The 56,586-nt window shown below is 72.4% G+C and carries 48 protein-coding genes, 1 tRNA gene and 2 pseudogenes (1 of these 51 only partly in view); 26 read left to right on the forward strand and 25 right to left on the reverse strand.

Going from position 1 to position 56,586, the window contains the following annotated elements:
* Positions 1-1,053: 1,053 nt before the first annotated feature.
* The 6 genes and pseudogenes from ACIGG8_RS33875 to ACIGG8_RS33900 form a co-directional block, all read right to left on the reverse strand.
* Positions 1,054-1,380 (reverse strand): hypothetical protein, encoded by a 327-nt coding sequence (locus ACIGG8_RS33875; RefSeq protein WP_396552474.1) that lies wholly within the window; start codon positions 1,378-1,380, stop codon positions 1,054-1,056.
* A 2,033-nt stretch (positions 1,381-3,413) separates the two neighbouring features.
* Complete coding sequence (locus tag ACIGG8_RS33880; RefSeq protein ID WP_396552475.1) at positions 3,414-4,697, reverse strand: IS110 family transposase; 1,284 nt, start codon at positions 4,695-4,697, stop codon at positions 3,414-3,416.
* A gap of 409 nt (positions 4,698-5,106) precedes the next feature.
* Positions 5,107-5,880 (reverse strand): DUF4365 domain-containing protein, encoded by a 774-nt coding sequence (locus ACIGG8_RS33885; protein ID WP_396552476.1) that lies wholly within the window; start codon positions 5,878-5,880, stop codon positions 5,107-5,109.
* Positions 5,881-6,024: 144 nt separating this feature from the next.
* Positions 6,025-6,780 (reverse strand): annotated as a pseudogene (locus ACIGG8_RS33890) (aminotransferase class I/II-fold pyridoxal phosphate-dependent enzyme); the annotation flags it as partial.
* 102 nt (positions 6,781-6,882) lie between these two features.
* On the reverse strand, positions 6,883-7,347 hold the full coding sequence (locus tag ACIGG8_RS33895; RefSeq protein ID WP_350519645.1) for an adenylate cyclase: 465 nt from the start codon (positions 7,345-7,347) through the stop codon (positions 6,883-6,885).
* Positions 7,348-7,502: 155 nt separating this feature from the next.
* Positions 7,503-8,060, reverse strand: a complete 558-nt coding sequence (locus ACIGG8_RS33900) for a YbjN domain-containing protein (RefSeq protein WP_350519646.1) — start codon at positions 8,058-8,060, stop codon at positions 7,503-7,505.
* Positions 8,061-8,482: 422 nt separating this feature from the next.
* On the opposite strand from ACIGG8_RS33900, the gene ACIGG8_RS33905 reads away from it, so the two are divergent.
* Positions 8,483-8,767, forward strand: coding sequence for a helix-turn-helix domain-containing protein (locus ACIGG8_RS33905; protein ID WP_396552477.1), 285 nt, complete (start codon positions 8,483-8,485; stop codon positions 8,765-8,767).
* A 102-nt stretch (positions 8,768-8,869) separates the two neighbouring features.
* On the opposite strand, the gene clpB is transcribed toward ACIGG8_RS33905, so the two are convergent.
* Complete coding sequence (gene clpB, locus ACIGG8_RS33910; RefSeq protein WP_396552478.1) at positions 8,870-11,476, reverse strand: ATP-dependent chaperone ClpB; 2,607 nt, start codon at positions 11,474-11,476, stop codon at positions 8,870-8,872.
* 72 nt (positions 11,477-11,548) lie between these two features.
* The gene (locus ACIGG8_RS33915; RefSeq protein WP_396552479.1) at positions 11,549-12,505 is read right to left on the reverse strand and encodes a LysR family transcriptional regulator; all 957 of its coding nucleotides are present in this window, start codon (positions 12,503-12,505) and stop codon (positions 11,549-11,551) included.
* Between the two features lie 71 nt (positions 12,506-12,576).
* Here ACIGG8_RS33915 and ACIGG8_RS33920 point away from each other — a divergent pair, with 71 nt between their 5' ends.
* The 5 genes from ACIGG8_RS33920 (at position 12,577) to ACIGG8_RS33940 (ending at position 18,309) form a co-directional block, all read left to right on the forward strand.
* Positions 12,577-13,689: a TDT family transporter gene (locus ACIGG8_RS33920; protein ID WP_396552480.1), complete on the forward strand. Its 1,113-nt coding sequence runs from the start codon at positions 12,577-12,579 to the stop codon at positions 13,687-13,689.
* A 771-nt stretch (positions 13,690-14,460) separates the two neighbouring features.
* The gene (locus tag ACIGG8_RS33925) at positions 14,461-15,456 is read left to right on the forward strand and encodes a LuxR C-terminal-related transcriptional regulator (protein ID WP_396552481.1); all 996 of its coding nucleotides are present in this window, start codon (positions 14,461-14,463) and stop codon (positions 15,454-15,456) included.
* Entirely contained in the window at positions 15,446-16,378 is a 933-nt protein-coding gene (locus tag ACIGG8_RS33930; protein WP_396552482.1) for a LuxR C-terminal-related transcriptional regulator, read from the forward strand. The genes ACIGG8_RS33925 and ACIGG8_RS33930 overlap by 11 nt, the downstream gene beginning before the upstream one ends.
* Positions 16,371-17,351 (forward strand): LuxR C-terminal-related transcriptional regulator, encoded by a 981-nt coding sequence (locus tag ACIGG8_RS33935; protein WP_396552483.1) that lies wholly within the window; start codon positions 16,371-16,373, stop codon positions 17,349-17,351. Before ACIGG8_RS33930 ends, ACIGG8_RS33935 begins: the two co-directional genes overlap by 8 nt.
* The gene (locus ACIGG8_RS33940; RefSeq protein ID WP_396552484.1) at positions 17,344-18,309 is read left to right on the forward strand and encodes a LuxR C-terminal-related transcriptional regulator; all 966 of its coding nucleotides are present in this window, start codon (positions 17,344-17,346) and stop codon (positions 18,307-18,309) included. Before ACIGG8_RS33935 ends, ACIGG8_RS33940 begins: the two co-directional genes overlap by 8 nt.
* A 345-nt stretch (positions 18,310-18,654) precedes the next feature.
* Here ACIGG8_RS33940 and ACIGG8_RS33945 read toward each other — a convergent pair whose 3' ends face one another.
* The 6 genes from ACIGG8_RS33945 to dnaK all read right to left on the reverse strand — a co-directional run bounded on the left by ACIGG8_RS33945 (position 18,655) and on the right by dnaK (position 25,336).
* Complete coding sequence (locus ACIGG8_RS33945; RefSeq protein WP_051709310.1) at positions 18,655-19,272, reverse strand: hypothetical protein; 618 nt, start codon at positions 19,270-19,272, stop codon at positions 18,655-18,657.
* A 572-nt stretch (positions 19,273-19,844) separates the two neighbouring features.
* Entirely contained in the window at positions 19,845-20,834 is a 990-nt protein-coding gene (locus tag ACIGG8_RS33950; RefSeq protein WP_350519655.1) for a helix-turn-helix domain-containing protein, read from the reverse strand.
* A 181-nt stretch (positions 20,835-21,015) separates the two neighbouring features.
* Positions 21,016-21,555, reverse strand: a complete 540-nt coding sequence (locus ACIGG8_RS33955; RefSeq protein WP_350519656.1) for a heat shock protein transcriptional repressor HspR — start codon at positions 21,553-21,555, stop codon at positions 21,016-21,018.
* 7 nt (positions 21,556-21,562) lie between these two features.
* Positions 21,563-22,729, reverse strand: coding sequence for a molecular chaperone DnaJ (dnaJ, locus tag ACIGG8_RS33960; RefSeq protein ID WP_350519657.1), 1,167 nt, complete (start codon positions 22,727-22,729; stop codon positions 21,563-21,565).
* Positions 22,730-22,874: 145 nt separating this feature from the next.
* Positions 22,875-23,492 carry a nucleotide exchange factor GrpE gene (gene grpE / locus ACIGG8_RS33965; protein WP_396552485.1) on the reverse strand — a complete coding sequence of 206 codons (618 nt, stop codon included), beginning with the start codon at positions 23,490-23,492 and terminating at the stop codon, positions 22,875-22,877.
* A complete protein-coding gene (gene dnaK, locus ACIGG8_RS33970; protein ID WP_350519659.1) occupies positions 23,489-25,336 on the reverse strand; it encodes a molecular chaperone DnaK in 1,848 nt (615 codons plus the stop codon). The genes grpE and dnaK overlap by 4 nt, the downstream gene beginning before the upstream one ends.
* Before the next feature lie 363 nt (positions 25,337-25,699).
* Here dnaK and ACIGG8_RS33975 point away from each other — a divergent pair, with 363 nt between their 5' ends.
* The 4 genes and pseudogenes from ACIGG8_RS33975 to ACIGG8_RS33990 all read left to right on the forward strand — a co-directional run bounded on the left by ACIGG8_RS33975 (position 25,700) and on the right by ACIGG8_RS33990 (position 31,631).
* The gene (locus tag ACIGG8_RS33975) at positions 25,700-27,925 is read left to right on the forward strand and encodes a (Fe-S)-binding protein (RefSeq protein WP_350519660.1); all 2,226 of its coding nucleotides are present in this window, start codon (positions 25,700-25,702) and stop codon (positions 27,923-27,925) included.
* A 384-nt stretch (positions 27,926-28,309) separates the two neighbouring features.
* A pseudogene (locus ACIGG8_RS33980) lies at positions 28,310-29,383 on the forward strand (sugar phosphate nucleotidyltransferase); the annotation flags it as partial.
* 254 nt (positions 29,384-29,637) lie between these two features.
* Complete coding sequence (locus ACIGG8_RS33985) at positions 29,638-30,654, forward strand: YIP1 family protein (protein WP_396552486.1); 1,017 nt, start codon at positions 29,638-29,640, stop codon at positions 30,652-30,654.
* A gap of 86 nt (positions 30,655-30,740) precedes the next feature.
* Positions 30,741-31,631, forward strand: coding sequence for a metal-dependent hydrolase (locus ACIGG8_RS33990; RefSeq protein WP_350519662.1), 891 nt, complete (start codon positions 30,741-30,743; stop codon positions 31,629-31,631).
* Between the two features lie 142 nt (positions 31,632-31,773).
* Here ACIGG8_RS33990 and dcd read toward each other — a convergent pair whose 3' ends face one another.
* Both dcd and ACIGG8_RS34000 read right to left on the reverse strand, forming a co-directional pair.
* Positions 31,774-32,349 (reverse strand): dCTP deaminase, encoded by a 576-nt coding sequence (gene dcd, locus ACIGG8_RS33995; RefSeq protein WP_350519663.1) that lies wholly within the window; start codon positions 32,347-32,349, stop codon positions 31,774-31,776.
* A gap of 82 nt (positions 32,350-32,431) precedes the next feature.
* Positions 32,432-32,653, reverse strand: coding sequence for a hypothetical protein (locus tag ACIGG8_RS34000; protein WP_030056617.1), 222 nt, complete (start codon positions 32,651-32,653; stop codon positions 32,432-32,434).
* Between the two features lie 277 nt (positions 32,654-32,930).
* On the opposite strand from ACIGG8_RS34000, the gene ACIGG8_RS34005 reads away from it, so the two are divergent.
* From ACIGG8_RS34005 to ACIGG8_RS34015, 3 genes are all read left to right on the forward strand, one after another.
* Positions 32,931-33,004, forward strand: a tRNA-Gly gene (locus ACIGG8_RS34005).
* Positions 33,005-33,316: 312 nt separating this feature from the next.
* Positions 33,317-34,243: a ParB N-terminal domain-containing protein gene (locus ACIGG8_RS34010; RefSeq protein WP_396552487.1), complete on the forward strand. Its 927-nt coding sequence runs from the start codon at positions 33,317-33,319 to the stop codon at positions 34,241-34,243.
* 288 nt (positions 34,244-34,531) lie between these two features.
* Positions 34,532-34,912: an ACT domain-containing protein gene (locus tag ACIGG8_RS34015; RefSeq protein ID WP_396552488.1), complete on the forward strand. Its 381-nt coding sequence runs from the start codon at positions 34,532-34,534 to the stop codon at positions 34,910-34,912.
* Between the two features lie 72 nt (positions 34,913-34,984).
* Here the strand turns inward: ACIGG8_RS34015 and ACIGG8_RS34020 are convergent, their stop codons facing one another.
* Positions 34,985-36,100, reverse strand: a complete 1,116-nt coding sequence (locus ACIGG8_RS34020) for a nucleotide disphospho-sugar-binding domain-containing protein (RefSeq protein WP_350519666.1) — start codon at positions 36,098-36,100, stop codon at positions 34,985-34,987.
* 211 nt (positions 36,101-36,311) lie between these two features.
* A complete protein-coding gene (locus ACIGG8_RS34025; RefSeq protein WP_350519667.1) occupies positions 36,312-37,094 on the reverse strand; it encodes an alpha/beta hydrolase in 783 nt (260 codons plus the stop codon).
* Positions 37,095-37,420: 326 nt separating this feature from the next.
* Here ACIGG8_RS34025 and ACIGG8_RS34030 point away from each other — a divergent pair, with 326 nt between their 5' ends.
* Positions 37,421-37,900, forward strand: coding sequence for a hypothetical protein (locus ACIGG8_RS34030; RefSeq protein ID WP_396552489.1), 480 nt, complete (start codon positions 37,421-37,423; stop codon positions 37,898-37,900).
* Between the two features lie 433 nt (positions 37,901-38,333).
* On the opposite strand, the gene ACIGG8_RS34035 is transcribed toward ACIGG8_RS34030, so the two are convergent.
* From ACIGG8_RS34035 to ACIGG8_RS34045, 3 genes are read right to left on the reverse strand one after another with little or no spacing between them, the layout of a single operon-like run.
* Positions 38,334-38,984 carry a response regulator gene (locus ACIGG8_RS34035; RefSeq protein ID WP_396552490.1) on the reverse strand — a complete coding sequence of 217 codons (651 nt, stop codon included), beginning with the start codon at positions 38,982-38,984 and terminating at the stop codon, positions 38,334-38,336.
* On the reverse strand, positions 38,981-39,115 hold the full coding sequence (locus ACIGG8_RS34040; protein ID WP_396552491.1) for a hypothetical protein: 135 nt from the start codon (positions 39,113-39,115) through the stop codon (positions 38,981-38,983). The genes ACIGG8_RS34035 and ACIGG8_RS34040 overlap by 4 nt, the downstream gene beginning before the upstream one ends.
* Positions 39,112-40,506 (reverse strand): sensor histidine kinase, encoded by a 1,395-nt coding sequence (locus ACIGG8_RS34045; RefSeq protein ID WP_396552492.1) that lies wholly within the window; start codon positions 40,504-40,506, stop codon positions 39,112-39,114. Before ACIGG8_RS34045 ends, ACIGG8_RS34040 begins: the two co-directional genes overlap by 4 nt.
* 174 nt (positions 40,507-40,680) lie before the next feature.
* Between ACIGG8_RS34045 and ACIGG8_RS34050 the strand changes: the two genes are divergently transcribed.
* The 7 genes from ACIGG8_RS34050 (at position 40,681) to ACIGG8_RS34080 (ending at position 47,393) form a co-directional block, all read left to right on the forward strand.
* On the forward strand, positions 40,681-41,241 hold the full coding sequence (locus tag ACIGG8_RS34050) for a heme-binding protein (RefSeq protein WP_396552493.1): 561 nt from the start codon (positions 40,681-40,683) through the stop codon (positions 41,239-41,241).
* A 218-nt stretch (positions 41,242-41,459) separates the two neighbouring features.
* The gene (locus tag ACIGG8_RS34055; protein ID WP_350519671.1) at positions 41,460-41,885 is read left to right on the forward strand and encodes a hypothetical protein; all 426 of its coding nucleotides are present in this window, start codon (positions 41,460-41,462) and stop codon (positions 41,883-41,885) included.
* 125 nt (positions 41,886-42,010) lie between these two features.
* Complete coding sequence (locus ACIGG8_RS34060) at positions 42,011-42,895, forward strand: NAD(P)-dependent oxidoreductase (RefSeq protein WP_396552494.1); 885 nt, start codon at positions 42,011-42,013, stop codon at positions 42,893-42,895.
* A 106-nt stretch (positions 42,896-43,001) separates the two neighbouring features.
* The gene (locus ACIGG8_RS34065; RefSeq protein ID WP_396552495.1) at positions 43,002-43,622 is read left to right on the forward strand and encodes a flavodoxin family protein; all 621 of its coding nucleotides are present in this window, start codon (positions 43,002-43,004) and stop codon (positions 43,620-43,622) included.
* A 410-nt stretch (positions 43,623-44,032) separates the two neighbouring features.
* The gene (locus ACIGG8_RS34070) at positions 44,033-45,157 is read left to right on the forward strand and encodes an LPXTG cell wall anchor domain-containing protein (protein ID WP_396552496.1); all 1,125 of its coding nucleotides are present in this window, start codon (positions 44,033-44,035) and stop codon (positions 45,155-45,157) included.
* A 138-nt stretch (positions 45,158-45,295) separates the two neighbouring features.
* The gene (locus tag ACIGG8_RS34075) at positions 45,296-46,522 is read left to right on the forward strand and encodes a hypothetical protein (protein ID WP_396552497.1); all 1,227 of its coding nucleotides are present in this window, start codon (positions 45,296-45,298) and stop codon (positions 46,520-46,522) included.
* A 97-nt stretch (positions 46,523-46,619) separates the two neighbouring features.
* Positions 46,620-47,393 (forward strand): MerR family transcriptional regulator, encoded by a 774-nt coding sequence (locus ACIGG8_RS34080; protein ID WP_350519675.1) that lies wholly within the window; start codon positions 46,620-46,622, stop codon positions 47,391-47,393.
* Between the two features lie 80 nt (positions 47,394-47,473).
* Here the strand turns inward: ACIGG8_RS34080 and ACIGG8_RS34085 are convergent, their stop codons facing one another.
* On the reverse strand, positions 47,474-48,610 hold the full coding sequence (locus tag ACIGG8_RS34085; RefSeq protein WP_396552498.1) for a helix-turn-helix domain-containing protein: 1,137 nt from the start codon (positions 48,608-48,610) through the stop codon (positions 47,474-47,476).
* A 235-nt stretch (positions 48,611-48,845) separates the two neighbouring features.
* Between ACIGG8_RS34085 and ACIGG8_RS34090 the strand changes: the two genes are divergently transcribed.
* From ACIGG8_RS34090 to ACIGG8_RS34105, 4 genes are all read left to right on the forward strand, one after another.
* A complete protein-coding gene (locus ACIGG8_RS34090; RefSeq protein ID WP_396552499.1) occupies positions 48,846-49,523 on the forward strand; it encodes an RNA polymerase sigma factor in 678 nt (225 codons plus the stop codon).
* Entirely contained in the window at positions 49,520-50,992 is a 1,473-nt protein-coding gene (locus ACIGG8_RS34095; RefSeq protein WP_396552500.1) for a hypothetical protein, read from the forward strand. The genes ACIGG8_RS34090 and ACIGG8_RS34095 overlap by 4 nt, the downstream gene beginning before the upstream one ends.
* Positions 50,993-51,296: 304 nt before the next feature.
* Positions 51,297-51,560 (forward strand): hypothetical protein, encoded by a 264-nt coding sequence (locus ACIGG8_RS34100; protein ID WP_396552501.1) that lies wholly within the window; start codon positions 51,297-51,299, stop codon positions 51,558-51,560.
* Entirely contained in the window at positions 51,557-51,757 is a 201-nt protein-coding gene (locus ACIGG8_RS34105) for a hypothetical protein (RefSeq protein ID WP_396552502.1), read from the forward strand. Before ACIGG8_RS34100 ends, ACIGG8_RS34105 begins: the two co-directional genes overlap by 4 nt.
* A 124-nt stretch (positions 51,758-51,881) precedes the next feature.
* Here ACIGG8_RS34105 and ACIGG8_RS34110 read toward each other — a convergent pair whose 3' ends face one another.
* Both ACIGG8_RS34110 and ACIGG8_RS34115 read right to left on the reverse strand, forming a co-directional pair.
* Positions 51,882-53,381, reverse strand: a complete 1,500-nt coding sequence (locus ACIGG8_RS34110; protein ID WP_396552503.1) for an aminopeptidase P family protein — start codon at positions 53,379-53,381, stop codon at positions 51,882-51,884.
* Positions 53,382-53,584: 203 nt separating this feature from the next.
* Complete coding sequence (locus ACIGG8_RS34115) at positions 53,585-55,066, reverse strand: PP2C family protein-serine/threonine phosphatase (RefSeq protein ID WP_350519681.1); 1,482 nt, start codon at positions 55,064-55,066, stop codon at positions 53,585-53,587.
* A 615-nt stretch (positions 55,067-55,681) separates the two neighbouring features.
* Between ACIGG8_RS34115 and ACIGG8_RS34120 the strand changes: the two genes are divergently transcribed.
* On the forward strand, positions 55,682-56,314 hold the full coding sequence (locus ACIGG8_RS34120; protein WP_396552504.1) for a bifunctional DNA primase/polymerase: 633 nt from the start codon (positions 55,682-55,684) through the stop codon (positions 56,312-56,314).
* A gap of 193 nt (positions 56,315-56,507) precedes the next feature.
* On the opposite strand, the gene ACIGG8_RS34125 is transcribed toward ACIGG8_RS34120, so the two are convergent.
* Positions 56,508-56,586, reverse strand: partial view of a DUF5926 family protein gene (locus tag ACIGG8_RS34125; RefSeq protein ID WP_396552505.1) — the 3' end only. 905 nt of this gene lie beyond the right edge of the window; the window shows 79 of its 984 coding nt (coding positions 906-984); its start codon lies off the right edge, out of view; it ends in the stop codon at positions 56,508-56,510.

The following is a 56,586-nucleotide window of genomic DNA, read 5'->3' on the forward strand; positions in this document are numbered from 1 at the left end:
CGTGCGATGAGGGGCCGTTGACGTTGTGGCGCATATTGCCGATGAAAGGCGCTCCCCTGACGGGTAGGCGGGTATCCGCCGTGAGGCCCGTTGACGATATGGCGTGAATTCCCTTGAACAGCACCAACCCCCGGGCCGAGGGCGCCCCTGGCGGGGCGTCGGGGCTGCGCCCCGGCAACGTCGCAGCGCCAGTGCCGGCGCGGCGCGGGGTACCCCGGTCGCCGGGGCGCAGCACGGCACCGGGGCCGGACAGGGCCCGGGAGCACCCCCGGACGGCGGCGCCGGACGGGGCGGTCACCGCCGCCCCGGCGGGCCCGGGAGGGGGCGCAGCGCGGGCCCTGGAAACGCGCCGGGATGTCACCGGGAGAACCGCACCGGACTGTCACTGGCACGGCCCTTACCGGGCATGCGGGACCGCCTCCGGGATATGCCTTGCGAGTGCTTCGAATACTGGCACAGCTCCCGGTTGATTGCGGGTCGGCGAACCTCGCACTGTGAACTGTCGGAGCAGGCCCAAGTACCCGCCCCCAAAACACCCTGATACGACACCAGAACCGGTCCTTCCACCGGTCCATAATTCCTCACCTCGAACACCACCAATCCCCCCAATAACCGGCCACGCGTCGGTGAACCTCTCTCAGCCACCACACCACCAGAAACACGATCACAACACCACACAGAACAGGGCGCAGCGCGGGACACAGCACCGTCCGGGAATCCCGGAAAAGAGGCGGGCCTTCGGCGAGGGGTCGGGGCCTGGCGGCCCCCTTGGCGGGTGGTCAGGGGGTGGCGCCTGCGGCGACACCGCGGGCGGGGACGGAGCCGGGGCGGCGGGATCGGGTGGTCGCCTACGGCTCCCCCTGGGGGCGGAGGTAGGAACGGGCGCCGGGGGGCCTGGCGGCCCTGTGGGAGCGGGGGCGGGGGTGGTGGGCGGGTGAGGCGGGCCCCCGCTGATCCGTGACAGCGAAGCTGGGACGGTTGTCACCGAAGTTGGGACAACGTCATTCTGTGACAGCGAAGTTGGGAAACGCCCTGGTCAACGCGCTCGTAGCGCTAGAGCACGGCGACGCATGAGCTCAGATCGGCGGCCAGGAAGACCAAGCGCGAGTCTCCGGCGATATCTACTCGCCCCAAGGCGACCGGGGCGTCACCCGCACGCCGAAGGTCGGGCAATCCCCGTTCGAAGTCCTTGTAGGTGACGACGCCGTCCTCCGCCATGCACTGGGCCCGCCATGCCCAGATGCCGAGAAGCTGACTGGCCGGCACCGTCGATTCGGCCCACACCCGGAACGAAGCTCCAGCCCGCAGGGCCACGGCAGCATGGCCGGCGGCATCAGTCTCATGCCGTTCGAGGGCACCAATCAGGTCTTCGCGATCCACGACGTGCAGTATGACGCTCTGCGAGCGCCAGCAGCCTGCCCCGTCCTTCCCGACTTCGCTGTCACAAACTGCGCTGCTTCCTGGATTCGCTGACACAAGCAGCCGTTGTCCCGACTTCGATGACAACCGTCCCGGCTTCGCTGTCACAGGTCAGCTGCGCCGGGCCAGGGGCAGGGCGCGGGGCGGGGGGTGGTGTCGTGCTGTCGCGATCCGGGGTCGGGAGGGGGATCCGGGGCATCCGGGCTGGGAACGACGCGACAGCACCCCCGGGGGGCCCGAGCGCGACAGGGGGGCGCGACAGCACCGCCTGGCCGGGGGCCGGGGCCTGCGGCCCCCGGAGGGGCAGGACGGGGAGTCGGTACGGGCGGCTCGGGGCCAGGACGGCAGCGCGGGCGCCGAGCAGGCGGTGCAGTGCGCCGGGCCGGAGACGCGCACCGCGGGGGTGTCCCAACGTCCCAGGCCCCGGGTGAGGCACTGCCACCTGGGAAACCAGGGTGGGACTGTCCCAGCCCACCCCCGGGGACAAGGACACCACCAGCAAGCGCAGCAAGGCCGGCCGGGCCTGGACCACGGCGAGCGGGACGGGCAGGGGGGCAGGGGCGCCGCGGTGCCGAGGCGCGGGGGCGGGAAGGGCGGCCAGGACGTCGAGCGGGAACAGCGCGGGCCCCGGCTGCGCCGGGCCAAAGCGGCGCGCCGGGCCGGGCGGCGCGAGCGCCGAAGAGGGACCCGGGAGGGCGGCGGGCGGGCACGACGAGAACGGACGGCGCGGGCCCCGGCTACGCCGGGCCGGGGAGGGCGGGACGGGCGGCGCGAGCGCCGAGGAGGAACCCGGGAGGCCCGGGAAATACCACCGGAATAGCGGGCGAAAAAACACCCCGAAAACACCCCTGAATTCCCGTGACCATTCCCCGGGCCCGGAACCCACCCCGCACGGGGTCCGCGCGGGGTGCGACGAACACGCAACGTGAACAGAACCAGGCAGCGGCCACCATCCCCACACCGGCCCCGAACACCACCCCGGCCCGACCACCGGACCACCCAACCGACCAAAACACCCCCGAAACACCACCAGGTCACACCCGGGCGCCGGACAGCGACCCGAGCGACCCAGACGGCAGGCAGGCGCCCCGGACGCACTCCGGCCGATTCCGGCCGCAGGGTGGGGTAGTGGGCATCCTCGTCGTCATCGAGCACCCGGACAGCCGGACCAGCTGGTCGCGCACGCGGCCGGCACCCACCCCGACGCACCCGGCGACCCGCTGCCGACGACGGCCTGCGGCCTTGACACCACCGGCATGATCGCGAACCCGTACCAGCCGCCCGGACCCGGCTCACGCTGGTACCCGCCCTACCTCCTCCCGCACGTGTGCCCCCACTGCGACCAGGCCGTACGACGGACACGATGAGCCCGGCGGGGCACCCTCACGGCTCGGCGGCGCCCCACCCCCGCCGGACACCCGCGGCCCGCCCCTGTCCGCCTTGTCGTCCCCGGGCCGCCGGAACCCGAGCGACGGCAACCCCACACCCCGCCCAGGACCGACCCCCGGACCACCTCACCAACACGAGCGGCCGGCACCAGCCGGACGCGAGGAAGCAAGGCCCAGCGCAGCGCCCGACCACACCGACCAACGCCCCAACCCACCCACCACAACCACCACCAGGCAGGGGCCCAGGAAGGTAAGTCGGCACGGTGAGTTTCCCTCCATCCCCCGGCTGGCCTGCGGAAACAGCCCTCGGCCGGCCGGGGCGGCCGGAGACCGAACCGAACCGCGGACCGAACCCGCCCCGGACCCCCGTACCGAACCACGAGCCGAACCCCCGACCGAACAGCCCGAGCCCCTGAAGCGCGGGCAACCACTCGCCGGCACAGCCGAGAGGACCGGCACTCGCCGGGGACCACGAAGGCCGCGAGGCAGCCGGGCAGGGCCCGCCAGCCAGCGCCGCAGGCCACCCGACCCGACAGCGCACCACCACCCCACCCCCACCACCAGGAGGACAGGGGCGCGCAGAAGACATCTCAGGGAGCTAAGGAGTCAAGCAGCAGACGTGATCGATGACGTGAGAGGGGAGGCGAAGGCGTGGTTCTCGTCGAACAGCAGACGGTTCTGAAGGCAGTGGAAGAGCTGGCCCAGCAGGCGGTTCAGGAGGTTGCGCTGAGCGCCGGCGTGCCAGTCCCCGTGCTCGCGTCGGCGACGGTAGTGGGCGTTGGCCCCCGGAGATGCCTGGAGAGAGGAGAAGGCCCAGAGGAACCCGGCGTGCATGAGCCGGTTGTTTTTCACCATGCGGCGGCCGACGTAGCTCTTCTTGCCGGATGCCCGGGTGATCGGGGCAGAGCCGGCGTAGGCCTTCAGGCCGCGGGCATCGGCGAACCGGGTCCGGTCGTCGCCGATCTCCGCCAGGATCCGGGCGCCAAGCTGGACGCCGAGGCCAGGGAAGCTGAGGTATATCTCGGCGTCCGGGTGCTCCAGGAAGGCGGCCTCGACCGCCTCAGCAAGGTCGTCACCGGCCTGGCAGGCCGCGTCGAACTGCTTCAGCAGGGCGAGCAGTTGATGGCCGAAGGCGGCCTCGACCGCCTCGGGATGGCGGGCGTGGTCGGCCCGGAAGATGTCGCGGAGCCGTTCGGCCTCGGCGTCGATGCCGCGCTGGCGGCCGGCGCGCTTGAGCGCGGCCCGCAGCTGGGCCAGGGAGAGCCTCGCCGCCCGGGCCGGGGTCGGGGCCACGGCGAGCACAGCGCGGGCTTCCGGCCGGGCCAGGCCGCCCGGCTTGCTCTGGAAGGCCTCCAGGGCGGCCGGGTAGTACTCGCGCAGGAGCGAGCGGATCTGGTTGCCGAGCTGCTGGCGATTCCAGACGGCATCCTGTTGGGCGCGGGCCAATACGGTGACGGCCCGGCCCTGGTCGGAGTCGGTCGGCAGCGGCCGGTGCATGGGCATGTCGGTGCGCAGGATGTTCGCCAGGACCAGGGCGTCGCCGGGGTCGGACTTCTTGCGGGAGACGCCGTGCCGGTCGCGGTAGCGGGAGGCGGCGAGCGGGTTGATCGCGAACACCTGCCGGTGGCCGGTGCGCAAGGCGACGACCAGCAGGCCGCGATTGGTCTCGATCGCCACTGGAATGGGCGTCTCGGGATTGTCGCCGTACTCGGAGAGCAGGTCGAGCAGCAGGCGGTAGCCAGCCGCGTCGTCGGTGATCCGGCGCTTGGCCAGCAGTTCGCCGGTGTCGTCGACCAGGGCGACGTCGTGGTGCGACTCGGCCCAGTCAATACCGCAGAAGATCTTCAACCGACTCTCCCAACGTTGCCTATTTATGCAGGTCACGAGCACGTGCGGGTCACGCGGCGCCCTAATCCCAGGACTCTTTGGTCCGCCATCTCAGTAGCCGTTCATGACACCAGCGCGCCCCAGGGGCCCCCGTCTGTACCAGAGCTCGAAGGCTCGCGGAGATCAACAAGGGGTCAGCCCTGGAACGGGCTCGCGCCACGACCACGGAAACACGATCACCGGTGGGTTTCGCGGCGGTCCGAAGGTGCCGGACCGCGCCGCTCTTCTTTACGGACCTTGCAGGTCAAGGGTTGTCCAGGCATCAGCCCGGCACCCACGCGACCACCGCGAAACCCACCACCGTGACCGCACCGCTCTCTCTGAAGGCCTCATAGGGCCGCCAGATGATCAGGTGTCCGTCACACCAGACAGCCCGGAGCCCCACTCGGGATCCGGCCGCCTTCACATCGGATTAGAGGGTTAGGGCCATGTAGAAGATGAAGCTATAGAGGCCCATGATCCATGGGGTTGGCGGCACGCCACTACCGTAATTATTTACGAAGCGCACCTGGTAGGGATACTCAAAGATCATGATCCCTACGAGGATCAGCAGGGGAATGATCCGTAGGTACTCGCGGGCGAAGCGTTTGATCTTGTCTTCGTGTCGTAGCGCAATCTCGGCCATCCCCTCATAGAGAGGGTTGGCGACGTCTGTCGACCTGGGCTCATATTTGCCGAGTCGGGCTTGGGCGGCTCCTGCGAATGTCTCCTCTTTCGTGGCCCCGCGAATTCTCATCCCTTCACTATCGATGTACATTTCAATTTCTGCGACGAATCCTCGGATGCTTTCCGTGGCCAGTTCGGAATCGGCGGGGATCTGGACCCATTTTGGGGCTTCTCCGGGAAGGTTAAGTCGGCGTGTAAGGTTCACCCAGAAGAGGCGGCCAGATTCCATGTCGTGTACCACTCCGAGGACCGGGATTCGACTTTCTTTCCAGTCGTGATAGTGATCCTCTACGGGAATGGCATACCCATTGGCCCGCTTGTACTTCTTGCCGCTCTTGACCTGGATCGCGACTACGTGTCCTGTCCTACGGCCGTTGCGAGTCAGGAGCACATGCATGTCTTCGCCGTGATCGTTGCCACCGTCGATCTCCTGGACGATGTGCTCGTGGTCTTCAAGGAGGGTGCGTAGCGCGTTCACGCCTGCCCGCTCGACTCGCCGACTTGGTCGGACAGATGCCATGTGACCCCCTCCCTGGTCACCGACACCTTACTTAGCGCCACTGACGAGCGGGATGAGTTTGTGGAGTACCGGCTCGCCAACCTGAGCTTGATGACCACCAGGTGGGGAGACAGCGGGTCGTGCTCAGCTAGCCAATGAATAGGTAGGCGAAGAGGGCTTGACCCAGCCGACCTTCCAGCCGGTGAAGGAGAAGGTCTTGCCGGCGGAGGAGATGGTGACGGTGCGGTCGCGCATGCCGGGCAGGGCGGCCATCGGGTGGTGGGTGGCGCCGAAGACCAGGTGCTCGTAGACCTCGTCGGTGACCACCAGCAGGTCGTGCTCGACGGCCAGTTCGGCGATGGCCGTCAGCTCGTCGGAGGTCAGGACGGTGCCGGTGGGGTTGTGCGGGGTGTTGATCAGCAGCAGCCGGGTGCGCGGGGTGATCAGGGCGCGCAGCTCGTCGAGGTCGGGGCGGAAGTCCGGGGCCCGCAGGGTGAGCGGGCGGCGGGTGGCGCCGGCCATGGCGATGCAGGCGGCGTAGGAGTCGTAGAAGGGTTCGAGGGCGATCACTTCGTCGCCGGGCTCCAGCAGGGCCAGCAGGGTGGCGGCGATGGCCTCGGTGGCACCTGCGGTGACCAGCACCTCGGTGTCGGGGTCGTACCCGAGGCCGTGGAAGCGCTGCTGGTGCTCGGCGATCGCGGTGCGCAGCTCGGGGATGCCGGGGCCGGGCGGATACTGGTTGCCGCGGCCCTCGCGCAGGGCCCGGACGGCTGCCTCGCGGACCTCCTCGGGCCCGTCCGTGTCCGGGAAGCCCTGGCCGAGGTTGATCGAGCCGGTGGCCGTGGCCAGGGCGGACATCTCCGCGAAGATCGTCGTTCCCATGCCCGCCAGTCGGCGGTTCAACAGCGGCCTCGCACTCATGCCCGGCTCCTCGTGGCTCGTCGGTGGGGTCCATCCTCCGGGGCGGGCGGACGCGCGAACAAGACCGTCGGCCCGTGTCGTTCGACCCGGTCGAGCGCTACGTCACGGCGCCGACGAACCGCGGACGGCCAGGGCCTGGTTACGGTAGCGGTCCTGTCCGGTGATCTCCTCCCCGAACCAGGCCGGGGGCTCGAACGCCTCCGCCTCGGCGGGCGAGTCGAACTCCACCTCGACGGTGCGCAGGCCCTGCAGCGGGCCGGCGTACACGTCCAGGTAGGCGGTGGTCGGACCGAGCGGCACGGGCGTCCTGGTCTTCTCCAGCCGGGCGCCGTCCGTGGCGGGCCACAGTTCGCTGAACTGCTCCGCGGAGAGCTCGACCTCCAGCTCCGTGCGGACGAGGCCCGAGCCCTCCTTCACGGTGAGGAAGCAGCGCTCGCCGTGGCGCCGCAACCGGACCTCCTTCGGGCCGAGCGCCACGTACCCCTGGAGGATGCGCTCGCCGGCGGGCGCCGCGGGCTCCAGCTCCGGCCGGTCCGCCAGGTACTTCCGCTCGATCTCCACGCCCATGACCGTGACCCTCCTCGTCCACGTGCCGTCGTCCGCGTACCTGCGCCGGAAGGCCCGGACCGGGCCCAGGGACGGGGGTCGGGGGCCGGGAACGGGCACGGCCCGCCACCGGCGCGAGCGCCGGGCGGGCCGTACCGGACGGTGCCGGGGAGGGATCAGGCCTCGTCGGTGCCCTCGGGGGCCTCGCCGTCCTCGCCCTCGATCTCGTTCTGCAGGCCCAGGCGCTCGACGATCCACTGCTCGAAGCCGACCGCGGCCTGGGTCCAGTTGGCGGTGGTGGTCACGAAGTAGTCCAGGTTGACGCCGTGGCCGACGATCATCTGGGCCTCGCCGATCAGGCGGACGACGCCGTCCTCGTGGGTGTGGGTGTAGACCTTGGGCCAGAGGGTCTCGCGGTTCCACTCGTCGATCAGGTCGAGGACCTCGCCCTTCTTCTCCAGCGGGTACGCGCGGTCGTAGAAGGCACGGACCGCGAAGAGCTCCTTCTGGTCGCCGCGGAACATGTAGTAGACGCGGAAGCCCTCCCAGGGGGCGGTGAGGTCGCCCTCCTCGTCCACGACGTGCTTGAGCTGCATCTGGTCGAGCAGCTGGGCGACCAGGCTCTGGTCCGGCACGATGATCGGCGGGGGGCCGGCCGGCTGCCCGCCCTGGCCGCCGGGCTGTCCGCCCTGGGGCGCGCCGAAGGACGGGATGGACGACGGGTCGATGCTCATGGGGGTCCTCTTCCTCAGTGCACGTGGTGGCCGGCAATGAGAGGCCGCCCTTTCCACCTCCCATCCTGCCTCATTCGGGGCTCCGCTCACAGGGGCACCCGGGGGCGCGTCGATCTTCGCCGCGGCGCTGTTCGGGGGTCTGCCGCGGGGCTCGGGGAGGCTCCCGGCGGGTCTCCTGACACGGCTCGCGACGGGGCTCGCGACGGGGCTCGCGGAGGGGTCACGGCGGGCGCCGGTCACGGAGGGTGTCCGGTCGGTGCGACGGGCCGCGCGGCGGCGCTTGAGTGAGCCACGTCACGCGCCCGGCGCACGGGTTCGCCTGCCGGGCGGGCCGGATGCGGTTAGCGTGCGATGGAACTCGCTTCACACAAAGCCCGTTCTGCAAGGGCAAGTTGAGCTGTTCCGAGTCGAGGGGGGAACACATGGACGGAACGGTGACGGGGGAGGGGGCATCGCTCGGGGCACTGCTGCGGACCATCCGGCTGGACCGGGGGATGACGCAGGAGCAACTGGGTGACGCCACGGGGTTGAGCGTGCGGTCGATCCGGGACCTGGAGCGGGGCGTGTCCTGCCCGCGGGTCTCGACCCTGCGGCTGCTGACCCAGACCTGGAACCTGCCGGAGGCGCAGGGGGCCGAGCTGCACCGGCTGGCGCGCAGCTGGCGGGACCGGTCGAGGCGGCGGCAGCGGCGGGGCGCCGCCGACTGACGGCGGGCGCCGCGGCCGGCCGTACGTACGGGGCCCGGCCGGCCGGACACGGCTGCGCGGGCCGCCCCCGTCCGGGTGGACGGGAGCGGCCCGCGCGCGGCACTACTTCTCCAGCGGCCCCCGGCCGCGGACGGTGAGGCGGTCGCCCTCCTCGTCGAGCTCGACCAGGACGGTGTCCCCGTCGTGCACCGCGCCGGACAGGATCGCCCGGGCCAGCTGATCGCCGATCGCGGACTGCACCAGCCGGCGCAGCGGGCGGGCGCCGTACGCCGGGTCGTAGCCCGTCAGCGCCAGCCAGTCGCGGGCGGCCGCGGAGACCTCCAGGGTGAGCCGCCGCTCGTTCAGCCGCTCGCCGAGGCGGGCCACCTGCAGGTCGACGATCCGGCTCAGCTCGCCGGTGCCCAGCGGGTCGAAGACCACGATGTCGTCCAGCCGGTTGAGGAACTCCGGCTTGAACGCGGCCCGGACGGCGCCCAGCACCAGCTCCCGCTTCTCGGCCTCCGGGGTGCTCGGGTCGACCAGGTACTGGCTGCCCAGGTTGGAGGTGAGGATCAGGATGGCGTTGCGGAAGTCCACCGTGCGGCCCTGGCCGTCGGTGAGCCGCCCGTCGTCCAGCACCTGGAGCAGGACGTCGAAGACCTCCGGGTGCGCCTTCTCCACCTCGTCCAGCAGCACGACGCTGTACGGGCGGCGGCGGACCGCCTCGGTGAGCTGGCCGCCCTCCTCGTAGCCGACGTACCCGGGCGGGGCGCCGACCAGGCGGGAGACCGAGTGCTTCTCGCCGTACTCGCTCATGTCGATCCGGACCATCGCCCGCTCGTCGTCGAACAGGAAGTCGGCGAGGGCCTTGGCGAGTTCGGTCTTGCCGACACCCGTCGGGCCGAGGAAGAGGAAGGAACCGGTCGGGCGGTCCGGGTCGGCGATGCCGGAGCGGGTGCGCCGCACCGCGTCCGAGACGGCCTGCACGGCCTCCGCCTGGCCGATCAGGCGCTTGCCCAACTCCTCCTCCATACGCAGGAGTTTGGCGCTCTCGCCCTCCAGCAGGCGGCCGGCCGGGATGCCCGTCCAGGAGGCGACCACGTCGGCCACGTCGTCCGGGCCGACCTCCTCCTTGACCATGGAGGCGGACGCGTCCTGGTCGGCGGCGCGCTCCTGGGCGTCGGTGAGCTCCGTCTCGGCGGCCGGGATCTCGGCGTACATCAGCTTGGAGGCCCGCTCGAAGTCCCCGTCGCGCTGGGCGCGTTCGAGCGCGCCGTGCAGGTCGTCCAGCCGCTCCTTGAGCTCGCCGACCCGGTTGAGGCTCTTCTTCTCCTGCTCCCAGCGCGCCGTGAGCACGCTCAACTGCTCGTTCTTGTCGGCGAGATCGCGCCGCAGCCGGGCGAGCCGGTCGACCGAGGCCGGGTCCGACTCCTTCTCCAGGGCCAGCTCCTCCATCCGCAACCGGTCGACGGCGCGCTGGAGTTCGTCGATCTCGACCGGGGAGGAGTCGATCTCCATCCGCAGCCGGGAGGCCGCCTCGTCGACCAGGTCGATCGCCTTGTCGGGCAGGAAGCGGGAGGTGATGTAGCGGTTGGACAGGGTGGCCGCGGCGACCAGGGCGGCGTCCGAGATCTGCACCTTGTGGTGCGCCTCGTACCGGCCCTTGAGGCCGCGCAGGATGGCGATCGAGTCCTCCACGCTGGGCTCGCCGACCAGCACCTGCTGGAAGCGGCGCTCCAGGGCGGGGTCCTTCTCGATCCGCTCGCGGTACTCGTCCAGCGTGGTGGCGCCGACCATCCGCAGCTCGCCGCGGGCCAGCATCGGCTTGAGCATGTTGCCCGCGTCCATCGCGGAGTCGCCGCCCGCGCCCGCGCCGACCATGGTGTGCAGCTCGTCGATGAAGGTGACGACCCGGCCGTCGGAGGCCTTGATGTCGTTCAGGACGGCCTTCAGCCGCTCCTCGAACTCGCCGCGGTACTTGGCGCCCGCGACCATCGCGCCGAGGTCCAGCGCGACCAGCCGCTTGCCGCGCAGCGACTCGGGCACGTCGCCGGCCACGATGCGCTGCGCCAGGCCCTCGACCACGGCGGTCTTGCCGACGCCCGGCTCACCGATCAGCACCGGATTGTTCTTGGTCCGGCGGGAGAGCACCTGGACCACCCGGCGGATCTCGTGGTCGCGGCCGATGACCGGGTCGAGCTTGCCGTCCCGGGCGGCCTGGGTGAGGTCGGTGCCGTACTTCTCCAGGGCCTTGTAGGTGCCCTCGGGGTCCGGCGAGGTGACCTTGCCGCTGCCGCGGACGTCCTTGAACGCGGCGAGCAGGGCCTTCGGCGTCGCGCCCTGCTGCACCAGCAGCTCGGCGACCGGACCGCCCTCGGCGGCCAGGCCGACCATCAGGTGCTCGGTGGAGACGTACTGGTCGTCCAGGTCGTCCGCGCGCTTGCCGGCCTCGGTGAGCACCGCGAGGGTGTCCCGGGCGAGCTGGGGGGCGGCGACCGTCGAGCCCATCGCGCTGGGCAGCGCGGCCGACTGGCGGCGGGCCTCGGAGCCGACCCGGGCGACGTCCGCCCCGACCGCCTCCAGCAGGGGCCGGGCGATGCCCTCGGGCTGCTCCAGCAGGGCGATCAGGATGTGCACCGGCTTGACGTCCGGGTTGCCGGCCGCGCCCGCCTGCCGGATCGCGGCGGACAGGGCGTCCTGCGTCTTGGTGGTGAACTTGCTGGCGTCCACTGCTGGGGGGTCCTCCCTCGTCGTCCTGCACTTCTGATACCTACAGCATGCACTAAGTTGAGTCTATTCCGCTCAACCTTCCGTGAAGCCGTCCCGGGGGCGACTTCCGGCCGAACGCTCGGGGATGCTCCGGCGGGTCAGCACCAGCAGCTCCCGGGCCGGGCCGCCCGGCCGCTGCCCGGCCGGCCACACCGCGCGCAGCGGCCGCCGCAGGTCCAGTCCCGCCTCCAGCGGCACCTCGACCAGCCGACGGGTCGCCAGCTCCTCCACCACCGCCAGCTCGCTCAGGCAGACCGGCCCCGCCCCGGTCATCGCCGCCGACTTCAGCGCGGTGGACGAGGCCAGTTCGAGCCGGGGCTGTGCGGCGCCCCCGAACGGCCGCAGGGCCGTCTCCAGCACCTCCCGGGTGCCCGAGCCGGGCTCGCGCAGCACCAGTGGGGTGGCCGCCAGCTCGGGCCCGGTCAGCGGGGTGCGGCGGCGCGCCCACGGGTGGCCGGGCGCCACCACGACCACCAGCCGGTCGGCCGCCACCACCGCGCCGGCCAGCCCGGGCGGGGTGGCCGGGCCCTCGACGAAGCCGAGGTCGGCGTCCCCGGCCAGGACGTGCCCGGCGACCTCGGCCGAGTTCGCCGTCCGCAGCGTCACCGCGGTGCCCGGACTGGCCTCGGCGAGCCCCATCAGCCAGCCCGGCATCAGGTACTCGGCGACGGTCAGGCTGGCCACCACCCGCAGCTTGGCGTCCCGCCGCTCGCGCAGCGCGTCGATCCCGGCGTCCAGCGCCTGCGCCGCCTCCACCACCTGCCGGGCCCACTCGACCACCAGCCGGCCCGCCTGGGTCGGCTTGCTCCCCCGGGGCGAGCGGTCCAGCAGCGGGACGCCGATCTGCCGTTCCATGCCCTTGATCCGGGCGCTGGCGGTGGGCTGGCTGACGCCCAGCTCGGCCGCCGCCCGTCCGACGCTGCCCAGCCGGGCCACCGCGAGCAGCAGTTCCAGGGCGCCGAGTTCGGGGACGCGCGGGGAGAGTGCCATAGGTCCAGGCTATGCCCCCATAGGATCCTCGGCGCTACCGCCGGCCGGCCTTCGGACCGATGGTGGGGAACATGTCCACCTTGGCCGAACCCCGCCTCCTCACCCGCCCTTCCGCCCGCCGTTCCCGGTACGACCTGGCCCAGCTCGGCCCCAACTGGTACGCCGCCGTGATGGGCACTGCGATCCTCGGCAACGGCGCCGCCGTCCTGCCGGTGCGACTGCCCGGGCTGATCGGCTTCGGCGAGGTGATGTGGGCGCTCGGCCTGGCCGCCCTGCTGGTGCTGGCCTCGGCCCGGCTGGTCCACCTCACCCGGCACCGCGGGGCCGCCCGCGCCCAGCTGCTGGACACCCCGGCCACCGCCGTCTTCTACGGCTGTCCGCCGATGGCCGTGCTCGCGGTCGGCCTCGGGACGGTGCTGCTCGGCTCCCGGGTCATCGGCACCGGCCCGGCGGTCGCCGTCGACGCCGTGCTGTGGGGCGTCGGCACCCTGTACGCGCTGGCCGTCGCCGGCGGCATCCCGTACCTGATGATCACCCGGCACCGGCTCTCCGCCCTGGAGGCCAACCCGACCTGGCTGCTGCCGGTGGTCGCCCCGCTGGTCGCCTCCGCCTGCGGACCGGTGCTGGTCCCGCACCTGCCCTCCGGAGCGCCGCAGCAGGCCATGCTGTACGCGTGCTGCGCGCTGTTCGGGATCGGGCTGCCGGCCACCCTGGTGCTGCTGCCGGTGGTGTTCACCGGCCTGCTCCACAGCAAGCTGCCGACCCTGGTGCTCACCCCCTCCCTCTTCCTGGTGCTCGGCCCGCTCGGCCAGTCCGTCACCGCCGTCCACCAGCTCGCCGACGCCGCCCGCCCGGTGCTGCCCGCACTGGCGCCCGTCATGCTGGACCTCGCCGAGCTGTACGGCGTCGCGGTGATCGGGGTCGCCGTGCTCTGGCTGGCCGTCGCGCTCGCCGCCAACCTGCGGGCCCGCCGGGCCGGGATGCCCTTCGCGATGACCTGGTGGGCGTACACCTTCCCGATCGGCACCTGCGTCACCGGCGCCTCCGCGCTCGCCCGGCACACCGGGTTCGGGGGCTTCACCGCGCTGGCCGCCGGGCTGTACCTGCTGCTGGCGCTCGCCTGGGCGCTCGCGGCGGGCGGTACCGCGGCCGGGCTGGCGCGCGGGCGGCTGCTGGCGCGCTGAGGCCACCGGACCGGGCGGGGCGGGCGGACGGGGTGGTCGTGGGCGGCCGAACGGCGCGGCCGGGCGGGGTCTGATGGTCACCGCGCGTAGACATGCAGCTCAGGACCATGAGGCCGCTGCAGGAATGCGCACCCGCACTCTGACCGTGCACAGCCAACCGGCGGTACCGCCGGGCGCCACCCGTACCCCCCGCTGGCCTCGGCCTTTACCGGAACCCGCCCCGCCGCCCGCCTCCCCGTGCCCGCCCCGCGGTGCAGATAGCTGCAATTGCGCGAACATGCACTCGGGCGGCACTTGTTCACCGGCCGTCACGCTGTGATGGTGGAGACACGCCAAGTCGTCCGGGCAACCGCAGCCCGATGGTGGCGACTTGCTCTTCGGAACTGACCGCAGGCGCACCAATCCCGCGCCAGTGGAACGGGGGGGAAGAGCGCCGGCCGGGGACCATGTGTGGTGATGGCCCCCGGAACCGGAGCCGTCGAGGCGTTGCTGCTCCGCCTCGACGGAAGCGCCGTGGCATTGGCGTGCGGACGGCGGCCCCCGGACAACCCGGTGTGCGACGGCACCCGGACCCGGGGGCCCGCCGTCACGACGGATACCGTGACCGCCGGACCGCATGATCACGCCGTACCGGCACCCGGTACCGTGAGCGCCCGGCAACCGGCAACCGGCCGACGACCGGTACCCGCGAAGCTCGGGCGGCTCGCGCGGCGGGCCGGCGGGGTGGCGCGGGCAACACCAGGCACACGCGTCCGGCAGGGAGAGTGCGACGTGACGGCTGAACCGGCGGTCGCGCCGCACCAGGCGGCGCCCGTGATCGAGGAGCCCGACGAAGCCGCCCGCCGGCTGTACCTGGCGATCATCGCCGAAGGCGGCCGCATCCCCTGCGCAGGGGTCACGGACACCGACCGGGCCGCCCTCCAACAGCTCATCGACATCGGCCTGCTGATGGTCAACCCGATGGACCGCTGCTACACCGCCGTCAGCCCCCGCTCGGTCAGCGACCGGCTCGGCGCCGAACTCCGCAGCGAGGCCACCCGGCTCCTGGTCCGCGCCGAGAGCCTCCCCGGCGCCCTGGACGGCCTCACCCGCGCCTACGACGCCATGCCCCGCCCCTCCGGCCGGTCCGGCGGAGCCGTCCACGTCGAAGGGCACGTCCACATCCGCCAGCGGATCTCCCAACTGGTCTCCGACTGCCGCTTCGAGGTCCTCACCGCCCAGCCGGGCCACCGCCCCGCCGACACCCTGCAGGTCGCCGTCCGCCAGGACGTCCAGCTCCTCCAGCGCGGCTGCTCGCTGCGCACCATCTACCAGCCGGTCGCCCTCGCCGAGCCGCCCGCCCTCGCCTACGCCGAGGAGGTCACCCGGCACGGCTCCCTCATCCGCGTCCTCGACGAACCCTTCCAGCGGCTCATCGTCTTCGACCGGACCGTCGCCGTGATCTCCGCCAGCGACGACAACAGCACCGCCGCCTTCATCAGCGACCCGGCCACCATCACCTTCCTGGTCGGCACCTTCGAACGCGACTGGGCGCGCGCCGACACCACCGAAGCCGCCGCCGCCCTCGGCCAGGGCCCCGCCCGCACCATCCCCGACCGGGTCGGCCGCCTGCTCGCCCGCGGCCTCACCCAGCGCGCCGTCGCCACCCGCCTCGGCCTCAGCGAACGCACCGTCGCCGCCCACATCTCCCGCCTCCGCGACCGCTACGGCGCCCAGACCCTCTTCCAGCTCGGCTGGCTGATGAGAGGCGCCCGCGATGACCGATGAGCCCGGCCCGGCCGAGCGGGCCCTCTACCTCACCGCCGTCCGGGCCGGCGGCCGGCTGCACCCCGAACACCTCGCCCCCGCCGACCGTCCCGCCTTCGCCGCCCTCGTCGCCCGCGGCCTCCTCACCGCCTCCGCCACCGGCTGGACCGCCGCCAACCCGCGAGCCCTCGGCGACCGCATCGGCACCGAACTGCGCACCCGCGCCACCCGGCTGCTCCAGTACGCCGAACAGCTCCCGGGCGCCCTCGCCCCGCTCGCCCTCGCCTACGACGCCGTCCGCCGACCGGACGGACCGCGCGGCGACGCCGTCCGCATCGACGGCCACGTCGACATCCGCCAGCGCATCTCCGAACTCATCTCGGAATGCCGGGAAGAAGTCCTGGCCGCGCAACCCGGCCCCCGCCCGGTCGACGGCCTGCGGATGGCCCTCGCCCAGGACCTCTCCCTGCTCCGCCGCGGCTGCTCACTGCGCACCGTCTACCAGCCGGCCGCCCTCGCCGACCACGACGTCCGCCGCCAGATTGCCCTCCGCACCCGCCAGGGCGCCCGGGTCCGGCTCCTCGCCGAACCGTACGACCGGCTGCTCGTCTTCGACCGCAGGACGGCCGTCGTCCCCGCCTCCGACGACCGCAGCCGCGCCACCTTCCTCACCGACCCCGCCGTCGTGGCCCACCTGGTCGCCCACTTCGAACGCGACTGGGCCCGCGCCGCCCCCGCCGACCGCCACCTCGACCCCCCGCACCCCACCACCGTCCGCATCGGCCGCCTGCTCGCCCGCGGCCTCACCCAGCGCGCCGTCGCCACCCGCCTCGGCCTCAGCGAACGCACCGTCGCCGCCCACATCTCCCGCCTCCGCGACCGCTACGGCGCCGACACCCTCTTCCACCTCGGCTGGCGCCTGCGCGGGGAGCACCATGACTGACGCCCCCTCCACCCACCTCGCCGCCGCCCTCCCGGACCCGGCCGCCCGCGAGCTCTACCTCGCGATCCTGCGCGAGGGCGGCCGCGTCCCGATCGCCGACATCGGGGCGGAGGACGAGTCCGCCCTCCGGCGGTTGGTGGAACTCGGCCTGTTGGTACCGCAGTTGCAGGACGCCGCCTACAGCGCGGTCGACCCGCGGGTCGCCACCGAGCGGATCGGCACCGGGATCCGCCTGGAGAGCGCCCGCCTGCTCACGGAGGCCGAACAACTCCCCGAGCTGATGGGCGAACTCACCCGCGCCTACGACGCGACCCCCAAGCGGCGGAGCGCGCGCACCGGCGTGCGCTACCTCACCGCCAAGGAGGACATCCGCCACGAACTGGAGCAGCTGGCGCAGGAGTTCCCCGACGAGATCATGACCGCCCAGCCCGGCGGCCCCCGCCCGGCGGAGCTGCTGCCCGACTCCCTCGACCGCGCCCGGCGCATCCACGAACGCGGCGGCACCGTCAGGACGTTGTACGAGCCATCGGCCAAACTCGACCCGCTGACCGTCCGGTTCGCAGCCGAAGTCACCGGGCTCGGCTGCACCACCCGGGTCGTCTCCGTCCCCTTCAAACGCTTCCTGGTCTTCGGCCGGACGGTGGCCGTCATCCCCGCCGCCGACGACTGCAACAGCGCCGCCGTGGTCGACGACCCGGCGACGGTCGGCTTCGTCGTCGACACCTTCGAACAGCTCTGGCAACAGGCCGAAGGCGTCAACTGGGCGGCCCTCGCGAACGGTTCCGCCACGCCGACGGTCCACGAGCAGGTGGCCCGCCTGCTCGCCCAAGGCCACACCCAACGGGCCATCGCCACCCGCCTCGGCCTGAGCGAGCGAACGGTCGCCGCCCACATCGCCCGCCTGCGCGAGCTGCACGACGCCGAGACCCTGTTCCAGCTGGGCTGGCAGATGAGGGGAGCTCGCAATGTCTGACGCCGTACCCGATCTACCCGCCGCCGCCAGGGAGCTCTACCGGGAGATCCTCAAGGAGGGCGGGCGCCTCCGTGTCAGCGAGGTCCGCCCCGAGGACGAACCGACGGTCAAGCAGCTCGCGGACCTCGGCTTGCTCTTCCTGCACATCGCCGACGGGGCCTACACCGTAGTGAACCCCCGAGCCGTTGGTGAACGTATCGGCGCGGAGCTCATGGCAGAGGGAGCCCGGCTGATCACTCAGGCAGCGCTTGTCCCCAAACAGCTGGACGACCTGACCCAGGCCTATGACACGGCGCCTCGTCGTCACCGCGACCGTTCGTCCGGTGTGCAGTACGTCACGGGGAGGGAACAGATCCGGCACCGCGTGGCCCAGATTCTTGCCGATCATCCCAATGAGACCCTCTCCATGCAGCCGGGAGCTGCTCGCCCGGCCGAGCACCTGGCGGAGGCTCTCGACTCCGACCGCCGTCACCTGGAGAAGGGCGGCACCATGCGGGTGATCTACGAGGCGGCCGTTCTGTCGGACACGCCGACCGTTGCTTTCGCGGCAGCGGTGACCGAACTCGGCGTCGCCATTCGAGTGTTGCCCGTGCCTTTCACCCGGCTGTTCATCTTCGGCCGAGCAGTTGCCGTGATTCCCGCAGCTCCTGACAACAGCAGTGCGGCCGTCATCGAGGACCCGGCCGTGGTCGACTTCCTGGTGCGGGACTTCGAACTGCACTGGCAACTGGCCGAAGGAGTGAACTGGGCTGCTCTCGTCACGGGAACAGCCGAGCCGGCTGTGCACGAGCGGGTGGGCCGCATGCTCGCCCGTGGGCTCACGCAGCGGGCGATCGCGAGCCGTCTGGGCCTGAGCGAGCGGACGGTCGCCGCCCACATCGCCCGCCTGCGCGAGCTGCACGACGCCGAGACCCTGTTCCAGCTGGGCTGGCAGATGAGGGGCGCCCGTGATGCCTGAGCTCGATCCGCCCCGGGCCCACCGCGCGGCGTCCCGCCGGAGGGGAGTCGACCGGCGGGACGCTTTCGGGGGCGGGGACCGACCGGATCCGGCCTGTGATCGCCCGGTTCGTCAGGGACTGTCCGCACAAGGCCCTGACTTCCCGGCCGAGCAGGATCCACCGGTCGGCGCCTCCTGTTGCTGCGTCGGGCCCGGGTCCTCGGTCGCACCGTCGCGCTGATCCCGGCGACCCCTGACAACGGGGTCGCCGCCGTGGTGGCGGATCCTGCGATGGTGCTGACAGTGCCGATGGGCCTGAGCGAGCGGACGGTCGAGGGTCACACCGCCCGGCTGCGTGAGCGCTGCTCAGCCGGTGGCGGCGCCGGTCGGCCAGTAGCCGGGGACCGGGGGCTGCTGCCGGGGGACGTTGAACTGCTCGCCGGGGGCGGTCCAGAAGCCCTCGCGCAGGGAGAGCGCCATGCCGGCCCAGTCGAGGGCGGTCTCGACCGTGTGGTTGAGGGCCTCCTGCGACCAGGTGTCGTCGAAGACCAGCGGCAGGACGGGGGCGACTTGCTCGATGGTGGCGATCAGCGGGTTGTGGGTGATGGCCTCGTCGACGAGGAGGACGATCGGCTTCCGCAGCGCCGACGCCCAGCCCAGCTCCAGGCTCACGCCGGCCGAGAGCGGCGCTCCCACGTAGGCGAACACCAGGTCCGCGGACTGCAGGGCGCGGAAGTCGGACGGAACGCGGGGCTCCGGGGCGCGGCCGGAGATGGTCCAGGCATCGCTGTGGTGCGCGCTGTACACGGCGGCACCGCTGCGGAGCAGCGTGGTGCGGAGCGTCGTCAGCCGCGTCCGGCTGGCGAGCGTCACCACGCTGTCCGCCGGGCCGGTGAGCCGCATCAGCGGCGCGGCCAGGAACACACGTGCACGCCGGCCCTCGGGGGCCTGGCTGTCGTGGTGACGCAGGTAGGGCTCGGTCATGTCGACTCCGGGGAAAGGCCGATCGGGAGAGTGCGCGTCGGCGATGCGTTGGATGTGGGCTGCTCTGTGCGGTGATGACAGTGGTGAACGACTGGATAATTTGACGGTACATTGGCAAGGTGTGGCGGCTTGCCGGACCATTGGGAGCGAACTGATCGTCCATCGCGGGGCAGCGCCGCGTCCAGGGTTGCCCAGTGTCATCTGGATGCCTGGCAGGGAGATGACGCACAGTCCGCAAGCTGCAGACAGTGGCCTGCCTCTCGCGTAGAACTAGGTCAGCCGTTATCCTGTTCGACGCTTCTAGTGGCGGTTCTCGACAGAGAGAGTGGGGGCGTGACTGACATGCGCCGGTTTGTCCGCAAGGTTGTGCTTTCGTTGGCTGTTGCCGCTGCCGTGGTTGGCGCCGGCTCTCTCACGGATGCTGTCGACTCGCATGGTGCGAGCGCTGTCCGGGCTGCCGTGACCGTCGCGGACGACATTTCCTGGCAGTGAGCTCGGCCATGTGAGCACTCGGTCGCCTGCCGGAGCTCTTGAATAGCCTTACCAATCCTGGCCTGAAATTGGCATGGCGGTCATTCGGCAGGTTCCTGGGACTTTCGGCCGATGACGTAACCGAGTTGGAACAGCGAGTCGACCTTGTAGTCGTCGCGCATCTCGGCAATATGCCTCGCGAGTGTCCGCTCGCTGATCCCCAGGCGTCTTGCGATGACCCGGTGGTTCGTGCCCTCAAGCATCTGGTCAATGATCGTCTGGCGCAGGCGTGACACCACCTGTTGCGGCACCGTGCGGGCGCCCTCGAACTCCAGCGCCCGGCTCCAGCATCGCTCGAACACCTCCTCGGCGAGGTAGTTGACGACTGCCGGGTCGTATATGAAGGCGGCCAGGCTCATGTCATCGACGATCGGGATGACGGCGACCCGTCGATTCATCACGATGAGCCGGTTATAGGGCTCGTCAAGGGTGCGGTACTGGCCGCCGGCTCGGGCAAGCGTGGCCACGTAATCCCTGGTCGGCTGGTGGTACCGCGTGCTGGCATGGTAGATCGTCCGCATCTCCGTGCCACTGCGCAGCGTTTCCAGGTCGTGTTCGATCATTCCGGCGAGCAGTTCCGGAAGCCGCGGCCCCCCGGGCTGGAGTGCCAAAGCCTCCTCCAGTCCGGATTCTCTGAACTGTTCCAGTCTCTGACGAATCAGGGCCTTTCCCTGCACATACTCGATCGACCCTCCGCGCTGCTTCGGGGTGTGGAATTCCCGGGCCAGCTCCTGAAGTTCGGAGGGGAGAGATACGGCGCGAGACAGGAGCTCCAGCGCCTGGCGCTGCCACGAATGACTGAGACTTGTCGAGAGCTGTGTCGGGTCGGCGGCCACGAATATGGACGGGTCATCGCTGTCGGGCACGAGAAGGCCAATCCTGACCAGTTCGTCCCGGGCAGCACCGTCCTGATCGACATTGGAGCCCAACGGCAGCCTGCCGTCTCCTCGGATGACGGCGAGATACAGCTCGCGGGCTTCTGCCGAAAGGACGGTCAAGCCGGCGGCAAGGGGCTGCTCTCGTTCACTCATCCGCGACTCCTTGCCGTCACCTGATACCTGTGTCCCATCAGCACCGACGCTGAATCGACAGCATGCCAGACCTGGTGTGTCCTCTGGAGAGGCTTTGTGACCGCACTCTCTCACCAACGCGTTGCCGCCGGCACCCCCCGAACAGGAGGGGGCCGGCGGCGGTGTCCGGGCGGGCCGTCGGTCAGCGCTTGGGGCGCCAGACGACGAGGGCGCTGGACTGGGGGGTGGGCGGCTGGTACGGGACGAGGTCGCGGCGGTAGGAGGCGTGGACGGCGGCCTCGCGCTGCTGGAGGGCGGTGGCGGCGCCTTCCAGGGAGTCGACCAGTTCTGCGACGCGGGACTGCAGGGCGGTGACCTGGTTCTCCAGCTCGATGATCCGCTTGATGCCCGCCAGGTTGATGCCTTCGTCCTGGGAGAGCCGCTGGACCTCGCGCAGCTGCTGGATGTCGCGGGCCGAGTAGCGGCGGCCGCGGCCGGCGGTGCGGTCTGGGCAGACCAGGCCGAGGCGGTCGTACTGGCGCAGGGTCTGCGGGTGCAGGCCGGACAGTTCGGCGGCCACGGAGATGACGTACACCGGGGTGTCCTCGGTGAGGACGTACGGCGGTGCGGCCGAGGGGGCCCGGCGGGTGCGGCGGGTGCCGTCCCCGGGCAGGCCTTCGCCGACGCCGGGGCCGATCGATCCACCGGGGTTGACCGGGTTGATCGGATTCATCGGGGACATCTGGTCGTCACGCTCCCTTCGCCGCCCGGAAGAGGGCTGCTCGCGGATCGTCGGAGGCGGTGGCCTCGCGGTACTGCTCCAGGGCGTCCAGCGCGTCGCCGCTGACGTGCTGGGGGACCACGACCTCGACGGTGACGAGGAGGTCGCCGCGGGTGCCGTCCTTGCGGGTGGCGCCCTTCCCGCGGGCGCGCATGGTGAGGCCGTTGGCGCTGCCCGGGGGCAGCTTGAGCTTCACGGAGGGCCCGCCGAGGGTGGGTACTTCGATGGTGGCGCCGAGGGCCGCCTCGGGGAAGGTGACCGGGACGGTCACGGTGAGGTTGTCGCCCTTGCGCCCGAAGACCGGGTGCGGGTCGACGTGCACGGTGACGTAGAGGTCGCCGGGCTGGCCGCCGCGTTCGCCCTGGGCGCCCTTGCCCTTGAGCCGGATCCGCTGGTCGGCGTGGACGCCGGCCGGGATGCGGACCTGCATGGTGCGGGCCGAGCTGGCCCGGCCGCTGCCGTGGCAGTCGGTGCACGGGTCGTCGACGATCATGCCCCGGCCGCGGCAGTCCTTGCACGGCTCGGAGAGCGCGAAGGCGCCCTGGCCGCGGCTGACGGTGCCCGCGCCGACGCAGGTGGGACAGACCCGCGGGGTGGTGCCGGACTTGGCGCCGGTGCCGTTGCAGGTGCGGCAGGGGGCCTGGCTGGTCATCCGCAGCGGGACGGTCGCGCCGTCGACCGCCTCCTCGAAGGAGAGGGTCACCTCGGTCTCGACGTCGGCGCCGCGCCGCGGCTGGGCCTGCCGGGTGCCGCCGCCGCGGTTGAACAGGCCGCCGAAGACGTCGCCGAGCCCGCCGCCGGCGGCGCCGCCGCCCTGGCTGCCGCTGAAGAGGTCGCCGAAGTCGAAGCTGTAGCTGCCGGTGCCGCCGGGGCCGCCGCCGGCCCGGAAGCCGCCGTTGGCGAAGAGGCTGCGGGCCTCGTCGTACTCCTTGCGGCGCTTCTCGTCGGAGAGGACGTCGTACGCCTCGGAGATGTCCTTGAACCGCTCCTCGGCCTTGCTGTCACCCTTGTTGGCGTCGGGGTGGAACTCGCGCGCGAGCTTGCGGTAGGTCTTCTTGATCTCGGTGGCGGTGGCGTCCTTGGGCACGCCGAGGACCTTGTAGTAGTCCTTCTCCACGTAGTCCTTACCGCTCACGGCTTGAGCCACCTCCCGAGTCCATCGTCACTGTGCTGTCAACAGCAGCAGAACGCAACGCCGTTGACAGCGCGCTGCGGAGCCGGCCGCCGTACTGGCCGGCGTACGACTCCGCAGCGCACTGGTTGTCAGCTGTCACAGGTTGTCAGCTGTCCGAGCCACCGTCGGACTTGTCCGCGTCGCCCGACTTGGCGTCGGTGTCGGCGGCCGTCTGGCTGCCCGGCTGGGGCTCCGCGACGGCGACCATCGCCGGGCGGATGATCCGCTCGCCGATGCGGTAACCGGGCTGGAGGATCTGGACGCAGGTGTCCTCGGTGACGTCCGAGGAGTAGCTGTGCATCAGCGCCTCGTGCATGGTCGGGTCGAAGGGCTCGCCCTCCTTGCCGAACTGCTGCAGGCCCAGCTTGGCGACGACCGTCTCCAGCGAGTCGGAGACGGACTTGAAGCCGCCGGTGACCTCGCCGTGCTCGCGGGCGCGGCCGATGTCGTCCAGGACCGGGATCAGGGACTCCAGGATGTTGGAGACCGCGATCTCGCGGACGGTCAGCCGGTCGCGCTCGACCCGCTTGCGGTAGTTCTGGTACTCGGCCTGCAGACGCTGCAGGTCGCCGGTGCGCTCGGCCAGTTCGCGCTTGGCGGTGGCGAGCTCCTCCGAGGCGCCCTCGGCGGCACCGGCCGCCGCGGCTTCCTCGGCGGCCTTGATCACGGCCTCCTCGGCGGCGGAGTCGTCGCCGGGCTTGCCGCCCCGCGGCTTGTCCGTCATGCCGACGCACCGCCCTTGGGCTTCTCGTCGTCCACGATCTCGGCGTCGACGACGTCGTCCTCGGCCTTGGCCTGGGCGGAGTCACCGGCACCGGCCGCACCGGCGGTGGCGTCGGCGTTGGCGTACAGCGCCTGGCCGAGCTTCTGCGCGGTGGTGGAGACCTTCTCCGAGGCCTCGCGGATCTTCGCGATGTCCTCGCCCTTCAGGGCCTCCTTGAGCTCGCCGATGGCGGTCTCGACCTCGGTCTTGACGTCGGCCGGGAGCTTGTCGGAGTTGTCCGCGATGAACTTCTCGGTCGAGTAGACGAGCTGCTCGGCGGAGTTGCGGGTCTCGACGGCCTCGCGGCGCTTGTGGTCGTCCTCCGCGTACTGCTCGGCCTCGCGGCGCATGCGGTCGACCTCGTCCTTCGGCAGCGAGGAGCCGCCGGTGACGGTCATCTTCTGCTCCTTGCCGGTGCCGAGGTCCTTCGCGCCGACGTGCATGATGCCGTTGGCGTCGATGTCGAAGGTGACCTCGATCTGCGGCAGGCCGCGCGGCGCCGGCGGCAGGCCGGTCAGCTCGAACATGCCGAGCTTCTTGTTGTACGCGGCGATCTCGCGCTCGCCCTGGTAGACCTGGATCTGCACGGACGGCTGGTTGTCCTCGGCCGTGGTGAAGATCTCGGAGCGCTTGGTCGGGATCGTGGTGTTGCGCTCGATCAGCTTGGTCATGATGCCGCCCTTGGTCTCGATGCCGAGGGACAGCGGGGTGACGTCCAGCAGGAGGACGTCCTTGACCTCGCCCTTGAGGACACCGGCCTGGAGCGCGGCGCCGATGGCGACGACCTCGTCCGGGTTGACGCCCTTGTTGGCGTCCTGGCCGCCGGTCAGCTCCTTGACGAGCTCGGCGACGGCCGGCATGCGGGTCGAGCCGCCGACGAGGACGACGTGGTCGATCTCGGAGAGCGAGATGCCGGCGTCCTTGATGACGTTGTGGAACGGGACCTTGCAGCGCTCCAGCAGGTCCGTGGTCAGCTGCTGGAACTGGGCCCGGGTGAGCTTCTCGTCCAGGTGCAGCGGGCCCTCGGCGGAGGCCGTGATGTACGGCAGGTTGATCGAGGTCTCGGAGGACGAGGACAGCTCGATCTTGGCCTTCTCGGCGGCCTCGCGCAGACGCTGCAGGGCCATCTTGTCCTTGGACAGGTCGACGCCGTGGCCGGACTGGAAGACCTTGACCAGGTGGTCGACGACGCGCTGGTCCCAGTCGTCACCACCGAGGTGGTTGTCACCGTTGGTGGCCTTCACCTCGACGACCCCGTCGCCGATCTCCAGGAGGGAGACGTCGAAGGTGCCGCCGCCGAGGTCGAAGACCAGGATCGTCTGGTCGTCCTTGTCGAGGCCGTACGCGAGGGCGGCCGCGGTCGGCTCGTTGACGATGCGCAGGACGTTGAGGCCCGCGATCTCACCGGCCTCCTTGGTGGCCTGGCGCTCGGAGTCGTTGAAGTACGCCGGGACGGTGATGACGGCGTCGGTGACGGTCTCGCCCAGGTACGCCTCGGCGTCGCGCTTCAGCTTCTGCAGCACGAAGGCCGAGATCTGCTGCGGGTTGAAGTCCTTGCCGTCGATGTTGATCTTCCACCCGGTGCCCATGTGGCGCTTGACCGAGCGGATGGTGCGGTCGACGTTGGTGACCGCCTGGCGCTTGGCCACCTCGCCGACCAGGACCTCGCCGTTCTTCGCGAAGGCGACGACGGACGGCGTGGTCCGAGCGCCCTCGGCGTTCGTGATGACGGTGGGCTCGCCACCCTCCAGAACGCTGACGACCGAGTTCGTCGTGCCGAGGTCGATGCCGACCGCGCGTGCCATCGTAGATACCTCCACGGAAGAGTTGAGCTTTACAGGCTCAAGGATGCATGACCCGGCGGGCAGCGTCAACAGCTATGAGCGGGCATCGCTCAACTTTGCTGAGCGTCACCGCGCGGCGGGGCCGTTGCGGGGCCGGCCCGGGCCGGTGGAGTGCCGGTCCGCCCGGACGGCGGGCGGGGCGCCGTCGTGGCGCGGCTGCGACCGCGTGACTGCCGCCATAGCTTGGGAATCTTCTGGAGAAGTGTTGGCGACCGGTATTGTCCGGGCCGTCGGCCCGGCAAGTTACCCACCAGTACAATCGAAGCCGACAACCGTGGAACACAGAGACCGCTCAACCGCAAAGCCGCAGGAGACGGAGAGCCGATGCAGCTAGCAGCGATCGTCATCTCGCTGGTCACGTTCGTGATCGGCACCGCGCTCGCCGCCCGTGCGGCGCTGTACATCTACAAGGTGGTGCGCACAGGTGCGCAGGACTCCACCCGCTTCGGGCAGCCCGCCCAGCGGGTGAAGACCGTCGCGACCGAATTCGTCGGTCACACCAGGATGAACCGCTGGGGGATCGTGGGCATCGCCCACTGGTTCGTCGCCGTCGGCTTCTTCAGCCTGGTGCTGACCATCGTCAACGCCTTCGGCCAGCTGTTCGACGCCGACTTCGCGCTGCCGATCATCGGCCACTGGATGATCTGGCAGCTCTTCGTCGAGCTCGTCGGCACCCTGACCACGCTGGGCATCCTGGTCCTGATCGTGATCCGGCTGATGAGCCTGCCGTCGCGCTCCGGCCGCAAGTCCCGCTTCGCCGGCTCGATCGCCTGGCAGGCCTTCTACGTCGAGTACACGATCCTCGGCATCGGCCTCTGCATCCTGATGCTGCGCGCGCTGGAGGGCGCCCTCAACGGCGTCGACTCGTACGGTCCGGAGCACCTGGTCTCGTACCCGCTCGTCACCGCCCTCAGCGGGCTGTCGCACGGCACGCTGGAGAACCTGATCTACCTGTTCGCGATGCTGAAGATCTGCATCTCGTTCGCGTGGGCGACCACCATCGGCCTCAACCCCTCGATGGGTGTCGCCTGGCACCGGTTCCTCGGCTTCTTCAACATCTACTTCAAGCGCGAGGAGGACGGCGGCACCGCGCTCGGCGAGCTCCGTCCGATGACCAGCAACGGTCAGCCGATCGACTTCGAGGACCCGGCCGACGACGCCGTCTTCGGCGTCTCCCAGGTCGAGCACTTCTCCTGGAAGGGCATCCTCGACTTCTCCACCTGCACCGAGTGCGGCCGCTGCCAGTCGCAGTGCCCCGCCTGGAACACCGGCAAGCCGCTCTCGCCGAAGCTGCTGATCATGAGCCTGCGCGAGCACGCCTACGGCAAGGCCCCGTACCTGCTGGCCGGCGGCGGCAAGGACATGGAGGGCAACGAGCAGGCCACCTCCGAGCAGCTGAAGGACGTCCCGGCGGCCGCCCTGGCCGAGGCCGAGCGCCCGCTGATCGGCACCGCCGAGGAGAACGGCGTCATCGACCCGGACGTCCTGTGGTCCTGCACCACCTGCGGCGCCTGCGTCGAGCAGTGCCCGGTGGACATCGAGCACGTCGACCACATCGTCGACATGCGCCGCTACCAGGTGATGATCGAGAGCAACTTCCCGACCGAGGCCGGGACGATGCTCAAGAACCTGGAGAACAAGGGCAACCCGTGGGGCCTGGCCACCAAGGCGCGCCTGGACTGGGTCAAGGAGCTCAAGAAGGAGACCGGCATCGAGGTGCCGGTGATCGGCGAGGACATCGACCCCGCCGAGGTCGAGTACCTCTACTGGGTCGGCTGCGCCGGCGCCCTGGAGGACCGCGCCAAGAAGACCACCAAGGCCTTCGCCGAGCTGCTGCACACCGCGGGCGTGAAGTTCGCCATCCTCGGCAAGGAGGAGACCTGCACCGGTGACTCCCCGCGCCGCCTGGGCAACGAGTTCCTCTTCCAGATGCTCGGCGCGCAGAACGTCGAGACGCTGAACGCCGCGCTGGAGGACGCCCCGACCAAGCGGATCGTGGCCACCTGCCCGCACTGCTTCAACACCATCGCCAACGAGTACCCGCAGCTCGGCGGGCACTTCGAGGTGATCCACCACACCCAGCTGCTGCAGCACCTGATCGACGAGGGCAAGCTCGTCCCGGTCAACCCGGTCGAGGGCCTGATCACCTACCACGACCCCTGCTACCTGGGCCGCCACAACAAGGTCTACAGCCCGCCGCGCGAGATCATGGACAAGGTCCCGGGTCTGCGCCAGCAGGAGATGCACCGCCACAAGGAGCGCGGCTTCTGCTGCGGCGCCGGCGGTGCCCGGATGTGGATGGAGGAGCGCATCGGCAAGCGGATCAACACCGAGCGCGTGGACGAGGCGCTGTCGCTCAACCCCGACATCGTCTCCACCGCCTGCCCGTTCTGCCTGGTGATGCTCTCCGACTCGGTGAACGGCAAGAAGAACGAGGGCGCGGCCAAGGAGAACCTGAAGGTGGTCGACGTGGCCCAGCTGCTGCTCGACTCGGTGAAGGCCACCCCGCCGGCCGAGGCCGAGGAGCGGCCCGCGACGGTGGACGCCTAGCCGTTCACCGGCCGAAAGCCCGCTGTTCGACAGTTCTGCTACAACTGCCCGGCCCGGTGGACGCCGCCAACGCGCCCACCGGGCCGGGCTTTTGGGCGGTTGCGGAGGCGCGCGGCGTCACCGGCCGCGGGCGGCGAGTGATCTCCGTCGCACAGGCGCCGGACGGGCATTCGGTTGGAAGGAAATACAGTAGGCGCCGGACCGGCTCCGTGCCGGTCGACCCGCGCCGGACACAAGGCCGGACGGGTGCCGACCCGCGCCGGCCGGACGGGTCCGGAAGACCGACTGCAGAACACCGATTCCAGAACACCGACTCCAGAACACCGACGGAGGCACCGGCCGCCGGGCCGGGCCGCAGAGACCACAAGGGGAACAGCGCAGACCATGACCGAGGCGATCATGCTGGTCGGTGGTAAGGGCACGCGACTGCGTCCGCTGACCACCCACACCCCCAAGCCCATGCTGCCGGTGGCAGGCGTCCCGTTCATCGCGCACCAGCTGGCCCGTGCGGCCGCCGCCGGCGTCACCCGCGTCGTGCTGGCCACCTCGTACCTGGCCGAGGTGTTCGAGGACCACTTCCAGGACGGCACGCCGTACGGCATCGAGCTGGTCTACCTGACCGAGCGCGAACCGTTGGGCACCGGCGGGGCCATCCGCAACGCCGCCTCCGGCCTGACCTGCGGCCCCGACGAGCCGGTCCTGGTCTTCAACGGCGACATCCTCTCCGGCCTGGACATCGCCGCCCTGCGCGACGGCCACGTGGCCGCCGGGGCCGACGTCACCCTGCACCTCACCCGGGTCGAGGACCCGCGCGCCTTCGGCCTCGTCCCGACCGACGAGAACGGCCGGGTGCTGGAGTTCCTGGAGAAGCCGGAGACCCCGGAGCAGATCGTCACCGACCAGATCAACGCCGGCTGCTACGTCTTCACCCGGTCCGTGATCGACCGCATCCCGGCCGGCCGCGAGGTGTCCGTCGAGCGCGAGACCTTCCCCGAGCTGCTGGCCACCGGCGCCCTGCTGCGCGGCGTCGTCGACACCTCGTACTGGCTGGACCTCGGCACCCCGGCCGCGTTCGTCCGCGGCTCCGCCGACCTGGTGCTCGGCAAGGTCGACTCCCCGGCCGTCCCCGGTCCGACCGGCGACGCCCTGCTGCTGCCCGGCGCCACCGTCCACCCGGGCGCGGTGCTCAGCGGCGGCAGCGTGGTCGCCGAGGACGCGGTGGTCGAGGCCGGCGCGATCGTCGAGGGCAGCGTCATCCTGCCCGGCGCGGTGATCGGCCCGGACACCCTGGTCAAGGACTCGATCGTGGGCGCCTTCGCGACCATCGGCGACCGCTCGGCGCTGGACGGCGCGGTGATCGGCGACGGCGCGATCGTGGAGTCGGACAACGAGCTGCCGAACGGCATCCGGATCGCCTGCGGCACCCTGCTGCCGGTCGGCGCCGTCCGCACCTCGGCCGGCCCGGGCGGCTGCCCGGCCGGCACCAGCGCGGCGGCGGCGGTGCACGGGCCGTCGGTCACCGCGCAGCGGTAGCACCGGCTCCGCGGGAGCCCCGCCGCCCTTCGGCCGTCCGGTTCGCCCGGTCGTCCGGCGGCCCGCCCACGGGTGGGGCGGGGGCGGCTTTCGGCCCCGTTCGTCTCAGCCTCGCTGCAAACCGGCCCCGGCTCCGTCCGGGGCCGACGCGCGTTGGGCCGGACGGGTACCTTCAGAGCGTGGCTGGTAATCGATACGACAGCGGTCAGGGCGCCGACCGTCCGCACGGCGGGTGGTCGGCCCCACCGCCGCCGGCGGGGGCGCCCGGGGGGCACGGGCGGACGGACGGGCCGGAGTACTTCACGGCTCCGCACCCGGGAACCGCAGGTGGACCGGGGGGCACGGCCGACGACGGGTACGACCCGTACGCGGCCGACCGGCCCGGGAGCACCCGCGCCTTCCCGACGGGCGCCCCGTACGCGGGCGGCGGCCCGTACGGGCAGGAACCGCAGCACCAGGGCTACTACGACCAGGGGTACCACCCGGACCAGGGGCAGTACGGGCAGTATCCGCCCGACGGCTACGCCCCCGACGGCTACGGGCAGCAGCCGCCGTACGAGCACCAGGCGTACGAACAGCAGCAGCCGCCGTACGGCCAGGACAACGTCGCCGTCTACCGGGCCGGCGGCCAGTCCGCCCCGCAGGCGACCGGCCCCCGGCCGCAGTGGCGCGAGCTGTTCGTCGGCCTCTTCCGCAGCCCGACCGCGATGTTCGACCGCACCCGCGACCACCAGGTCTGGCTGCCCGCCCTCACCGTCTCCCTGCTGTACGGGGCGCTCGCGGTGCTCGGCATCGGGCTGACCCACGACGACATCGTCAACTCCACCTTCACCGTGGCGCTGACCGGCATCCTCGCCGCCGCCATCGGCTTCACCGTGGCCGGCGCGGTCTTCGGCGGGGTCACCTACGCCCTGGCCCGCCAGCTCGGCGGCGACGGCCCGTGGAAGGCGACGGTCGGCCTGGCCGCGCTGATCGGCTGGCTGACCGACGCGCCCCGGCTGCTGCTCGCCCTGGTGCTGCCCTCCGGCAGCGCCGTCGTCCAGGTCGTCGGCTGGGCGACCTGGGCGCTCTGCGCGTTCCTGCTGACCGGCATGGTCCGTCGGCTGCACGACCTGCCCTGGGGCAAGGCGGCCGGCGCCGCGGCGCTGCAGCTGCTCGCCCTGCTGGTGCTGATCAAGCTGCCGACACTGGGCTGACGGGCGAAGGGCAGAATGGTGGACGGGCCGCGGCCGAGCGCCGGGGCCCGTCCACCCTCTTCGCCCCACGTCCACCGGAGCCAGGCATGACCCTCCCCACCACCCACGTCAGCTTCCCGGCCGGGGCGGTGACCGGCGAGTCCCCGGTGCTCGCGGTGCACCCGCTGGCCGACGGCCGGTACGCCGTCGTGACCGGCGCGACCCCGTTCCACCCGCTCGACCACACCTGGCCCGACCAGCCGGCCGACCTCGGCACCCTGACCGTGGACGGCACCGAGCTGGCCGTGGTCGACTGCCTGACCGGCGCCGTCGGCCCGGACGACGACGCGCTGCTGGTCGGCGCCGACATCCCGGTCCGGCGCGGCGACGAGGAGTGGTCCTGGCTGGTCCTGCACGTCCTCGACACCGACCCCGGCGACATCGTCGGCCGCACCGCGGCGCTCGCCGTCGACGCCGACCGCCGGGGCGCCCTCAGCGCCTCGCACAGCGGCTGCCACCTGCTCGCCCTCGCCCTCAACGCCGCGCTCGCCCCGCGCTGGCGCAAGGACCCGGGCCGCTCGGACGCCTTCGGCAACCCGGACTTCGACAGCCTCGCCATGGCGAGCTCGGTCATGGACACCCAGGCCAGCACCGACACCTACCGGCTCGGCAAGTCGCTGAAGAAGAAGGGCTTCACGGCGGACGCCACCGAGGAGTTCCCCGCCCTGGCCGACGCCCTGCCCGCCCTCACCGAGGACGTCAACGCCCGGCTCGCCGCCTGGGTCGCCGCCGACGCCCCGGTCCGCATCGAGGTCCCCGGCCCCGAGCTCACCGCCCGCCGGCAGTGGCACTGCGAGCTGCCCGAGGGCGGCGCGCAGATCTTCTGCGGCGGCACCCACCTGCACCACCTCGGCGAGCTGGCCGAGCTGCGCACCGAGCTGCGGCTGTCCGAGGACGGCACCGAGCTGGTCGCCGTCACCAGCCCCAAGCGGGCCTGAGAACGCCGCGGGCGGCCACCCCTCGCCCGAGGGGTGGCCGCCCGGCCTGCGTGCGCTCTGCTGGGTCCGGCAGGTCCGGCAGGTCCGCCGGGACCGTCGGGACTGCTGGGACCGCCAGGACCGCTGGGTCCTCGCCGTGTGCTCAGACCGCGCTGCGGTGGAAGTTCAGGTACGAGCGGGACGGCGTCGGGCCGCGCTGGCCCTGGTAGCGCGAGCCGTAGCGCTCCGAACCGTACGGGTGCTCCGACGGCGAGGAGAGGCGGAACAGGCAGAGCTGCCCGATCTTCATGCCCGGGTACAGCTTGATCGGCAGCGTCGCGACGTTCGACAGCTCCAGCGTCACGTGGCCGCTGAAGCCGGGGTCGATGAAGCCGGCCGTGGAGTGGGTGAGCAGGCCCAGCCGGCCCAGGCTCGACTTGCCCTCCAGGCGGGAGGCCACGTCCTCGGGCAGCGAGATGACCTCGTACGTCGAGGCCAGCACGAACTCGCCCGGGTGCAGGATGAACGCCTCGTCGCCCTCCGGCTCGACCAGCCGGGTCAGGTCCGGCTGCTCCTCCGAGGGGTCGATGTGCGGGTACTTGTGGTTCTCGAACACGCGGAAGAAGCGGTCGAGGCGCACGTCGATACTCGACGGCTGGATCATCGACGGGTCGAACGGGTCGATGACGACCCGGCCCAGGTCGATTTCGGTCCGGATGTCCTTGTCAGAGAGCAGCACGCTTCGAGGTTACGTGCAAGAAAGGGCCCCGGACGAATCCGCCCGGGGCCCCACTGCGTCCTCCTGGTCCTACCGCCGACCGTCAGGCCAGGAACTCCGCGGCCTCCAGCCGCATCGCCTGCGCCAGTTGCGGCTCCGACAGCTCCCGCACGTCGGCCAGCACCGAACTCCGCAGCCGTCCGCACTGCGGACAGCGGATCAACCGCCCGGGACCGAGCCGGCCCGGACCGAGGTTCTGCATCGGGAACGTGGTGGTGCTGAACAGGTGCCCCTCGGCACAACGAACGACGGCGCGCTGCTCCATCGATCCCCTTCCCATCCCTAACCCAGTACTCACCCGTACTCACGCGCCCCGGCGGCCGAGCCCCGGGACAGCGTCACATTAGGGGATGTTCCGGACATTCCTCGCCGTGGCTCGCCGCCCCCGACCCCGCCCACCGGAGCGCTCGTACGCGGCCCACACAGTACGCCTCCGGACCCGCCCCCACCCCGCTCCGCCGCGCCCCCGGATCCCTCGTGCAACCGCAGTCACGGATGGGGTACAGTGGCACTGGATCGAGCGGTCTCTGACGGCTCATCAGGCGGGCGTAGTTTAATGGTAGAACATGAGCTTCCCAAGCTTAGAGCGCGAGTTCGATTCTCGTCGCCCGCTCCAGCAGTAAAGGCCCAGGTCAACGACCTGGGCCTTTTGCATTGTCCGGACCGATCCGACCCCGCCGTGCCGGGCCCGTGCCGGATCGGGGCCGGATCCGGGCCGGAACGCGCCTGGGGCGGCGGCCGCCCCCCGGGCGGGGCCGCGGCGAGGGACGACCACGGCGGCGTTGCTGCCGTCGGAGATCCCGGCCCGCTGTCGAGGCTCCCGACGCTGCCGTCGCCGGCCGGGGTCGACGGGTACAGGAGCTGAACCATATGCACCTTTGTGGCGTCTTCTGCCCCAACACCCATCCTGATCAAGGAGCTCCCCGCCGTGGACGTCCACCCCGTCACCGCCCTGTTCCCGATGCTCGGCCCCGACGAACTCCTCGACCTCGCCGAGGACATCGAGTCCAACGGTCTGACCGAGCCCGTCGTCCTGGACGAGGACGGTGTCCTCCTGGACGGCCGCAACCGCGTCGCCGCCTGCGAACTGGCCGACGTCGAAGTCCGTTTCACCATCTATCAGGGCGACGACCCGGTCGGCCTGGTCGTGTCCGCCAACCGTCACCGCCGGAACACCAACCCCGGCCAGCGCGCCATGATCACCGCGATGGCGCGCTCACTCTCACAGCACTCCTTCCCCTCCGCCATCGCCCGCCACGGCATCAACCTCACCCGCCTGTCCATCGCCACCACCGTGCTCGAACACGCCCCCGACCTCGCCGAACAGGTCCGCGCCGGCACCCTTTCCCTGAACGCCGCCTACACCACCGCCCGTAGACGCAAGGCCGATGCCAAGGCCCTCCTCGCCCAGCACGCACGGCTGCGTCGGCAGGCCCCCGACCTCGCCGAGCAGGTCATCACCGGTCACCTCGGCCTCACCGAGGCCACCGCGGCCCTCGACGCCCGGCACGAGGAGGAGCACCTCCGCAGGCGTGTCGAGGAGATCGACGCCATCCGCCTCGCCGACGGCGACACCGAGCCCTCCTTCGCCCGGGCCGTCGAACGCGGCGACACCGACTGGCGCCACGCCCACGAGCGCGCGGAGCGGTACCTCGCCCAGCGTCACGACGCCATCCGCCAGATCCAGCAGGGCCTGGCCGGCATCGCCGAAGCCTGGAGCGCCGTCCAGGAGCTCGCTCACCACCCGCGGAGCCCGTACGCCCGGGAAGTCCTCAAGGGCCTCACCGGTCCGGCGCGTGCCCTCGCCAACCGTCTCATCGCCCTCGAAGCCGCTTGCGCCATGGGTGGTGCGTGACGCGGCATCTCGCCGTCCGCACGGCCACGGTGGGGATCCGACGTCCTACGGGCGGAACCCGCGCACCCGCGCGGTGCTGACCGCGCTTCAGCCCGCCGACGCGGGAGCGATCCTGCGTCGGCCGGCTGAAGCGCGGCCGGGGCGTCCGTCAGCCGAGGAGCACCGCATCCGGGTACGTCTGCACCGGTTCGAACGGCTCGAACGGGTGGCCTTCTGCGTCGTCCGCGTGGGGGGCCGGTTCCGGGGAAAGCCCGGTCGGGGGTGGGGTGTGCGTCCTAGGATCGGCGGATGACCGATGCGACCGCGCAGCAGCTGCGCGTTCTTCCCGAGGCCCTGTGCGTCGAGCGGCCGGCCGATGAGGCCTCGGCCCTGGCGTCGGCGTGGATCTCGCTGGTCCGGGCGCCCGAGGGGCTGACCGTGGTGCGTGTGGTGGACGAGCGGGTGGACGGTGCGTCCGTCGAGCGGTGGAGGGCGCTGTACAGCGGCGACGAGGCCCACGGGCTCGACCTGCCGGGTGTGCTGTCGCGGCTGCTCGCGCCGTTGGCGGCGGCCGGAGTGCCGGTGTTCGTGGCGTCGACGTTCAACGCGGACCTGGTGCTGGTGCCCGCGGAGCGGCTCGCCGGGGCGGTGGAGGTGCTCCGGTCGGCCGGTCACCGCGTCGAGGGCTGAGCGGGACGGGCCGGGGCGACAGCCCGGCCGCCCCCTCGGAGGCCGGGCTGTCGGGTTCGGTCGGGCCCCGGCTCAGCGGTTGGCGAGCGCTTCGAGGGTGGGGACGAGGGCGGTCGGGGTGGGGAGGGCGGCGTTCTCGGCGCGGAGCCGGTGGGCGGTGTCGCGGAGGCCCTGGTCGGTGATGAGGCGGTCGAGGATGGCGGTGTCCACGGCGTCGGAGGCCGAGCTCAGGGCGGCGCCGGTCGCGGTGAGGGCCTCGGTGTTGATGAAGTGGTCCGCGCCCTGGGGGAGGAGCAGCTGGGGCAGGCCGGCCTGGAGGGCGGTCAGCATGGTGCCCGAGCCGCCGTGGTGGATCAGTGCGTCGGCGCGGTTGAGCAGTTCGTTCAGCGGGACCCAGGGCAGGCCGCGGACGTTGTCGGGCAGGGTGCCGAGCGGGGCGAGGTCGGCTCCGCCGACGGCGAGCGAGAAGTCGGCGTCGACCTCGGCCGCGGCCTCGACCAGGCGGACGACCGCCCGGACGCCGTCGAGCTCGGCGAGGACGGTGCCCAGGGTGACGACGATCCGCGGACGGTCTGCGGGGCGGAGGAACTCGGTCGGGACGACGCCGCCGCCGTTGTAGGGGATGTAGCGCATCGGCAGGCCGTCCGGGTCGCCGCCGAGCGGGCCGACGTTGAGCGCGGTGGAGGCGGCCGGGCCGGCCAGGCCGTGCCGCTCGTAGACGTCGGTGAAGTGGGAGGCGAGCAGGTCGCTCATCGGGAGGCCCGCGCTGACCCCGAAGTTGTTGATCACCGACGGGATCTTGAGCAGGGTCGCGACCAGCGGTGCGGCGGCCTGGAAGGAGTCGTGGACGAGCAGGTCGGCGCCCCAGTCGGTGGCGGCCTCCAGCAGCCCGTCGACGCCGGGGCGGGAGGCGTGCGCGAAGATCGCGGCCGCCATGTCGAAGATCTCTTCCTGCGGCTTGTCCGGGGAGACGTACTGGATCTTGCCTTCGAGGCGCTCCTCGAACAGTTCCCGCAGGCTCCTGCCGTCGCCGATCTCGACGATCGGGAAGCCCGCGCTGCGGAGCTGGTCGAGCGGCTGCCCGCAGGCGAACAGGACCTCGTGCCCGGCGGCGCGCAACGCCTGGGCGGTCGGGACCATCGGGAAGAGGTGACCGGCCGCCGCGGGACCGGTGAAGAGTATGCGCATGGTGGACTCCTTGCCAATGAAGCTTACGAAGCAGTCTCACCTTTGAAGTTGACGTCCAGTCAATTTGATTCCAATCACCATGCGCGCTAATCAGCCGTTTTGATCAGGGGCTTGTCTCCCGGGCGGCGGTGTGCTCCCGTTCCTGCCTCCGCCGCCCGTGGTCCGTCGCCCGGTGCCCGGTGCCCGGTGCCCGTCGCCCGCTGCGCGCCGCTCATGCGGCGTCGAGGAACTCCCGGACGGTCTTGACGAACGCCTCGCCCTCCTCGGCGAACACGATGTGGCCGGTGTCGAACTCGGCGTAGACGCTGCCCGGGAGGGCGGCGTGCAGGCGCCGCGGGTTCTGCACCGGGACGGTGGCGTCCTGGGTGCAGCCGACCACCAGGGCGGGGGCCTGGACGTGGGGCAGCAGCGGGGTGAGGTCCAGGTCGAGGTCGAGGGCGACGTGCCGCAGGGTGCCGGGAGTCGGCTGCATGTAGGCGGCGTTGGCCTCGACCGCCTCGCGGCCGATCCGGTCGAGGAAGCCGCGGCTGAAGGCGGTGAGGGTGGCGTAGCCGCCGAACGCGGCCGGGTTGTCGGCGAGGGACAGCCAGGTGGCCATGGACAGGCGCATGTACTCGTCCTGTTCGGCGCTGATCCAGCCGGCGGCGGCGACCAGGCGGCGGACCTGGTCGGGGCGCTGGGCGGCGGCCGCGGTGGCGACGACGGCGCCGAGCGAGAAGCCGAAAACGTCGGCGGGGCCGCGCCCGGCGTCGTCGATCACGGCGTTGACCTGGGTGGCGAGGGTCTCCAGGGTCAGCGGGGAGCCGTCGTCCTCGGCGGCCTCGCTGCCGGAGAGGTCGGGCAGCAGCACGGTGTAGCGGTCCGTGAAGGAGTCCAGCAGGCCGTCCCACATGCCGGAGCCGGGGCCGGTGCCGTGGACCAGGACGAGGGTGTCGGGGCCGTCGCCGACGACGCGGTAGGGGATGCGGGCGGTGTCGACGGTGATGGTGGGCATGTCGGGGTCCTCTCGGAGTCGGTGGTGCCGGTGGGCGGCGGGGTGTTCCCGTCGGCGGCACGAGAAGTAAACTACACAGTGCAGGGCATTGATGCAACTGCACCGTGCAGTGCAGTTTGGGGTGTGGAAACGGTGGGGGATGGAACTGTCCGTACCCGTCCGCCGTCCAAGCAGTGACGGAATCCCAGCCCGGGTTGAACGCCGGGAGGAGTACGGAGGGCCCTGTGCAGTCAGGTGGTGCCGAACTCAACGTCGGATGCCCGGGTGGGTGCCCCGGCGGCGCGCCGGCCGTGCCCGCCTGGTGGTGGTCGGGGCCGGAGCCCGGGGTGACGGTCGATCAACTCGATGCCGCAGAACGCTGCGAGACGCTGCTCCAGGACACCGTGGACGCCATCGACCCGTCTCCCGCCTGGCAGGAGGCGCCGCCCCGGTCGGGCGCGCGGCTGCCGAAGCCGGGGCGCGAGTCGGCGGTGCTCTGGTACGTCACCCGGGGCCGGGACATCCTCACGGTCGTCTCGCTGCCCCGGCGGTCGGTGCTGGTCGGCGTGGTGGAGCGGCACTGGCGGCGGCGCGGCTGGACGATCACCTCGCTGAACACCGACCCGTACTGCCCGGGGGTGGCCGCGACCACCCGGGACGGCTATCGACTGGCGCTCTGCTTCGGGGACTTGGGCGAGGCCGGACTGACCGCGAGCTCGCCCGGGGTGGCCCGCTCGGAGCGGCTCCCGGCGCCGGCGGGGGACGGTGGCCGCGGCTCGGCGCCGGTGCCGTCCGTGTGTTGCCCGTACTGGAGCGCGCTGGCGTAGTCCGCCGCCGCAAGGGGATCGGGGGAGGCGTGGAGCGAGTCCCCCCGGACTCGCTCCACGCCGCCTCGTCGCGCGGCTTCGGCGTCGCCGCTCCCCCCGACACCCCGGCAAGCCCCGCCGGCCCCCCTGGCCCCACTCTCCGGCGAGAGCGGTCCGCACAGGCCCCGGCAGGTCCCCACCCCCGGGGACGTCGTTGGTCTCACGCTAACAAACCGCGTGGTTGGTTTGTCAATAGTGGAATCCACGAAACATCCACATTGTGGCGATCGTCCCGGACTCGGCCCGAAAGGCTCCGGAGCAGGCGGTTGTGGGCCCGTCAGGCGCATCGGCCGACGGTCGCGCGCGCCGGGCCGGGCCGCATGCCGTACACACGTCGGGACGGAATCCGACATTCCGAGCATCATGGCAGCACGCAGCGGCACCGCGCGAGCGCTCAGCGCAGCAGCCGGCGCTCCTTGGCCACCGCCACCGCACCCGCCCGGGTGTCCACGCCCAACTTGTCGTAGATCCGCCCGAGATGCGTCTTCACCGTGGCCTCGCTGATGAACAGCGCCCGCGCGATCTCCCGGTTGCCCAGCCCCTGCGCCAGCTGTTCGAGGATGTCCAGCTCACGGTCGGTCAGCTGCGGCACGGGTGCCCGCATCTGGGCCATCACCCGGGAGGCGACCGGCGGCGAGAGCACCGTCCGGCCCTGCGCGGCCGCGTGCACGGCGGCGAACAGCTCCTCCGGCCGCTCGGCCTTCAGCAGGTAGCCGGTGGCGCCGGCGGCGATCGCCCGGGTGATGTCGGCGTCGGTGTCGTACGTGGTGAGCACCAGGACGTGCGGACCGCCCGGGGTGGCGGTGATCCGCCGGGTGGCCTCCACGCCGTCGATGCCGTCGCCGAGTTGGAGGTCCATCAGCACCACCTGCGGCGTCAGCCGGGCGGCCAGCGCGACGGCCTCCTCCCCGGTGCCGGCCTCGCCGACCACCTCGATGTCGCCCGCGCTGGCGAGCAGGGCGAGCAGACCGGCCCGGACCACCGCGTGGTCGTCGCAGACCAGCAGCCGGACGGGAGCGGTACGGGCCGGCGCGCCGCTGCTCATGCGCTCACCGTGCCGCGGCGGTCGCCGAGTTCGTCGAGTTCGTCGACGTCACTGAGGTCCTTGACGTTGTCGAGGTGGTCGAGTTCGTCGACGTCGCCGAGGTGGTCGAGGACTTCGGTTCGCGCGTTCATCGGTGCTCCAGGGGGATCACGGCGGAGACGACGGTGCCCTCGCCGGGGGTGCTCTCCACGGTCAGCGTGCCACCCAACTGGCGCAGCCGGGCGCGCATCGCGGGCAGTCCGTACCCGCGGCCGCCCCCGGTGCCCGCGGCCTCCGGGTCGAAGCCCAGCCCGTCGTCCGCGATGTCCAGGACGGCCTGGTCGCCGAGGAAGGACAGCGTGATCGCCGCAGTCGAGGCCCCGGCGTGCTCGCGGACGTTGGCCAGCGCCCCCTGGGCGATCCGCAGCAGCGCGGACTGCGCGGCGGTGGGCAGCGGTACGGGCGTGCCGTCCAGGTGGAAGCGGACCGGCAGGCCGCTCTCGGCGGACTCCCGCCCGGCCAGCGCCCGCAGCGCCCCGTCGAGGGTGCGGCCCTCGGCGAGCTCGGCCGGCGCGAGGTCGTGGACGAAGCGGCGGGCCTCGGCGAGGTTCCGGGCGGTCACCTCGGCGGCGGTCCGGACGTGGGTGCGGGCGGTCGCCGGGTCGGTGTCCCAGGTGCGGTCGGCGGCCTGCAGCAGCATCTGCTGGCTGGACAGGCCCTGCGCCAGGGTGTCGTGGATCTCCACGGCCAGCCGCTCGCGCTCGGCCAGGGTGCCCTCGCGCCGTTCGGTGGCGGCGAGTTCGCGCCGGGTGCGGACCAGGTCGGTGATCAGCGCGCGCTGCCGGTCGGCCTGCCGGGCCATGAAGAGGAAGACGCCGGTGCCGAGCGCGGCGACCGTGGGCGGCAGCAGGACGAGGGTGGCGTCCACCCCGCCGGGGAGCCGGATCTCGGCGATCACCACCAGCAGGGTCAGTGCGCCGACCAGCGGGATCGCCGCCCTTGCGGGCAGCGCCCGCAGGGCGGTGTAGATCAGCGGGACGGCGCACCAGGCGAAGCTCGGGGCGAGCAGCACCAGCACCACCCAGAGCGTGACCACCAGCCCCAGCGGCCACCTGCGGCGCCGGCCCGACGCGGTCGGACGGTGGTGGTCGAGCCAGGAGCCGGCCGGCTGGGCGACGGCCAGGGCGACGCTCAGCCCGATCACCCAGGGCGCCTGGGGGCTGCCGGAGTGGTGGCTGAGGTAGCGGTTGAGCGAGGCGGCGAGCAGGACCACGAAGGCGGAGTCCAGCAGCACCGCCAGTCGGCCCGCGTCCGGATCGCCGGCGTCGCGGCCGGCGGTGCCGGGCAGGCCGACACTGCCGGGCCGGCCGGCGGCGGGGCGGGGCTGTGGCACGGGTGGCTCCTGGTCGGACGGGTGGCGCGCGGTCCGGGCGGCGCGGGGGCCGCCCACCGGCGCCGGCCGCGCACCGCTTGCGCGCGGGCGGCAGACCGTACTGACCTGCGCCGATCCCTCGATGGTGACCCGTCCGGCCCGGTCCCGCATCAGCCGATCGGTTGACGCCGCCGTCCCCCATCATGCCCGGACGCACGCGCCGGACCGTCGATGTGGCGGCCCCGGTCCCGGGCGGAGGATCGAAGCACGCCGCCGGGCGGTCCGCCTCGGCCCGGCGCCCCCTGATCCCCGCATCACCCCGCAGAACCGTCGAGGAGCTGGACCATGAAGAAGACCTCCGTGCGCACCCGGGTGCTGACCGGCGCCGTCGCCGCCGCCGCGATCGCCGCCGCCACCGTGGGCGCCGTCTCGGCCAGCGCCGAGACCACCGAGACCCCGGCGGCTCCGGCCGCGGTGAAGGCCGACACGCAGAACAAGAACCTCGCCCAGAGCACCGGCCTGACCATCGACGCCGCCACCCGCGCCGCCCAGGCCGCCCTGGACGCGGCGACCAAGGCCGGCCAGCACGTGTCGGTCGCGGTCGTCGACCGGGACGGTGTCACCCGCGTGCTGCTGAAGGGCGATGGCGCCGGCCCTCAGGCCCCGGAGTCGGCCGAGCGCAAGGCCTTCACGGCGGTCTCCTGGAACGCGCCGACCTCGGAGCTGGCCAAGCGCCTGGCCCAGGCCCCGAACCTCAAGGACATCCCGGGCACGCTGTTCCTGGCCGGCGGCGCCCCGGTGCAGTCGAAGGGCGCTCCGGTCGCGGCGGTCGGTGTCGCGGGCGCGCCCAGCGGCGACCTGGACGAGCAGTTCGCGCAGGTCGGCGTCGCCGAGCTGGCGAAGTGACGCTTCCCCGCCCCGTCGCCCCGTCGGTGGGGTGACCTCCCCCCGCACCCCGTCGGCGGGGTGACGCCCGGCCGGTCGGCCGTCCCGTGACGCGGGATGGCCGACCGGCCGGTTTCATTGACTCATTCGGGTGAACGCCGGGAGGGTCGCCGCAGAACACGGGGTGACCCTTCGAAAAGCCGCTGCCGCTGTCAGTGCCGCGTGGCAGGCTTCCCGGTATGACGGCGTGGACCCTCAACGACATCGAACGTGCGATCCGCTCCTCCTGGGGTGTCGACACCTGTGCGCCCGAGGATCTGGCCCACTGGCGTCCCGACAATCCCGCCCGCGGCCAGTGCGGAGTGACGGCGATGGTGGTGCACGACCTGCTCGGCGGCGAGCTGATGATGGGCGAAGTGCACGTCGACGGGGTCCGGACGGACCTCCACTGGTGGAACCGCTTCGCCACCGGCTTCGAGATCGATCTCACCCGCGAGCAGTTCGGGCCGGACGAGCTGGTCGGCCCCGGCCGCCCGGTCGCCCGCCCGGCCCGTCCCGGCCGACTGCAGGCCCAGTACGAGCTGCTGCGCGGCCGGGTGATCGCCGAGCTGGAGCGCGGGGCCGCCGCGCACCGCACCCGGATGCCGGCGCGCGCCTGCGCCTGACCGGCCCGAGCGCCGTGACCGGCCTGAGCGCTCCGAGCGGCCCGGCGCCGTGACCGGCCGGGGTCCGTTCGCATCCTGACGTACAGTCGGCCGCAGTGATCGACAGCGGCGACGGGAGTGCGCGGATGACCGGGACGACGGTCGGCTTCGTGGGGCTGGGTTCGATGGGGCGGGGCATGGCCGGCAGCCTGCTGCGGGCCGGTCACACCGTACGGGTCTGGAACCGCTCGCCCGAGCCGGTGGCCGCCCTGGTGGCCGAGGGCGCTCAGGCGGCCGACTCGCTGGCGGAGGTGTTCGACGCCGACACGGTGGTCTCCATGCTCGCCAACGACGACGCGGTCGAGCGCCTGCTGCTCGACCCCGCCCTGCTGACCGGCGCCGCGGCGACCCTGCACGTCAACATGGCCACCGTCTCTCTCGCGCTCGCCGAGCGGGCCGAGGCACTGCACGCCGAGCACGGCATCGGCTACGTCGCCGCGCCCGTCCTCGGCCGGCCGCCGGTCGCGGCCGAGGGCCGGCTGAACATCCTCGCCGCGGGCGCCGCCGACCTGCTGGCCAGGGCCGAGCCGTTGTTCGCCGCGATGGGGCAGCGCACCTGGCACTTCGGCGAGAGCCCCCGGCAGGCCAACACCGCCAAGATCAGCACCAACTTCCTGCTGGCCTGCGCGATCGAGTCGCTGGCCGAGGCGTGCAGCCTGGCCGACGCCCACGGGGTCCGGCCGACCGACCTGGTCGAGATGCTCACCAGCACGCTCTTCCCCGGGCCGATCTACTCCGGCTACGGCGCGATGGTGGCCGAGCGGCGGTACGAGCCGGCCGGCTTCCGGCTGCCGCTCGGGCTCAAGGACGTCGGCCTCGCGCTGGAGGCGGGGGCCGCCCGCCACGTGCCGCTGCCCTTCGGCAGCATCCTGCGGGACGCCTTCCTGGACGCGCTGGCGCACGGCGACGGCGACAAGGACTGGGCGGCGGTCGCCGCCGTCGCCCGCCGCCGGGCCGGACTGCCGGAGTGACCGGCGGGCCGCCCGCGTAGCCGACGGCCGGGCGCGGGCGCGGAATAACCGGAGTGGGCCGGGTGCTCGCACCCCCGTCCGCGCCGTGCGACCCGGGGGAGATCCGATGTCCGACCAGCAGCCGTCCGATCAGCCGTCCGACCAGCAGTCCTTCGACGAGCCGTCCGGCGCCGGGGAGCCGCGCCGCTTCCTGTTCCTCGACGCCAGCGCCCGTACCGACGGCAACTCCGCCCGACTCGCGCGGCTGGCCGCCGAGTCGAGCCTGCCGGCCGGGGCCGAGCAACGCTGGCTGCGGCTCGACGAGCACCCGCTGCCCGTCTTCCGGGACCTGCGGCACGACGGCGACGGCAGCTACCCCGAGCCGGTCGGCCACGAGCGGACCCTGCTGGACGCCACCCTGGCGGCCACCGACCTGGTCCTCGTCGCGCCGCTGTACTGGTACACGCTCCCGACCAGCGCCAAGCTCTACCTCGACCACTGGTCGGGCTGGCTCCGCGTGCCCGGACTGGACTTCCGCACCCGGATGGGCGGCGCCACCCTGTGGGGAGTCACCGCCCTCAGCGGTTCCGACGACAAGGCCGAGCCGCTGATCGGCACGCTCCGGCTGACCGCCGAGTACATGCGGATGCGCTGGGGCGGCGTGCTGCTCGGCAACGGCACCCGCCCGGGCGACGTGCTGCGCGACGAGCGGGCGCTGATCGCGGCCAAGTCCTTCTTCGCGGGCTGACGCGCGCTGACGCGGACGGGCGCGGGCAGACGCGGGCTGACGCGGGCTGACGCGCGCTGACCGCCCCCGGCGCCGCGCGCCCGGTCTCCCGCCCCGCCCCCGGCATCGTGCTCTCGATCCGACCCCCCGGGACCCGTACCGCTCCCGACCCGGGTGCGGTACGGTCCTCCGGACGTGTACCCGTCACTCCCGGTCATCTTTTGGCAAAGCGCAAAAGCCTTGTACCTGGACGGAGTTGGACGAACCGGGCGCGTCACTTCCACCGCTCGGGCACAGTGCGGCACCCGCCTTCCGGCTCGGCCGGATCGTTCGGTACTCTCCGTCGCACTTTCAGCTTCGCGGGGGGACGGGGCGTCTGCGGCCGCCCCCTCGCGCCCGGGCCTCGCCCGGAAACGTCCGTGAGGTCTCCCTTGTCCATACGTCGCAGTCTTGCCCTCGCCGGCGCCGCCGCGCTCGCGTCCTCGCTCGTGCTGGCCGGCGCCCAGGGCGCCATGGCCGTCGGAGTCACCGGCTCCGCCTCCGCGTCCGCCCCGGCCGAGAAGGCGGGCCACAAGGCCCTGGACCTCTCGGTGCGCGGTGTTCCGGACACCTTCATCGCCGGCGGCGACGCCCGCGTGTTCACCTACCGGATCGACAACTCGACCAAGAGCGACTTCGTCGCCTACCCGCTGCTGAAGTTCAAGAACAAGGCGGGCTCGCTCAAGGCGAAGGACCTCAAGGTCGAGTACAAGCTGCCGGCCGGCCTGCCCGGTGGCGGCACCTGGAAGACCGGTGCCGTCGCGCCTGGCGGCGGCGACGGCGACGACAGCGCCGTGCTGATGCTGCTCGGCGACGTGACCGACGGCAACGCCGCCGACGACGCGCTGCTCTACATCGGCCAGGGCAAGCACATCGACATCGACGTCCGCGTCTCCTTCGCCCAGGACACCCCGCTGGGCAAGGCCGGCGTCGTCCCGGTGGTGTTCTCCGCCGACACCGGCAACCCGGACGACCACGGCAGCTTCAGCTGTGACGGGATCAAGGGCGCCGGCTTCACCATCAAGGCCGGTGGCGGCAAGCCCACCCCGACCGCCACCCCGACCAAGACCGGCAAGCCGACCCCGACGACGAGCCACTCGCCGACGGCCACGGCCACCGCGACCGCCACGGCGACCGCGACCGCCACCGCGACGGCCACCGCCACCGCGACGGCGACCGCGACCCCGACCACCCCGGCGCCGACCACCCCGGCCCCCGGCACCGGCTCGCCGTCCGCCTCCGCGACCACCGCCGCTCCGGCGCCGTCCGGCAGCAGCACGGACGTCCAGCAGCCGATCGACTTCCCGGTGCAGACCCCGACCGTCACCCCGCCGAAGATCACCCAGGGCGGCGTCGAGAAGGCCAAGACCGCCTCCGACAACGCGGACAAGGCGCTGGCCCAGACCGGTGGCGGCGACGACACCACCGCGATCGCGGCCGTCGGCGGCGCCGTCCTGGTGGCCGGTGTCGGCACCCTCGTGGTGCTGCGCCGCCGCAAGACCGGCCAGCACAGCTGACCAGGGACAACCGTTCCGCGGGTACGCCCGTGTCGCCCGCGCCGTCCACCGGACGGTCATGCGGGCGGCACGGGCGGTACTCCTCCGTCACATAGGATGTCCGGCCGGAGGGGGGCGGAACCGGCGGGGAGAGGACAGGTGCGGGAAGCACGCACGGCACGGGCCACCACGGATTACGAGGCGGCGACCGGGCGGATCGCGGGACTGCCGCTCCGCAGGCACCACGTCCTGCTGGTCGCCTGGACGGTCCTCTGGTTCTTCCTGGTCGAGCCGAGCGGCGGCTTCTCCTGGCACTACCTGCGCCAGGGCGAGCAGCTGCTCTTCAGCGGCCAGGCCGACGGCGGCCTGTCGCTCTACGCCCACCACCCGGAGCTGCAGATCGGCCCGGTGAGCCTCGCCGCGGCCAGGCTCACCGCTCCGTTCTCGCCGCACATCGGCCAACTGGTCGCCGAGGCGGCGAGCGCCGCGCTCGGCCTGGTGATGCTGGTCGTGATCGGCCGCACCGCGGCCCTCTACTACCTGGGCACCGGCACCAACCACCGCCGGCTCCAGCAGCGGCTGCTGATCGCCGGACTGGCCTTCATTCCGATGTGGGTCGAGGTGTCGGTCCGCTTCGCGCACCTGGACGACGTCCTCGCGCTGTTCTTCACCACGCTCGCCGCGCACGCCCTGGCCCGCGGCAAGCCCACCCAGGTCGCGATCTTCCTGGCGCTGGCGGTGGACTCCAAGCCGTGGGCGATCGCCTTCGCCCCGCTGATCCTGGCGCTGCCCCGGCCCGCCTGGCTGCGCACCGTGCTCTGGTTCGCCCTTCTGGTGGCGATCGCCTGGCTGCCGTTCTACCTGGGCAACCTGGACACCATGGCGGCGGCCAAGTTCACCATCCCCAACCAGCCCGCCTCCGCGCTGCGCTGGTTCGGGGTGACCGACCCGACCACCCCCTGGTGGGACCGCCCGACCCAGTTCGCGCTCGGCATCGGCCTCGGCGCCATCGCGGTGTGGCGCGGCCGCTGGCCGGCCGTGGTGCTGCTCGGCGCGGACGCCCGGATCCTCCTCGACCCGAGCGTCTACACGTACTACACGGCCTCGATCCTGCTCGGCACCCTGCTCTGGGACGCCGTCGGTCAGAAGCGGCTCGTCCCGTGGTGGAGCTGGATCGCGCTGGCCGCGCTGTACGGCGGCACGCTGTTCCTGCCGTCCGACTCGGCCCGCGGCCTCGTGCGGCTCGCCTTCGTGGTGGTCTCCGCCGCGTACGTGCTGCTCTGGCCCACCCAGCAGTCCCGCCGGACCCGGTCCGGCGGCCAGGGCGACGGCGGACGCCGGGCGGCCCGGCGGCGTGAACGGGCGCTGGTCGGCGCCGACACCTGAGCAGCGCCCGCCCGAGCAGTCGACGCCCGGAAAGACGGCTTGACCCTCACGCGACGTGAGAGCCGAGGGTAGTGGTCAGCACCAGGGAGGAACTCCGATGACCAGTGAGGGCTACTCGGTCGGCGCCGTGGCGAAGATCGCCAAGGTGACCGTCCGCACGCTGCACCACTACGACGAGATCGGCCTGCTGTCCCCGGCCGGCCGTACCCGCTCCGGCTACCGCCGGTACGTGGACGCCGATCTCGACCGGCTGCAGCAGATCCTCTTCTACCGCGAACTCGGGTTCCCCCTGGAGGAGATCGCGGCGATCCTGGACGACCACTCGGTCAGTCCGAGCGAGCACCTCCGGCGGCAGCACCAACTGCTGACCGACCGGATCCGGCACCTCCAGGACATCGCCGCAGCCGTCGAACACGCCATGGAGGCACGGAGAATGGGCATTCAGCTGACCCCGGAGGAGAAGTTCGAGATCTTCGGCGAGGGATACCAGGAGGAGTGGGAGCAGGAGGCCGAGCAGCGCTGGGGAGACACCGCTGCCTGGGCCGAGTCCCAGCGCCGCACCGGCGGCTACTCCAAGGCCGACTGGCAGCGGGTCCAGGCCGAGATGACCGAGCTCAACACCGCCCTGGCCGCGGCGATCACCGCCGGCGAGCCCGCCGACGGCACGGTGGCCACGGACCTCGCCGAGGCGCACCGGCAGCACATCTGCCGGAACTTCTACGACTGCACGTTCACCATCCACCGCGGACTGGCCGGTCTGTACGTCTCCGACCCGCGCTGGACGAAGGTGTACGAGGAGCTCGCCCCGGGCCTGGCGCAGTGGCTGCACGACGCCATCGTCGCCAACGCCGACCGGCGGGAGAACGCGTAACGGCTCGACACGGTCGTCACACTGTCACGCCGTCACTCCCTCAGGCCGCCACGGCCTGAGGGAGTGACGGCGTGACGCGATCAGGCGACCCCGCGTCCGAACGAACGCCGGTACGCGGTCGGCGAGGTGCGCATCACCCGGCCGAAGTGGTGGCGGAAGGTCGCGGAGCTCTCGAAGCCGACGGCCGCGGCGATCTCCTCCACCGTCCCGTCCGGCGACTCCAGCAGCGGCAGGCTGGCCGCGATGCGCTGGGTGACGACCCAGCGCATCGGGCTGGTCCCGTTGCGGGCGGTGAAGTGCCGCAGGTACGAGCGGTCCGACATCCGGGCGGCGCGGGCCAGCACCGGGACGGTCAGCGGGGACGACAGGTGGTCCAGCGCCCACTGCATGCTGCGGGCGATCCCGTCGTCCTCCTCCTCGACCGTGCCGACCGCCGCCTCGATGAACTGGGCCTGGCCGCCGTCCCGGTGCGGCGCCACCACGAAGCGGCGGGCCACGGTGTTGGCCACCTTGGCGCCGTGGTCCCGGCGGACCAGGTGCAGGCAGAGGTCGATCCCGGCCGCACTGCCCGCGCTGGTGAGCACGTCCCCGTTGTCCACGTACAGCACGTCCGGGTCGACCCGCACCGCCGGGTGGCGCTGCTGCAACAGCTCGGCGTACCGCCAGTGGGTGGTCGCCTCCCGGCCGTCCAGCAGCCCGGCGGCGGCCAGCGCGAAGGCGCCCGAGCAGATCGACACGATCCGGGCGCCGCGCTCGTGCGCCGTGCGCAGTGCCGCCACCAGCCCGGGGGAGACCTCGCCGCCGAAGGCGTTCGGCACCCCGGGGACCACCACCGTGTCGGCGGCCGCCAGTTCGTCCAGCCCGTGCCGGGCGGTCAGCGTGAAGCCGCCCACCGCGTCCAGCGCCGTCCCGGGCCGGTCGGCGCACACCTTCAGGCCGTACCAGGGGGTGGCCAGCAGCCCGGTCAGCTCGGGCCGGGCCAGCCCGAACACCTCGACCACGACGCCGAGTTCGAACGGGGCCATGCCCTCGAAGGCGTACACCGCGACGTCGTGCACGGGCTCCGGCCGCCGGCCGATGGCGACGGCCACCGGCCGCGGCCGCTGCTCGGTCGCTGTGGCGGCTCCGGTGGCGGCTCCGGTGGCGGTCGCTGTGGCGGTCGCGCCGGCGGTTCCGGTGTCGGCGCCGACCGCGTCCTCGACGTCCTGCTCGGCCATGCGAACCCCCTGCTCACGGGTGGCGGAACGCCGGTGAGTCTAGTCGTCCGGGCTCCTCGGACATTTCTTCGAACCCACCTGCAACCTCCACCCCTGTCGCACGTCCACTAGGTGTGGGGGCGGAGGGAACCGAGGCGAGGGCAGCTGGGAGGATCCCCCCGATCACGATCTTGATCAGGTGGACCTGACGGTGCGGCGAACGCCGTCACCGTCCCGGGGGAAAGCGGAAACGCGCATGTCCATGGCCATCGGGCCGACCGTCGTGCCGGGAAAGGAGCGCGGCTTCACCGTCCGCGGTGTGGTCGCCGCGCTGTTCGGCGCGCAGGAGGTCGGCGAGCCCCTCGCCGGCCCCGTCACCGAGCAGGAGGTGAAGCAGCGCCGTTCCGGCTTCCGGCTGCTGCGCGGCGGTCGCAAGCCCGAGGACGAACGGCCCACCCTGACCGGCCTCTACCACGCCCACCGGCTCGGCCTGGTGCGGATGGCCGTGCTCCTGGTCGACCACCAGGACCTGGCCGAGGACGTCGTCCAGGAGGCCTTCACCCAGCTCTACCAGCGCCACGGCGAGGAACTGGACGACCTGGACAACGCGCTCGGGTACCTGCGGACGTCCGTGGTCAACGGCGCCCGCTCGATGCTGCGCCGTCGCAAGACCGCCCGCGAGTACGTGCCGCCGCACGAGCCCGACGCCGCTTCGGCGGAGGACCACGCCGTCCTCAACGACGAGCACCGTCGGGTCCTGGTGGCGATGCAGGAATTGACTCCCCGCCAGCGAGAGGTGCTGGTGCTGCGCTACTGGTCCGACATGTCGGAGGCGCAGATAGCCGAGACCCTGGGGCTCTCCCGGGGTGCCGTGAAGTCCACGGCCAGTCGTGCCCTGGACGCCTTGGAAAAGCACCTGGAGAAGGTTAGATGACCGACAAGTTCCCCCGCCGTATCGGCGGCGACGGCGACGGGCCGGCCGAAACCCCGACCGAACGGCTGCTCCGCGAGGCGATGGGCGCGCGTGCCGCCCTGGTCACGGCGAACAGCCTGCGCCCGGCCGCACCCCCGAAGAGCCGGATCCGCCGACTGCGCCCGGTGTACGCCGTCACCGTCCCGCTCGGCCTGGCCGCGGCGATGGCGCTCGGCGTGCTCACCTTCCACGGTGAGCCGGTCGCCCACGACCAGACCCCGCCGCCGCCGGCCGCCTCACTGACGACCTCCCCGAGCCCGACCGCCGAGCCGATCGTCACTCCCACCCCGTCGGCGACCCCCACGGCCACCGACACCACGACGGGTGAGCCCGAGACCGACCTCCCCCTCGCCGACGGCGCCCCGTCCTCCAGCGCGTCGGCCACCAACACCGCACCCCCGGTGGGTCCGGCGACGTCGTACTCGTTCCGCGGCGTCAAGTTCAAGGTGCCGGCGGGCTGGAAGACGGTGCCGCTCGACGCCTCCACGGTCTGCGTCCTGAGCCCGGGCGCGCCGACGGACTCCTCGTCGAACTGGTCCCAGGACGAGTGCGAGCCGTACGGCGTCTACGTCACGGTCTACAACACCCCGGACGAGAGCGCGCACGCCATCTGGCCCACGATGGGCGACATGGCCTCAAGCTCGGGCTGGAGCCACCAGCCGTCCTGCCCGATCTGGGGTCATCCCTACATCCCCACCGGGCCCTACTCGTCGGTCTCCCCGGCCGTGCGGACCCGGCCCACCATCGCGGGGAAGACGGGCGACAAGACCCAGTGGAAGGCCACCTGCAAGCCCGGTGACTCGTTCACGTCCCAGATGTGGGCCCTGAGTTCGGACCAGGTGTACGTGGCGGCGAGCGGCCTCAAGGACGACTACCAGGCGGGCCTGCAGACGATCGTCAACAGCCTGGACGTCAGCGGCCACAAGGCGCCGGGGCCGGCGCCGTCTGAGGCTCCGGACCCCCCGGCGGTGAACCGCGACACCGTCGCCGTGACGTACAGCGGGATACTTCCGGGGGGAATGGTGTCCGTCAAGGACCCGCTGCCGGTGAGCATCGTGGTGACGTACCGGAACACCGGCACGGTCAACCTGCCGGCGGTCCAGCCGCTGGTCTTCACCGACCCCTACCCGGGGACGCCGAACAGCCCGATCCCGATGAACGTCGGCACGCTGGAGCGCCAGGACGGTGGCACCTGGACCAAGGTGAGCATGTCGCCCGGAAGCGGCATGGACTACGCGACGGCCGGCAAGGCGGCCGCCTTCCCCCTGGCGCCGGGCGCGAGCCACACGGTGATGTACCGCATGAGCGTCGACCCTGCCGACGGACCGGGGATCATGCCGATTCGGATGCAGGCGACGCTGCCGTACGACGGCAGCGGCCCGCTGACCGTGATCGGCGAGAAGATCGCCTTCGAGAACATCGTGAGGTAGTCGACCGGCGACCGCCGAGAGGCGCCGTGACCAGGAAAACCCCTGGTCACGGCGTCTTTCGGCGTTCCGGGGCGAGGTTGCGGAAAACCTTTCGGATCCACCTGCAACCCCCTGCCGGGATGGACGTCTATCAGGGTGAGAGGCGGGGAGAGCGAGCCGGCGGGGCCGGGGCTCGGGCCGGTTCCTCGGGACGCAGGCAAGGCGTCCGCGCATCCGACATCACCAGCACTGTGTCCTCTGGGGGGACTGTCACATGAACGCGTCCGTTATCGCCCGTATTACGAAGGTTATCCCGCTCGTTGTCGTGGCTGCCATCGGTGCCTCCGCCTGCGACGCCTCGGAGGCCGCCCTCCAGGCCGCCCCCGCCCCCACCGCCGTCCGATCCGCCACGAGCACGCCGGCTGCGGCCTCCGCGACGCCCACCGAGGCCGCGCCGAGCGCCGTCACCGCCGCCCCCTCCGCCGCCCCGACCGCCACCGCGCCGCCCGCCGTCGAGACGCCCGCCGTCGTGGCCACCACGGCCACGGACACCACCAGGTCGGCAACGAGTGGAAGTCCTTCGAGGTGACCGCGGACTGCAACGGCAGCCTCGGGGTGGCGCCGGCCGAGCTGGTCGGCGTCCTGCGGGGCAACCCGGTCGAGTACGCGTTCCGGGTCGGCCTGAAGCGGACCGGAAGCGCCGGCCCGGTGGAGATCCAGGTCGGCGGGGACTCGGACGGCCACCACGGTGCGACCGTCGCCGTCCGGCCCACCGTCCAGCGCTGACCCCCCGGACGCACCGGGGCCCGGCCTCCCGAGCGGTTCGGGAGGCCGGGCCCTTCGGCGTACGGCGGCTCGGACCGGGTCCGGACCGGTTCGGACCCGGTTCAGCCAGGCCCTCGGGCCGGGCTCAGGCCAGCGAGGCCATCCAGGCCTCGACGTCCTCGGAGCGGCGGGGCAGGCCGGCCGAGAGGTTCTCGTTGCCGTCGGCGGTGACCAGGATGTCGTCCTCGATCCGGACGCCGATGCCGCGGTACTCCTCCGGCACGGTCAGGTCGTCCAGCTGGAAGTACAGGCCGGGCTCGACGGTGAGCACCATGCCGGGCACCAGCAGGGCGTCGACGTGCTCCTCGCGGCGGGAGTGGGCGCAGTCGTGAACGTCCAGGCCGAGCATGTGCCCGGTGCCGTGCAGGGTCCAGCGGCGCTGCAGGCCCAGCTCCAGGACCTTCTCGACGTCGTACGCCGAGGCGTCCAGCAGGCCCCAGGCGAGCAGGCGCTCGGCGAGCACCCGCTGCGAGGCCTCGTGGAAGTCGCGGAAGCGGGCGCCGGGCTTCACCGCGGCGATGCCGGCCTCCTGGGCGTCGTACACCGCGTCGTAGATCTTGCGCTGCAGCTCGGTGAAGCGGCCGTCGATCGGCAGGCTGCGGGTGACGTCGGCGGTGTACAGGGTGTGGGTCTCCACGCCCGCGTCCAGCAGCAGCAGCTCGCCGGGGCGCACGTCGCCGTCGTTGCGGACCCAGTGCAGGGTGGTGGCGTGCGGGCCGGCGGCGGCGATGGTGCCGTAGCCGACGTCGTTGCCCTCGACCCGGGCGCGGCGCCAGAAGGTGCCCTCGATCCAGCGCTCGGAGGTGGCGACGGCCTGGCCGAGCTCGCGGACCACGTCGGTGAAGCCCTTGACGGTGGCGTCGCAGGCGGCGCGCAGCTCGCCGATCTCCCACTCGTCCTTGACCAGCCGCAGGCCGCTCAGGAACTCCTTGAACTCGGCGTCCTTGTCGGCGTCGAGGGCGTCGGCCAGCGCGGCCTCCAGGCCGGCGTCGTAGCCGCGGACGATCCGGGTGGGGACGGTGGAGTCCCCGGCGGCCGCGGCCAGCTCCTCGGCGGCCTTGCGGACGTCGCGGGCGGGCAGGCCGAGCAGCTGCTCCTGCTCGCTCAGGCTGTACCGGCGGCCGACCCACAGCTCGCCGTGGCCGTCCAGCCAGAACTCGCCGTTCTCGCGGTCCGAGCGGGGCAGCAGGTAGAGCGCGAACTCGTGGCCGGTCCCGCCGGTCGGCTCGGCGACGAGCACCGCGTCCTCGGTCTGGTCGCCGGTGAGGTGCACGTACTCGCTGGAGGCGCGGAAGGCGTAGTCGGTGTCGTTGGAGCGCACCCGCAGGTTGCCGGCCGGGACGACGAGGCGCTCGCCCGGGTAGGCGGCGGACAGCTTGGCGCGGCGCTCGGCCGCGTACGGGGCCTGCGCGACCGGGGAGAGGCCGTGCAGCTCGGTGTCGGCCCAGCCGGACTTCATCGAGGCGGCCAGCTCGTCGGAGATCTCGCCGTAGAGCCCGTTCTTGCGGCCCTTGAACTCCTGCGGCTCGTCGCCGCCCTCGGCCTCGGGGTTCTCGGCCACCGCGGGGGTGCGGTCCTCGGTCACGTGCAACGCCTCCTTGGGGGTGGTACCGCCGCCCCTCGGGGGAGTGTCGGATCGCGACACGCGCGGGCGGCCGTGCGTCCATGGTACGGACGCCCGGTCGCTCGTCGGTTCGGGCCCGGTACATCCGTCCGGGCCCGGTCCGGGTGCCTCCGTCCGGGCCCTGCGGACCTCGGGGAGACGTGTGCACGCGCGGGAGCGCGCGGCTACTCGAAGCGGGCTGCCAGCAGCATCAGGTCGTCGGTGGCCGTCGTCGCGGCCTCCGGGGCCGGGCAGACGGCGAGCAGGTGGGCGCAGAGCCGGTCCGGGTCGATCCGCACGTCGCGCGGGGCGTCGGCGGCGGCCCGGCGCAGGTTGGCCTGCCCGGCGTGCAGGGTCGGGCCGCAGCGGCGGGCCAGGCCCTCGGTGTAGAGCAGCAGGGTGTCGCCGCGCTCGGCGGTGAACTCCACCCCGGGCGCCTCCCAGCAGGCCAGCATGCCGAGCGGGGCGGACAGCGAGGTCTCCACGAACTCGGCGCCGCGCCGGCCGACCAGGACGGGCGGGCAGTGCCCGGCGCCGGCCAGGGTGACCCGGCGCTCCTCGGGTTCCACCCAGGCGTAGACGGCGGTGGCGGTGCGGGTCGGCTCGGTGGTCTTGAGCAGCAGCTCCAGGTCGCCCAGGACGGAGACCGGGTCCTCGCCCTCCAGCACCGCGTAGGCCCGCAGCGCGGCCCGCACCCGGCCCATCGCGGCGGCCGCGCCGGGGGCCGAGCCGGGGCCGGCGCCCGGGCCGTCGCCGGAGACGGAGCCGACGGTGAGGCCGACGGTGCCGTCCGGCAGCGGGATCGCGTCGTACCAGTCGCTGCCGCAGGAGCGGTCCAGCCCGGCCGGGACGAGCCGGGCGGCCAGTCGCAGCCCGGCGGTCTGGGGGAGGTGGTCGGGCAGCAGGCCGCGGCGCAGCGCCTCGGTGGTGCGCCGGATCCGTTCCGCCTCCAGCTGCTTGGCGAGCAGCGGGGCGGCGATCGCGCAGTAGTGGCGAGCCAGTTCGCGCCGGCACTCGGTCGGCTCGGCGGGCTCGTCCCAGAACCAGAGGGCGGCGGCGAGCGGGCCGTCCTCGGGGGTGGCGAGCGGCAGGCCGAAGGCGCCGCCGAGGCCGAGGTGGACGGCGAGTTCGCGCAGCCGGGCGCCGATGGCCGGATCCTCGGCGAGGTCGGGGGAGTGCAGTTGCTCGGGCCGGTCCCGTTCGCGCAGCAGCCGTCCGAGCAGGCTCTGCTCGGGCGGGACGGTCTCCAGGGCGCCGAGGCTGGCGCGGTCGAGGCCGAGGCCGACCGGCTGGCCGGGGCCGCCGCCGGGCATCCGGGTGACCAGGACGCCGCGGCGGGCGCCGAGCAGGGCGGCGCCGGAGGCGAGGAGGGTGTCCAGGGTGGTGGCGAGGCCGCGGGCCCGGGCGAGCCGCTCGGTGTGCTCGTGCAGGGCGGTGATATCGGACAGGCGTCCGGCCAAACGGTCCTGCACGGCGGTGGACGGTGCCGTGCGGTCGTCGGCCGGGCCGTCCGGTGCGCCCGGTGCGTCCGCGGGGCCGTCCTGGGCGTCGGCGGGGCCGGGGAGTCCCGGCGGGTCGAGGACGGTGAGCCCGCCTGCGCAGCCGGTCTCGCCCGGCTCGGCGGTCGTCGTCGACGGGAGGGCCGTCGGCGGGTGGGACTCGGTCATGCCGCCACTCCTGACGCGGTGCTACGTGCCATGCGAAACCCCCAGGTACGGCCAATGTGGAGCGAGCACGGCCAAAGGGCGTGTTTCGCCTCGATTCGCTACTACTCGTCATTGATCGACAGCAATGCCACCACTTCTACACAGGCCATTCGGGGCATGTCCAGATCCAGGACGACGCGGTGGCCGGTTCCACGGCCATTGCGACCCGGTCGGAGGGCGTGCGGGGTTCGTGTGCGCGCCGGTCGGACCGGGAGGCATGGAGCGAGCCGCGAACGGGCAGAACCGAGGGGACGGACCGGGCGGCCGTCCGGATCGTATGCCCGTGCCGCCCGGGAGCCGGGTCGGCCGGAAGTCTCTCACTCGTACGGTGGAACCAAACGCGCCCGGGCGGCGTCCATCCGGTCGCATACGGGATTCTCGTTCCAAGGGCTGTTTCCAGTGCACGGCCCTTCTCATGTCGTGCTCCACACCGTGCTCCTCGTCGTAGCCGCCCCGTCCGCATTGCCGCCCGCTCCGCACCGCCCGGGGCCGTGCCGCGGCGGGCCCGCGCGGAGGATCCCGACGGATGTCGACGGAGCGGAGCGAGCCGAGCGGTCAGGGAAAGGAACGAGCGCCATGCGTGAGAACCCGAAGGACCGGTCGGAGGAGCGTGCCGCCCGACTGGCCGCGGCCCTGGCGGCCGCCGTCGACCACCGCTGGCCCGTGGTGCCGGGCACCGTGCTGAGCGGTGGGCGCTGCTCCTGCGGCGACCGGGACTGCACCGTCCCCGGCGTGCACCCGCACGACCCCTCGCTGCTGGCCGCCACCACGGACGCCCGGATGGTGCGCTGGTGGTGGGAGCGGCAGAGCCCGGACGCGACGGTGCTGGCCGCCACCGGCTCCACGGTCTCGGCGGTCAGCCTGCCCGCGGAGGCCGGGGCGCGGGCGCTGGCCTACCTGGGCGCGTTGCGGATGCCGCTCGGCCCGGTGCTGGCGATGCCGGGCCGCTACGCGCTGCTGGTGGCCCCGTACTCGCTGGATGCGCTCGGCGAGATGCTCGCCCAACTCCCTTGGGTGCCAGGATCGTTGCGCTATCACGGGCCGGGCGGCTTCCTGCCGCTGCCGCCCGGCGGCTCGGCCGGCCGGGTGCGCTGGGTGCTGGCGCCGCGACCGGGGGTGGGCGGGGTCTGGCTGCCGCAGGTCGGGCCGCTGCTGGGCGAGTTGGTCGATGCGACGGTCCGGTTGGACAGCGGCCGCTCGGCGTACTGATCCGCGGTGATCCACGCGGCCCGCCGGAAAAACAAAAGATCCGGCCGCTGGCGACGGGGGATGCACCAGCGGCCGGACTCTTTAGACAGTAACAAGGATCCGCGCCCGCGCCAATTTCCAAGACGCCCTCCACGCCCGGAAATTGCGCGTTCACCGCGACAATGTGACGCGTATCACGCGGAACCTGCGCGCTTTAGTTCAGGGTGACCTGACGGTTCACCAGGTTCGCGCGGGCGCGACGCTCCTCGGCGGTCAGCGGGGTCGTGTCGGCG

Origin of the sequence: Kitasatospora sp. NPDC085464 (assembly GCF_044541955.1) — a bacterium.
Classification (GTDB): domain Bacteria; phylum Actinomycetota; class Actinomycetes; order Streptomycetales; family Streptomycetaceae; genus Kitasatospora.

What these genes read in the sequence shown, in the direction of transcription:
- ACIGG8_RS33935 (WP_396552483.1), top strand. Translation starts at nt 16,371, where the DNA reads ATGACTGACGCCCCCTCCACCCACCTCGCCGCCGCCCTCCCGGACCCG.
- ACIGG8_RS34120 (WP_396552504.1), top strand. Translation starts at nt 55,682, where the DNA reads ATGCGTGAGAACCCGAAGGACCGGTCGGAGGAGCGTGCCGCCCGACTG.
- ACIGG8_RS33955 (WP_350519656.1), bottom strand. Translation starts at nt 21,555, where the DNA reads ATGTCCCCGATGAATCCGATCAACCCGGTCAACCCCGGTGGATCGATC.
- ACIGG8_RS33905 (WP_396552477.1), top strand. Translation starts at nt 8,483, where the DNA reads ATGGACGGAACGGTGACGGGGGAGGGGGCATCGCTCGGGGCACTGCTG.
- ACIGG8_RS34000 (WP_030056617.1), bottom strand. Translation starts at nt 32,653, where the DNA reads ATGGAGCAGCGCGCCGTCGTTCGTTGTGCCGAGGGGCACCTGTTCAGC.
- ACIGG8_RS33945 (WP_051709310.1), bottom strand. Translation starts at nt 19,272, where the DNA reads ATGACCGAGCCCTACCTGCGTCACCACGACAGCCAGGCCCCCGAGGGC.
- ACIGG8_RS34025 (WP_350519667.1), bottom strand. Translation starts at nt 37,094, where the DNA reads ATGCCCACCATCACCGTCGACACCGCCCGCATCCCCTACCGCGTCGTC.
- grpE (WP_396552485.1), bottom strand. Translation starts at nt 23,492, where the DNA reads ATGACGGACAAGCCGCGGGGCGGCAAGCCCGGCGACGACTCCGCCGCC.
- ACIGG8_RS34015 (WP_396552488.1), top strand. Translation starts at nt 34,532, where the DNA reads ATGACCGATGCGACCGCGCAGCAGCTGCGCGTTCTTCCCGAGGCCCTG.
- ACIGG8_RS34020 (WP_350519666.1), bottom strand. Translation starts at nt 36,100, where the DNA reads ATGCGCATACTCTTCACCGGTCCCGCGGCGGCCGGTCACCTCTTCCCG.
- ACIGG8_RS34050 (WP_396552493.1), top strand. Translation starts at nt 40,681, where the DNA reads ATGAAGAAGACCTCCGTGCGCACCCGGGTGCTGACCGGCGCCGTCGCC.
- ACIGG8_RS34065 (WP_396552495.1), top strand. Translation starts at nt 43,002, where the DNA reads ATGTCCGACCAGCAGCCGTCCGATCAGCCGTCCGACCAGCAGTCCTTC.
- ACIGG8_RS33940 (WP_396552484.1), top strand. Translation starts at nt 17,344, where the DNA reads ATGTCTGACGCCGTACCCGATCTACCCGCCGCCGCCAGGGAGCTCTAC.
- ACIGG8_RS34040 (WP_396552491.1), bottom strand. Translation starts at nt 39,115, where the DNA reads ATGAACGCGCGAACCGAAGTCCTCGACCACCTCGGCGACGTCGACGAA.
- ACIGG8_RS33975 (WP_350519660.1), top strand. Translation starts at nt 25,700, where the DNA reads ATGCAGCTAGCAGCGATCGTCATCTCGCTGGTCACGTTCGTGATCGGC.
- ACIGG8_RS34035 (WP_396552490.1), bottom strand. Translation starts at nt 38,984, where the DNA reads ATGAGCAGCGGCGCGCCGGCCCGTACCGCTCCCGTCCGGCTGCTGGTC.
- ACIGG8_RS34115 (WP_350519681.1), bottom strand. Translation starts at nt 55,066, where the DNA reads ATGACCGAGTCCCACCCGCCGACGGCCCTCCCGTCGACGACGACCGCC.
- dnaK (WP_350519659.1), bottom strand. Translation starts at nt 25,336, where the DNA reads ATGGCACGCGCGGTCGGCATCGACCTCGGCACGACGAACTCGGTCGTC.
- ACIGG8_RS34080 (WP_350519675.1), top strand. Translation starts at nt 46,620, where the DNA reads ATGACCAGTGAGGGCTACTCGGTCGGCGCCGTGGCGAAGATCGCCAAG.
- ACIGG8_RS33900 (WP_350519646.1), bottom strand. Translation starts at nt 8,060, where the DNA reads ATGAGCATCGACCCGTCGTCCATCCCGTCCTTCGGCGCGCCCCAGGGC.
- ACIGG8_RS34055 (WP_350519671.1), top strand. Translation starts at nt 41,460, where the DNA reads ATGACGGCGTGGACCCTCAACGACATCGAACGTGCGATCCGCTCCTCC.
- ACIGG8_RS33930 (WP_396552482.1), top strand. Translation starts at nt 15,446, where the DNA reads ATGACCGATGAGCCCGGCCCGGCCGAGCGGGCCCTCTACCTCACCGCC.
- ACIGG8_RS33950 (WP_350519655.1), bottom strand. Translation starts at nt 20,834, where the DNA reads ATGAGTGAACGAGAGCAGCCCCTTGCCGCCGGCTTGACCGTCCTTTCG.
- ACIGG8_RS34060 (WP_396552494.1), top strand. Translation starts at nt 42,011, where the DNA reads ATGACCGGGACGACGGTCGGCTTCGTGGGGCTGGGTTCGATGGGGCGG.
- ACIGG8_RS34085 (WP_396552498.1), bottom strand. Translation starts at nt 48,610, where the DNA reads ATGGCCGAGCAGGACGTCGAGGACGCGGTCGGCGCCGACACCGGAACC.
- ACIGG8_RS33915 (WP_396552479.1), bottom strand. Translation starts at nt 12,505, where the DNA reads ATGGCACTCTCCCCGCGCGTCCCCGAACTCGGCGCCCTGGAACTGCTG.
- ACIGG8_RS34090 (WP_396552499.1), top strand. Translation starts at nt 48,846, where the DNA reads ATGTCCATGGCCATCGGGCCGACCGTCGTGCCGGGAAAGGAGCGCGGC.
- ACIGG8_RS33990 (WP_350519662.1), top strand. Translation starts at nt 30,741, where the DNA reads ATGACCCTCCCCACCACCCACGTCAGCTTCCCGGCCGGGGCGGTGACC.
- ACIGG8_RS34045 (WP_396552492.1), bottom strand. Translation starts at nt 40,506, where the DNA reads ATGCGGGACCGGGCCGGACGGGTCACCATCGAGGGATCGGCGCAGGTC.
- ACIGG8_RS33895 (WP_350519645.1), bottom strand. Translation starts at nt 7,347, where the DNA reads ATGGGCGTGGAGATCGAGCGGAAGTACCTGGCGGACCGGCCGGAGCTG.
- ACIGG8_RS33920 (WP_396552480.1), top strand. Translation starts at nt 12,577, where the DNA reads ATGTCCACCTTGGCCGAACCCCGCCTCCTCACCCGCCCTTCCGCCCGC.
- ACIGG8_RS34095 (WP_396552500.1), top strand. Translation starts at nt 49,520, where the DNA reads ATGACCGACAAGTTCCCCCGCCGTATCGGCGGCGACGGCGACGGGCCG.
- ACIGG8_RS33885 (WP_396552476.1), bottom strand. Translation starts at nt 5,880, where the DNA reads ATGGCATCTGTCCGACCAAGTCGGCGAGTCGAGCGGGCAGGCGTGAAC.